The organism is Hungatella sp. (assembly GCF_046966825.1).
The window spans coordinates 1-57671 of sequence record NZ_JBKVCZ010000021.1 but is presented as its reverse complement, the minus strand read 5'-3'; the positions used below and the strand labels follow the sequence as shown (position 1 = coordinate 57671).

At 47.2% G+C, this 57671-nt stretch carries 42 protein-coding genes and 1 pseudogene (1 of these 43 running past the window's edge); 1 reads left to right on the top strand and 42 read right to left on the bottom strand.

What is annotated here, in order from left to right; translation table 11 throughout:
- The 13 genes from ACLTD4_RS09220 to ACLTD4_RS09160 all read right to left on the bottom strand — a co-directional run.
- Window positions 1–731: the 5' portion of a hypothetical protein gene (locus ACLTD4_RS09220; protein WP_412331255.1), read on the bottom strand. It extends 934 nt beyond the left edge of the window; 731 of the gene's 1665 nt are visible here — the first part of the coding sequence; its start codon is at window positions 729–731; the stop codon falls past the left edge of the window.
- Window positions 732–803: 72 nt separating this feature from the next.
- A complete protein-coding gene (locus ACLTD4_RS09215; RefSeq protein ID WP_195521993.1) occupies window positions 804–2162 on the bottom strand; it encodes a transposase in 1359 nt (452 codons plus the stop codon).
- A 197-nt stretch (window positions 2163–2359) separates the two neighbouring features.
- Window positions 2360–4207 carry a glycoside hydrolase family 127 protein gene (locus ACLTD4_RS09210; protein WP_278837540.1) on the bottom strand — a complete coding sequence of 616 codons (1848 nt, stop codon included), beginning with the start codon at window positions 4205–4207 and terminating at the stop codon, window positions 2360–2362.
- A 42-nt stretch (window positions 4208–4249) separates the two neighbouring features.
- Complete coding sequence (locus ACLTD4_RS09205) at window positions 4250–5641, bottom strand: sulfatase (RefSeq protein ID WP_278837542.1); 1392 nt, start codon at window positions 5639–5641, stop codon at window positions 4250–4252.
- Between the two features lie 15 nt (window positions 5642–5656).
- Window positions 5657–6490: an IclR family transcriptional regulator gene (locus ACLTD4_RS09200; protein WP_278837544.1), complete on the bottom strand. Its 834-nt coding sequence runs from the start codon at window positions 6488–6490 to the stop codon at window positions 5657–5659.
- A gap of 262 nt (window positions 6491–6752) precedes the next feature.
- On the bottom strand, window positions 6753–8504 hold the full coding sequence (locus ACLTD4_RS09195) for an ABC transporter ATP-binding protein (protein ID WP_278837545.1): 1752 nt from the start codon (window positions 8502–8504) through the stop codon (window positions 6753–6755).
- A 19-nt stretch (window positions 8505–8523) separates the two neighbouring features.
- Window positions 8524–10251 carry an ABC transporter ATP-binding protein gene (locus ACLTD4_RS09190; protein ID WP_278837547.1) on the bottom strand — a complete coding sequence of 576 codons (1728 nt, stop codon included), beginning with the start codon at window positions 10249–10251 and terminating at the stop codon, window positions 8524–8526.
- A 30-nt stretch (window positions 10252–10281) separates the two neighbouring features.
- Window positions 10282–12645, bottom strand: coding sequence for a beta-galactosidase (locus ACLTD4_RS09185; protein WP_278837548.1), 2364 nt, complete (start codon window positions 12643–12645; stop codon window positions 10282–10284).
- A gap of 81 nt (window positions 12646–12726) precedes the next feature.
- Window positions 12727–13593: a carbohydrate ABC transporter permease gene (locus tag ACLTD4_RS09180; RefSeq protein WP_278837549.1), complete on the bottom strand. Its 867-nt coding sequence runs from the start codon at window positions 13591–13593 to the stop codon at window positions 12727–12729.
- 24 nt (window positions 13594–13617) lie between these two features.
- On the bottom strand, window positions 13618–14550 hold the full coding sequence (locus ACLTD4_RS09175; RefSeq protein ID WP_278837551.1) for an ABC transporter permease: 933 nt from the start codon (window positions 14548–14550) through the stop codon (window positions 13618–13620).
- A 78-nt stretch (window positions 14551–14628) separates the two neighbouring features.
- The gene (locus tag ACLTD4_RS09170; RefSeq protein ID WP_412329983.1) at window positions 14629–16302 is read right to left on the bottom strand and encodes an extracellular solute-binding protein; all 1674 of its coding nucleotides are present in this window, start codon (window positions 16300–16302) and stop codon (window positions 14629–14631) included.
- A 242-nt stretch (window positions 16303–16544) separates the two neighbouring features.
- Window positions 16545–18332, bottom strand: a complete 1788-nt coding sequence (locus ACLTD4_RS09165; protein ID WP_278837658.1) for an FAD-dependent oxidoreductase — start codon at window positions 18330–18332, stop codon at window positions 16545–16547.
- Window positions 18333–18455: 123 nt separating this feature from the next.
- Window positions 18456–20129 carry an extracellular solute-binding protein gene (locus ACLTD4_RS09160; protein ID WP_412331254.1) on the bottom strand — a complete coding sequence of 558 codons (1674 nt, stop codon included), beginning with the start codon at window positions 20127–20129 and terminating at the stop codon, window positions 18456–18458.
- Window positions 20130–20426: 297 nt separating this feature from the next.
- Between ACLTD4_RS09160 and ACLTD4_RS09155 the strand changes: the two genes are divergently transcribed.
- The gene (locus ACLTD4_RS09155; RefSeq protein ID WP_195521993.1) at window positions 20427–21785 is read left to right on the top strand and encodes a transposase; all 1359 of its coding nucleotides are present in this window, start codon (window positions 20427–20429) and stop codon (window positions 21783–21785) included.
- A gap of 15 nt (window positions 21786–21800) precedes the next feature.
- On the opposite strand, the gene ACLTD4_RS09150 is transcribed toward ACLTD4_RS09155, so the two are convergent.
- The 29 genes and pseudogenes from ACLTD4_RS09150 to ACLTD4_RS09010 all read right to left on the bottom strand — a co-directional run.
- On the bottom strand, window positions 21801–21965 hold the full coding sequence (locus ACLTD4_RS09150; protein WP_412329986.1) for a hypothetical protein: 165 nt from the start codon (window positions 21963–21965) through the stop codon (window positions 21801–21803).
- A 23-nt stretch (window positions 21966–21988) separates the two neighbouring features.
- The gene (locus ACLTD4_RS09145) at window positions 21989–24277 is read right to left on the bottom strand and encodes a helix-turn-helix domain-containing protein (protein WP_278837023.1); all 2289 of its coding nucleotides are present in this window, start codon (window positions 24275–24277) and stop codon (window positions 21989–21991) included.
- 140 nt (window positions 24278–24417) lie between these two features.
- Window positions 24418–25869 carry a sulfatase-like hydrolase/transferase gene (locus ACLTD4_RS09140; protein WP_278837025.1) on the bottom strand — a complete coding sequence of 484 codons (1452 nt, stop codon included), beginning with the start codon at window positions 25867–25869 and terminating at the stop codon, window positions 24418–24420.
- A 15-nt stretch (window positions 25870–25884) separates the two neighbouring features.
- On the bottom strand, window positions 25885–27279 hold the full coding sequence (locus tag ACLTD4_RS09135; protein WP_278837027.1) for an ABC transporter substrate-binding protein: 1395 nt from the start codon (window positions 27277–27279) through the stop codon (window positions 25885–25887).
- A 30-nt stretch (window positions 27280–27309) separates the two neighbouring features.
- Window positions 27310–28134, bottom strand: a complete 825-nt coding sequence (locus ACLTD4_RS09130) for a carbohydrate ABC transporter permease (RefSeq protein WP_278837029.1) — start codon at window positions 28132–28134, stop codon at window positions 27310–27312.
- 12 nt (window positions 28135–28146) lie between these two features.
- Window positions 28147–29046: a carbohydrate ABC transporter permease gene (locus tag ACLTD4_RS09125; RefSeq protein WP_412331253.1), complete on the bottom strand. Its 900-nt coding sequence runs from the start codon at window positions 29044–29046 to the stop codon at window positions 28147–28149.
- A 63-nt stretch (window positions 29047–29109) separates the two neighbouring features.
- Window positions 29110–29733 carry a bifunctional 4-hydroxy-2-oxoglutarate aldolase/2-dehydro-3-deoxy-phosphogluconate aldolase gene (locus ACLTD4_RS09120; protein WP_278837032.1) on the bottom strand — a complete coding sequence of 208 codons (624 nt, stop codon included), beginning with the start codon at window positions 29731–29733 and terminating at the stop codon, window positions 29110–29112.
- A gap of 14 nt (window positions 29734–29747) precedes the next feature.
- Window positions 29748–30695, bottom strand: coding sequence for a sugar kinase (locus tag ACLTD4_RS09115; RefSeq protein ID WP_278837034.1), 948 nt, complete (start codon window positions 30693–30695; stop codon window positions 29748–29750).
- An 18-nt stretch (window positions 30696–30713) separates the two neighbouring features.
- Window positions 30714–31850, bottom strand: a complete 1137-nt coding sequence (locus ACLTD4_RS09110) for a mandelate racemase/muconate lactonizing enzyme family protein (RefSeq protein WP_278837036.1) — start codon at window positions 31848–31850, stop codon at window positions 30714–30716.
- Entirely contained in the window at window positions 31847–33277 is a 1431-nt protein-coding gene (locus ACLTD4_RS09105; RefSeq protein WP_278837038.1) for an aldehyde dehydrogenase family protein, read from the bottom strand. The genes ACLTD4_RS09110 and ACLTD4_RS09105 overlap by 4 nt, the downstream gene beginning before the upstream one ends.
- A 70-nt stretch (window positions 33278–33347) precedes the next feature.
- Window positions 33348–34022, bottom strand: a complete 675-nt coding sequence (locus ACLTD4_RS09100) for a FadR/GntR family transcriptional regulator (protein ID WP_278837040.1) — start codon at window positions 34020–34022, stop codon at window positions 33348–33350.
- 140 nt (window positions 34023–34162) lie between these two features.
- On the bottom strand, window positions 34163–35221 hold the full coding sequence (locus tag ACLTD4_RS09095; RefSeq protein WP_412331252.1) for a hypothetical protein: 1059 nt from the start codon (window positions 35219–35221) through the stop codon (window positions 34163–34165).
- Between the two features lie 324 nt (window positions 35222–35545).
- Window positions 35546–35800, bottom strand: a complete 255-nt coding sequence (locus ACLTD4_RS09090; RefSeq protein WP_412331251.1) for a hypothetical protein — start codon at window positions 35798–35800, stop codon at window positions 35546–35548.
- 128 nt (window positions 35801–35928) lie between these two features.
- The gene (locus ACLTD4_RS09085; protein ID WP_412331250.1) at window positions 35929–36999 is read right to left on the bottom strand and encodes a sulfatase-like hydrolase/transferase; all 1071 of its coding nucleotides are present in this window, start codon (window positions 36997–36999) and stop codon (window positions 35929–35931) included.
- A gap of 48 nt (window positions 37000–37047) precedes the next feature.
- Window positions 37048–38562: a sulfatase gene (locus tag ACLTD4_RS09080; RefSeq protein WP_278837047.1), complete on the bottom strand. Its 1515-nt coding sequence runs from the start codon at window positions 38560–38562 to the stop codon at window positions 37048–37050.
- A complete protein-coding gene (locus ACLTD4_RS09075) occupies window positions 38562–40952 on the bottom strand; it encodes a glycoside hydrolase family 2 TIM barrel-domain containing protein (protein ID WP_278837049.1) in 2391 nt (796 codons plus the stop codon). Before ACLTD4_RS09075 ends, ACLTD4_RS09080 begins: the two co-directional genes overlap by 1 nt.
- 20 nt (window positions 40953–40972) lie before the next feature.
- Complete coding sequence (locus ACLTD4_RS09070) at window positions 40973–42454, bottom strand: sulfatase-like hydrolase/transferase (protein ID WP_278837051.1); 1482 nt, start codon at window positions 42452–42454, stop codon at window positions 40973–40975.
- A 57-nt stretch (window positions 42455–42511) separates the two neighbouring features.
- On the bottom strand, window positions 42512–45316 hold the full coding sequence (locus ACLTD4_RS09065) for a glycoside hydrolase family 2 TIM barrel-domain containing protein (protein ID WP_278837053.1): 2805 nt from the start codon (window positions 45314–45316) through the stop codon (window positions 42512–42514).
- Window positions 45317–45329: 13 nt separating this feature from the next.
- Complete coding sequence (locus tag ACLTD4_RS09060; protein WP_412331259.1) at window positions 45330–46178, bottom strand: sulfatase; 849 nt, start codon at window positions 46176–46178, stop codon at window positions 45330–45332.
- A gap of 233 nt (window positions 46179–46411) precedes the next feature.
- A pseudogene (locus ACLTD4_RS09055) lies at window positions 46412–46687 on the bottom strand (sulfatase-like hydrolase/transferase); the annotation flags it as partial.
- Window positions 46688–46700: 13 nt separating this feature from the next.
- A complete protein-coding gene (locus ACLTD4_RS09050) occupies window positions 46701–48164 on the bottom strand; it encodes a sulfatase (RefSeq protein WP_278837057.1) in 1464 nt (487 codons plus the stop codon).
- Window positions 48161–49243 carry a sulfatase gene (locus ACLTD4_RS09045; protein ID WP_412331249.1) on the bottom strand — a complete coding sequence of 361 codons (1083 nt, stop codon included), beginning with the start codon at window positions 49241–49243 and terminating at the stop codon, window positions 48161–48163. Before ACLTD4_RS09045 ends, ACLTD4_RS09050 begins: the two co-directional genes overlap by 4 nt.
- Window positions 49164–49793, bottom strand: coding sequence for a sulfatase-like hydrolase/transferase (locus ACLTD4_RS09040; protein WP_412331248.1), 630 nt, complete (start codon window positions 49791–49793; stop codon window positions 49164–49166). The genes ACLTD4_RS09045 and ACLTD4_RS09040 overlap by 80 nt, the downstream gene beginning before the upstream one ends.
- Window positions 49790–51454, bottom strand: coding sequence for a hypothetical protein (locus ACLTD4_RS09035; RefSeq protein WP_278837061.1), 1665 nt, complete (start codon window positions 51452–51454; stop codon window positions 49790–49792). The genes ACLTD4_RS09040 and ACLTD4_RS09035 overlap by 4 nt, the downstream gene beginning before the upstream one ends.
- Before the next feature lie 9 nt (window positions 51455–51463).
- The gene (locus ACLTD4_RS09030) at window positions 51464–53191 is read right to left on the bottom strand and encodes an extracellular solute-binding protein (RefSeq protein ID WP_278837062.1); all 1728 of its coding nucleotides are present in this window, start codon (window positions 53189–53191) and stop codon (window positions 51464–51466) included.
- Window positions 53192–53435: 244 nt separating this feature from the next.
- Complete coding sequence (locus tag ACLTD4_RS09025) at window positions 53436–54899, bottom strand: sulfatase-like hydrolase/transferase (RefSeq protein WP_278837063.1); 1464 nt, start codon at window positions 54897–54899, stop codon at window positions 53436–53438.
- Window positions 54900–55395: 496 nt separating this feature from the next.
- Window positions 55396–56535 (bottom strand): aminotransferase class V-fold PLP-dependent enzyme, encoded by a 1140-nt coding sequence (locus tag ACLTD4_RS09020; protein WP_278837065.1) that lies wholly within the window; start codon window positions 56533–56535, stop codon window positions 55396–55398.
- Window positions 56536–56546: 11 nt separating this feature from the next.
- Window positions 56547–56786, bottom strand: a complete 240-nt coding sequence (locus tag ACLTD4_RS09015) for a DUF3343 domain-containing protein (RefSeq protein ID WP_278837098.1) — start codon at window positions 56784–56786, stop codon at window positions 56547–56549.
- Window positions 56787–56794: 8 nt separating this feature from the next.
- The coding region (locus tag ACLTD4_RS09010) for an FAD-dependent oxidoreductase (protein WP_412331247.1) at window positions 56795–57671 on the bottom strand (877 nt) is incomplete at its 5' end.

Genomic DNA, 57671 nt, shown 5'->3' with positions numbered 1-57671 from the left:
AAAGACAGCGGAGCCTTTACACCCATCTCTTTAAATGCGGTCAGCATCTCTTCCCATTCCGCAATCGTCGTCGGGACCTCTAATCCGGCTTTCTCCAAATACGTCTGGTTAATAATGGGGCCATACATGGCTTTTTCACGCCTTGCCTCATTCACAATGATCGTACCAAACCCGACCATGACCCCGTCATCGTTGTATACATCCTTTTTCAGTTTTTCATCCGCGTTAATCATCGCCATAAAGTTAGGGGCGTACTGCTCAACCATCTCCGTAATATCAATAATGACCCCGTCCTCAATCGCCATCATCGTTCCACCCGGATAGATGCTGTCAAAATCCCCGATGGCAAATGCATCCGGCAGGGAACCCGGATCGTTCAGCAGCAGGTTCAGATTCTTCTTTTCCTCGCCAACGGGCGGATTGATGTAATTGACCTTAACCCCTGTCTTCTCTTCCCACAGCTTGGCTCCGGGATGTTCCCCCAGGTTCTTATAAGCCTCAGCAGTTATGGGATGAATCTGCATCCACAAATCGAATGACGCAGAGCCGTCTCCGATTTTAATGATATCATCCGACGCGGACGGCAGCGTTTTTGTGGCTTCCGCACTGCTTTCCACTTCCTGCTTTGCTTCCTGCTTTGCTTGCGGCGTCTCTTTTGTGCCTCCGCAGGCAGCAACGCTCATTGCCATTACCCCTGCCAGCCCCATTGCAATTAGTTGTTTCTTTTTCATTTCAAACTCCTCCTTTTAAAAATTTTACCTCTTTGCTCAAAAAACTGTTTTGTTTACAGTTTATTGTTTTACTCAACTTTCCCAGCACAGATTTCCAAATAAAGCCTGAATATATGTGGCTTGGGATTGCATCCAATCGTTTACTTTACTTTTTATAATCGCTGTGATTCCAATAGACAGATTGCTTAATTGCTCCACAAATAGAGCCATGAGGCTCGTCAGGGAGGTGGTTAAATCCATATCCTGTATATCTTCACAGAGCAGGTAGAATAATTCACCATAGGTTTTTTGGTCATTTTGATTCCTGCGTATCCATTCCAGTAGAATATATCTGGTGAATACAATGGTTGTATGACTCACTATCGCGTCGTAACTGCGGCTTTGGAATTCTGTTCCCAGTTTCAACAAGGATTTTGTAGCTTTAAAAAAGCATTCGATCGACCATCGATTTCCATAAATCCGTACAATTTCACTTTCGTTCAAACTACAATCGGTGCTTAACAGATACAGGCATTCACTTTTCTTGTTCCGATTACGAATGAACACGATTTTTACTGGAATTCCATCCCGGGTATGAACCAGAACAGAGCCAAAGATATTGACTGCATTTTCATGCCGCATAAACTTACGCAGCTGTGGCAGAGTATAGGATTTCCCCTGATAAAGATATCGCTGTTTTAGCTGTTTTACCATTCCAATCGCATCAAGACCAATGCCCTGGAGCTCTTTGAGCATGGGTTCAGTAGTAAACCAGGAATCCATCAGAACATAATCCGCATGAATTCCTGCGTTAAGTGCACGTTTCAACAGCAAAACAGCAGCTTGTGGCTTTGCCATCAGACTTTCATTTCGGTTTTTATAGCCATTGGTACGGCGATCGATTGAGTCAGATATCTCCTGATAACGGTTTTTCTTCTTGGCAGAAGAAAGCATGTTGAAACCAACCGGGAGAAAACTATAGCCGTCGGACCAGCCAAGCGTCAGAAGCGTGAATCCTTTTTGAAATTTATGCTCCACATGATCATAAACTCTGGCAAGAAGTTCCACTTGTTTACTGCGATTGCGCTTAATAACGGAATCATCCAAAACAAAGACGCGAATGCGCTCTGGTCTGGTTAACTGAGTAAAGGCAGATATCACTCTGGCCGCCAGTAAAACCAGAAATTTCCTCCAATTATAGGAAGTATCATTCAAAAAGCGATAATAAGTATTTTTAGAAACGGCCTGTTCTCTCCGCTTAGAGTTAAGGAATTGGAACAAGTTCTTCCCCTGAAACACGAGCAGGAGGAGAAACTCAAACACCTTAAGTGCTGGAATGCCACAGGATTTGGTTATATTTGATTGACGGAGAAGCATGCCAAGCTTAAGTTCTTTTATTGCAGTAAAAAATTGATTTTCGGTATGGTCAAAATGGTCATTATAGTTTATCATAAGAGTATGCGCCTTTCTTGTTTGGTATGGTGACGGTTCGCACTCTTATTATACCAAAGATTGGCGCATATTTTATGTCAATAATCATAAATAAATCGTTGTTTGGCTTGAATACGCTGCTTTAGCAGCGGTTTTCAAGCTGGGAAAGTTGAGTATAAAATCACAAGGGTAAAAAAAATATATTTTACCGCAGCCTATTATGCTTTCGGAAACCAGACACTCATATCTGATTCTTCTCGGTTGGCCCATGCATAATACGGAATCAGATTCAATGTGGTGTCAGATTCCTCTGTCTGCAATTCATAATAAAGCTCTGCTTTTTGCGGACGGTATTTTGCGGCTGCCGATAACGTAACTACTCCGTCCAACAAATCGGCATGGTAGGCCTCTGTGATCGCTCCCTGTGGATCTATGTAGATTTCATCCAGGCTATGTTCGTTATCCATGCCCTCCGCGCAGTAAACGACAGGCCCTCTTTTTACAGCCAGCATTCCCCTGTCCTGCTCCACATTGGGATTTGCCTGAATCAATACGGCTTCCATAGGCAGTTTTATGCAGATGGAGTCACCTTCTGTTATTATCATTTCAAAATACTCGCCTGCCGCAACGCTGTTTCCATTTACCACAGGTTTTTTGCACCATGCCGGAATCCGGATTTTTAATTTTTGACTCTCCGCCTTCTTTACGTCGATGGAAATCTCATCCGACCAGGGGTAGTTCGTCTTCATGGAAAGCTCTACGGAATCCGTCTCATAGTCACAGTTCGTAAACATGTTTACATAAACGGTATCATCACTTTGCCCGTATACCCAGCGTCCCATGCCAGCCATTGTACGGAACAGCTGCGGCGGGCAGCACCAGCAGGTAAAGGTATGCCATCTTCTCGAGGATTTATGTTTATACTGCGCAAATTCCTGATAGATGGGGGTATCCTTTCTGTATGCCAATGGATTCGAATAGAAATAGCGGGTCAATTCCAGGTTCGATCCGGATATTCCTGAATTGTACATCACCAGTTCTGCAAAATCCCCGTACTTCGTGTCTTCTGTTACAGAGAGCATGCGCATTGCCCACATTGCATTGCCAATATTGGCGCAGGATTCATTATAGGCAATCTTATTGGGAAGATCATACTGCGTTCCGTGCGCTTCGTGGGTCAGCCCGCCCCTGTCCGAGTACCCGACAAACATCGGGCTGGAAGCCCCCGTAATGTAGCTTCGTTTCGTAGTCATATCCGTCCATATCCGTTTGAGCGCGTCCAAAAGCGCTTCCTCTCCAGTTTCCGCATATACGTCAGCCGCTCCCGCATAAAGGTACGTCGATGTTACCGCATGGCCAATCACCATGGTTTCTTCTCTTAACGGAACACAATCCTGATTCTGCTCAGTCCCGCCTTCCACGCTGCCCCGCATATTCACAAATATTTCAGCCAGCTTATAGTACACTTCATTCCCCGTGACTTTATACAAATCACAAAAGCCCATAATCTGGCTGGGATTGAAGCCAAAATGCGCCAGTTCCTTTGGATAATCTTTGAAAACGGAATAGGTATAGTCCGCCAGCTTCTTTGCGCAGTCCAGCAGAACGGTTTCTCCCGTAATATCATAGTGTGCCGCGGCAAATGTCATAAAATGGCCTATGTTATACAATTCATGATGCATCGGCTTTTCCCATGGTTTTTTATCCGTAAGAGTAATCTGCGTATTTAAATATCCGTTCTCCTGCTGTGATTTCACAATCCATGGAATATATGTATCTATCACTTCCTTTACCCTCTTATCCTCGGTATTCTGATAGACATACAGGCAACCCTCCAGGAACTTATAGCAGTCGCCGTCTGACCAATAGGAGCCGAAGAACTCGCCGTCCACCTCTCCCGCGTGGATCCCAAAATTAAGCAGCCTGGCCGAATTGTCCTCGCATAGCAGCGCATCCAGCATACTGTTAATAATATCCATATAATGTTCTGTCCTGTGTCCCCAAAACCCATCCTTTAACTTACTGACCCGTAAGCTTGCAAAATCAAATTTTCTGTAACTGCCCATCGTTCCTCCCTAACCTTTCCTTTTTCTTGTAGATTGTTTCCTTTATATCTCCGGCGTCCCAATGTTCCACGGCGTATCGCATCCGGGAGTCGCACGATAGATACTGTCTGTGAGGCATCTGTAATTTTCCAGCTTCTGCTCCAAATATGCCTTATCATCCCAGATATTAGTTCTCTCCAGGGGATCTTGATTCAGATCGTACATTTCCCCATAATCGCGGTCCACATAATGGACCGTCTTGATCCCGTTGCGCAGGATTCCGCGTATCGCTCCGGCTTCCATATATATATAGGGTCTTTTCCTGATCTTCTGTGTGCTGTCCCAGTAAGGAACATAGGAATAGTTCGACAGCTTCTTATCCGGGGTAATGTCCGCCAGTTCCAGGCATGTTCCCGCGATATCAATATTGACTACTTCATCATCTATAACCGTTCCTTTAAAGCCCTTCACCGGAGGTTTTACAAAAAGCGGAACCCTCATCAGGCTGTCCTCCAGGCACTGGAGCTTCTCCACCAAGCCATAATCTCCCATAAAGTCGCCGTGATCCGAGGTATAGATAATCACCGTATCATCATAGGCGTCATGCTCCTTTAACAGATCAACCACTTCACCAATTTTTTCATCGATCAATGTAATGTTGGCATAATAGGAACGCTTTGTCCTGCGGAACGTATCCTCATCATAATCCTTAATATAAATTTTAGAATACATCCCCATATTCCGGAACTGGGGACCCTTTTGGGCCAGGTCCTCATAGGAGCTTTCCGATGGCCCCATGTCTTCCAGACTGTACATGCCGGCATATTTTGTCCCCTCTAAATCATACGGATGATGGGGACCCGGAAACGACAGGCAAAAGAACCATGGCTGCCGATCGTCCGTGTCTGTCAGGCGGTTTGCTAACCACTCCTTGCCTTTTTCTCCGATAAAATAGTCCACATGGTGCTTGATATCCGTCTTCCATGTACCGCCGCTGATTAAGTTTTTCTGATACATTTCCTTCGGGTCAAGCTGCTGGTCCTTCAGATAATCCGCGTACACTCCCAGCGTATTTTTAGGGGAACACGGAGAGTGCCCGTCGATGATCATCTCAAAATCATATCCCTTATCAATCGTGGATTCTGCAAAATGCTGCTTTCCTACCACCGCGGTATAATAACCGTGTTCCTTCAATGTTTTCATAAACGTCTTCTCCGTATCCGGGAGACAGCTGATATAGGCCGGAACCTCGCATTCACTGGGATATTTCCCCGTCATGATAGCCGCGCGCGACGGGACACACGACGGATTTGAACAATATGCGTTTTTAAAAGAAACGCTGTCCTCTATCAGCCGGTCCAGATTCGGTGTGATTGTCTTTGGAAAAGCTTTGCCTAAGGTGTCGAACCGCTGCTGGTCGGTCATAATGAAAATAATATTAGGTCTTTTCTTCATGATTCCCCTCCATTTTTATATCAATTCAAATGATTGCTTTTGTTCATATCCCAAGGTCGAAGAAAGCTGCCATGCCTGTTTTCTGATAAAGCGCGCATACTCCTTTATCGTTTCCTCTCCCATACGGAATGTAAGCCCGGAAATACCGATGGAACCTTCAAGCTGCCCTCTCATCGAAAAAACCGGACAGGCAATACAGCTTAATCCGTACATATTTTCTTCTCTGTCATATGCCACGCCTTCTTTTTTGATTGCTGTCAGCTGCCGGAGAAGTTCATCCCAGCTGCTAATTGTATTCTCTGTTTTCTTTACCAACTGATGACTTGCAAAATATTCAACCAGTTCCGCTTCATCCAGTGAAGACAGCATCGCTTTTCCCATGGCCGAACTGTAGGAGTCATAGGTGACGCCAATCGTGGAAAGAAACTTAATTGGTTCCCGGCTCTCAATCTGATCCACGACCAAGGTGTCGTTCTGTCCTCCGAAGGTGGTAAGCAAAACAGTTTCTTTTGTAAACTGACGAATGCTTTTCATATACGGGTACGCGGTTTTTGCAAGTGAAATACGGCTGCGGATCGAATTCCCAAGATAATACAATTTGGGGGTCAATTCGTGTGTGGAATCAACCGGATTCTTGACTACATACCCCTTCAGCTCCAGTTCTTTGAAAATGCGAAATACTGAATTAGAGGTGATATCCAGCTCGTTCACCACGTCACTGACCGAAAAGCTTTTATCCCCCCTTGCCATAAGCTCCAGCATTTCCAATACCTTCCGAACTGCGGGCGCGGAATATTTTGGTTTCTCATCATCGATTGCCTTTTTGTCATTATTTGTTGTCTTATTCATGTTGCTGTCCATTCCTTTCATTATTTTCCGCCGGCACATTTTTTACAATAACAGTCGTCCCTATGATAAACTTCTGCCGCATCTCCCGCACATACACCATCCAATAATTTTTAGGCTATTTTCCATCCAGATATAGTATATCGTTATATAATTTACCAGTAAACCAACTTGTTTTAAGTCAAAAAATATGCTATATGAATATACTATCATTTTATTAGTAATTTGTCAATCTAAATATAAAATATACCCAAAATGCTTTAGCTCACTCAAACTGCAACTGATACAAAGCGGCATATATCCCCTTCCTTTTAAGTAACTCTTCATGGGTTCCCTGTTCCGCAATCTCTCCGTGGTCCAATACCAAAATACAATCCGCATGCCGTACCGTGGACAGCCTGTGGGCAATGACAAAGCTCGTCTTTCCCTTCATCAGCCTTAAAAGAGCCTCCTGAATAAACAATTCTGTCCGGGAATCCACATTTGAGGTCGCCTCGTCCAGAATCAGGATGGCTGTCCTGCGCAGCATCGCGCGGGCAATCGTAATCAGCTGCTTCTGTCCTTTTGAAAGGTTAGAGCCATTGTCGCTGATTACCGTATGGTATCCTTCCGGAAGCGTCTCAATGAAATCATCAATATGCGTGTCCTTTGCCGCCTGGATCACCTCCTCCATAGAGGCATCCGGAGAACCATACTGAATGTTTTCCAGAATTGTCCCCTGAAAGATCCAGGTATCCTGTAATACCATAGAGAATGCCCGTCTCAAGCTCTCCAGACGGACATCGGCTATATCCTGTCCCCCAATCCGGATCCTTCCCTTTTGCGGTTTATAAAACCTCATCAAAAGGTGGATGATCGTACTCTTCCCCGCTCCGGTCGCGCCAACAACCGCAATCACCTTCCCGCGGTCCGCCTGCAGCTGCAGATCCTTTAATATCGGCTTATCCGGCGTGTAACCAAAGCTGACATGGTCAAAGCTGACCGGCTGCGCGGCGCTTTCTAAGGGAACTGCGTCTTCCCTGTCCTTCTCCTCCGGCTCGTCTAAAAGCGCAAAGATCCGGTTCGCCGCCGAAAATGCCGACTGAAGCTCGCTTAGAATGTTGGTCAGTTCATTGACCGGCCCGACAAATTTTCGTGAGTAGAGAATAAAGGCGGACAAATTCCCCACGGTAATGCTTTTTCCCATATAAAGCAGCGCGCCAAATATTCCCAATAAAGCAAGAGAAAGATTATTCATAAAGGTCATGGCCGGGCCCGCGATCGAGCCCTTGCACTCCGCCTGATAATAAGCGTCGCTGGTCTGATTGTTTTTCCGGAAGAACTGGTCGATCATGGACTGTTCCTGATGATATGCTTTTATCGTAAACAGTCCCGACAGCACATCCTCCGTGTATCCATTTAACTCTCCCAGCATTTTTGTTCTCTTTTGGAACAACGGCCTTGTGATTTTCAGCCGATGCTTCACAATAAATACAGAAATCGGCAGTGTGACCCCAAACACAAACACCAGCGGAAAAGAAAGGCTGAGCATCATGCCCAATGAAAAAAACAGGGTCATTACACTGGTGATGATCTGGACAAAATCACTTGTCAGAGACGCGTTCACCGTATCCACATCGTAGGAGATGCTACTGATAATATCCCCTATCTGTCTTGTATCAAAATAAGATACCGGGAGCCTCAATAGCTTTTCCTGGATTTCTCTGCGCATGCGGCAGGCGATATCTTTGCCAGTCCGGATCATGATCCAGGAAACCAAAAAGGACAGTATCGCGGATATTATATAAAACGCCAGCATAATGCAGCAGTAAAACAGTACGCTCCGATAATCTGACGACCCGCGTATCATCCCAATCGCATCGATTGCCTTTCCGCTTAACCGGGGTCCTGACAACATCAACACATTGGCAGTCAAATTGAAAACGATCAATAAAATCATCTGTCCGCGATATGGAGCCAGATAATGAAGTATTCTTTTTAAAATCGATTTATCCCAGTCACTGATCTTCATTCTCATCCTCAGCCTCCGCCCTCTTTCATCTGGCGGCTCCCATCTGCACATCGTACAGTTCCTTATAGATCCGGCAGTCCGTCAATAGCCGGTCATGGGTTCCCTGTCCAACGACGCGGCCTTTATCCAGCACGATAATCTTATCCGCCTGATATACTGAGCTGATTCTTTGCGCGACAATTATTTTTGTAGAATGATTATATTTGTCCAGTTCCTGCCTGAACCGGGAATCTGTTTTATAATCCAATGCGCTGGAAGAATCGTCCAGCAGTAAGATATCGGGGGCTGCCGCCACGGCCCGGGCAATCAGAAGTCTCTGTTTTTGTCCGCCGCTTATATTGCTTCCCTTGATTGATAATTCATAGCCATAAGTATCCGGATACTCCTGAATAAAAGTAAACGCCTGAGAGATTCCGCAGGCCGCTTCCACCTGGCTGTAGGACAGGTTCCGTCCGAAGGAAACATTGTCATAGATTGAGCCGCGGAACAAATAGTCGTTTTGAAAAACGACTCCAAACATGCGGTGAAGCTCTTTTGCGTCCATCTGCCTGACATCTCTGCCCGCAATCAGAATCCGTCCGGAATCCACATCATAAAAACGCATCAGCAATAACAGCAGGGTGCTTTTTCCGCTTCCCGTAGCTCCGATGACGCCAAGAGTCTCTCCCTTTTTCAATGTAAAGGAAACATCCCTGATCTGTTTTTTTCTTCCGCGATAAGAAAAATTCACATGTTCAAAAACAATGAAATTTTCCGGCGTCCCTTCCGTTTCTGTTTCCGCCTCATTTTTTTCTTTCAGATCGACAACGGTTTCGGGAAGCAGCAAGACCTCCTGAATCCGCTTAACCGATGACATGGCCTTTGCGGATTGAATGAAAATCCGCGTAATAGAGATCATGGCATTTGAGATAATGGTAAAGTAGGTAATAAAGGCAAGGATCGTTCCCGGTTCGCATTTCCCTTGGCCCACGCGCACCGCTCCCAGATAAATAACTGCAATAATCCCCATATTCAGCAGACAGTTAATAATTGGAGGCGACACGGAAACCAGCATCTGCGCCCTTTTTTCCTCTTGCTTCAGCTTTTCATTCAGACAGCCGAACCGGTTTCTTTCATAATCAAAGGTTCCCAAGGCTTTGATCACCCTGATGCCCAGTATGTTTTCTCTGATTTTGGAAATCACACGGTCAATCTGTTCCTGAACCGCTGCATACCGTTTGATTCCTTTGCTGGAAATAAGGCAAAACACCACCGTAATAATCGGAAGCATGGCTGCGATAACCATGGTTAACTGCACGTCCATCGAAAATGCCACCAGAATCCCTCCGATCAGGGTGATGGGGGCGCGAACTCCCATCCGCAGCAGCAGGCCAATCATGTGATGGATGTTATACGTATCGGAGGTCATCCTGCTCTCCAGCGATGGAACGGAAAACACGTCAATCTGGCTCGCTGACAGATGCATGGTCTTTGCAAACAGATCCAGGCGGAGCTGCCTGGTAATCCTTTTGGCTATCTCCGCCGACTGTATGTTCCCTTTTACATTGGAAAGCAGCGACAGCACCGCCATAACAATCATGGCAATGCCCGCATTTAAGATTCTGCCAGCAGATGCGCTGGGCGCGATCTCGTCGATCATGGTCGCCAGAATCCTTGGAATCATCAGGTCAAGCGCCGCGCTGACCAGTTTTAAGAATAACGTAAACAAGATCAGCGCCGCGCATGGTTTCATATAACGTTTAACAAATTTCATTTTTCCACCTGTTCATGACAGAAAACATTGTTACGGCTCTGTATGAATCTCAAGGAACATCGTTTCTTCTGGTTTTATCGTGATGCTTGTGCCAGCATCCGTCCCCGTAAACTTATCCTTCAAGGATTGAATCGTCTTATCAGCGGAAATCTTTAAGTTAGCCGTGCTCTTTCCCAGGTTTACGATACTGACAGCGCAGGCATTCTCTCCGGTTGAAATCACGCGCCACATACAGCCGTCTGTGCCGATCTCATTGGTTTCCGCAATCCGAACCGCCGGAAGCTGCCCTTTTGCCCCAAGCAGCTCAAAGGCCTTATCCGCCATGACCTTGTAGTCCTGGCTGGAAACTCTGATGACAGAGCCTTTTCCCTGAGTTTGCAATGTCTGGCTTCTTTCTTTTCCATATTCATTCAACCTGAGGCTGGCGTCATCCATAATTACGGTCCCGCCCTGGTCTACGTAGGCCTGCAGCGCGCGAAACTCCGCGTCTGTCACATATTTTGTATCATGTACCAGGATCACGTTCCAGTTTGTATTCGGCTGGCTGTTGATGATATCCTCAGTTGCAAATCCTACCGGCACCCCTCTGAAGAAAAGCTTTTCATACATATACTGTTCATCTGTGATATGGTTTTTATCAATAATGCAACTCGTTTCCGAGTGGAACAGCCTTACAGGTTTTCTGGCTCTCTGAAACTTTACAATATCATCTGAAAACGCATTCAGCTCCATCATGGTCTGCGATACGGCATTCGCCACCCTCGGCTGCTGGTTCACGGAGAAGGCGTATCCGGGCTGTACCTTTGTCTTATAATGTCTCTCCGAAACTGATCCGTCGGATTCCCTGCACCAGAACCAGATTACGTTGGCATCCAGGCCCTGAATCGCCGACATCCAAAAAGCTGACCTTACATAATCCGGAGTCATTTCCATATCTCTATACTTCGTCGTTGTCAAAAAATGATTTTCCGAATTGAGATGCGGCTTCTCTGGCGAAACGGAATGCTCAAAGTCTGATGGCATGGATGACTGAACCCAGTTATAGACATACCGGTCTTCCCATTCCTCCGGCTCCTTTACCATAAGGCCTCTTTTTTCAATAGCCGCGTCGTCTCCGATAATTTCCGACATCTTAGTGATTTTTTCAAAATCCAGCCCATGTGTCCGGATGGTATCCATAAATTGTTTTGGGATGATTTTTACACTGGTTTTTGCGTTCTTATCCCGCGACAACACTCCATCATGCAGGAACTGAAGCCAGCCTGTGCAATTTTCCATGTGGAAGGTACAGTAATCATACCAGAAATTCGGATTTTCATCCTGCAGCGATGGCTTAAATGGCATCTCAAAACTTATTGCGTCAAAGCTTTCAAAGCTGCTGTTCCAGTTTTCATTCAGTTTTGCGATATCCTGATATCGTGTTTTAAGCCAATCGCGGAACTTTCTCATGGAATTGTCCGATAGTTTCCCTTCCGACGCCCCCTTTTTGCCTCCTGTCGTATACCAATTGACAGAAGAATACCAATGCGGTTCGTTTGCCAGGATATAACCCAATTCCAGGTTTCTGTTCTTATTCATAGGTACAATCCGGTCAAATATTTTGTTCCAGCAGTCCCGGACAATCGGGCTGTCGATATCATAGATCGTAAATGTAGAACCGCCCTGTAAAATTTCAGGATGTTTTTGTTTTATGTCTTCTGCGATTATTTTATGCCCGAACATATGGGAACCCAGTATATCCGACGGGCGGCTGAGTTCTTTTACCAGATCCTCATTAAAATTCCCTTTCACGTCGTTCAAGATATTAAAATCATTAAAGCTCTGGTTTATATGTCCCATAAAATCATTATTAAAATAATTATCGGTCTTCGGTTTCCATACATACGTAAATGGGAATACCGCCTGCCCATTCACGGTGAAATTATCCCCGTCCTTTTTTATATTGCTCCAGTCAATATCCGGAACGGGTTTTCGTGTTATCTTCCCCTCTATTGCATCCGTAAGCTCCGCAATCGAAGTGTCCAGCATCTTGTCAATTTCAGAAAGCTCAAACTCAGGCAGCTTCTCCGCCAAAGCGGCCGCTTTTGATTTTGTGGGATTAAAACCTTCATATAGCTTGATATTTATATCCACATTCGCTTTATCCCACTCGGCGCACTTCAGGTAATACTCCGCAAAATACACCGTGCTTTCTTCTCTGTGGACATCAATTTCCTTCGCCCTGGCCTGCTCCATCAGACCTTTTAATTGTTCGGTCTTTTTCAGAACATCCGCTTTATAGGTATGATACTGGCCTGTACCCTGGGCATAAGCCACTGGAGAGGGATTGATCGCCAGCGACAGCGTACACGCCAGGCAAATCATTGATATAACTGTGTTTTTCAATTTTCTCATGATTTTCTCCTTTTCCTCTATCGACTGCTTCCGTGTGCAATAGCCGCGTTTCCCAGCCATTCCGCCTTCCTATGATTGTGCTTATCCTTTTACCGCTCCAAGCATCGCGCCCTTCACGAAGTATTTCTGCAAAAACGGATATACGCATAAAACCGGAATGATCGCAACCATAATCGTTGCATATTTGACCACATCGCTCATATCCGCTACCTGGATGGATTCAATGCCCATCATCGTTTCTTCTGTCTGATTCTGAAGCAGGATTTCTCTCAAAAACAGCTGCAGGGGATACAAGTTGCGGTCCCTTAAATAAATAGAAGCCGGAAGCCACTGGTTCCAATGCGCCACGCCATAATACAATGCGATAACCGCCATAGTGGGTTTCGAAAGCGGTAAAATAATTCTGGTCAGGATATCCCAGTCATTCGCGCCGTCGATTTTTGCCGACTCCTCCAAGCTGTCGGGAATTGCCGCAAAGCCCGTTCTCATAATGATCAGGTTTGTAGTCGCAATCGCCCCCGGCAAAAGCTGCGTCCATATAGAATTGCCCAGAAGTTTATTAACCACGATATACGTCGGAATCAGCCCGCCGCCAAACTGCATGGTGAAGATAATGATTAGCAGCACCGTCTTCTTAATGTACAGATCCTTCCTCGTCAAAGCAAACGCGCCAAAAATCGTCATAATCATATTGATAAAGGTTCCTGTGATTACATAGAACAACGTATTGCGGTATCCGATGGTTACGGACGGGTTCCCCAGAACCAGCCTATACGCTTCCATGGAAAATCCCAGCGGCTTCAGCATAATCCCTCTCTGCTGCTGCAATAATACCGGATCGCTGAGCGATGAGAATAAAACATACAAAACCGGATACAGCGTCACAAGGCACAGCAGCACTAAAAATATGATCAATACAACATCAAATACGCCTAATTTTTTCTTCATTGCCTTTCATTCCTTTCTGTCCTTTTACCAAAGGCTTGTCTCATTCAGTTTTTTGCTCACGTTATTCGCAATCACAAGCAAAAGAACATTGATGACCGAATTGAACAGCCCCACCGCCGCTGAATAACTGTAATTAGCATTTAGCAAACCGTTTCGATAAACAAAGGAAGAAATTACATCCGCCCTGTCAAAAATAGCCGGATTGTACAGCAGGACAATCTTCTCCCATCCAACCGACATGATGCGTCCTATCCTCATAATCAGCAGCGTCACGATTGTAGGCGTAATTCCTGGAATTGTAACATTTAATATCTTCTTCAGCCGGCCGGCGCCGTCAATATCGGCAGCCTCATACAGATCAACTGAAATATTGCTTAAGGCGGCAAGATAAATAATCGTTCCCCAGCCAATATTCTGCCAAATACCGCTTACGACATAGATTGGCGCAAAAAACGAACCCACATTTAACAAGTTTTTTGCTTCTCCGCCAAAAAATGTGATGATATTATTGATAACTCCATCCGTAGCCACCATATCGACGACGATACCCGCCATGACTACCGTCGAGATAAAATGAGGCATATAAGTAACTGTCTGCACCACTTTTTTGAATTTCTTCTGGCGCAGTTCATTCAATAAAATCGCAAGCAGCAGCGGCGCGGGAAAGCCAAAAAGCAAGCTGGAAAAGCTGATTGTCACAGTATTCCTCAGCAAGTCCCAAAAATAATAACTGGATACAAAGGTCCTGAAGTGCTCAAGGCCAACCCAGGCGCTCCCAAGTATCCCCCGCGCCGGCCGATAATCCTTAAATGCAATCAGCAAACCGCCCATCGGCAGATAGTGAAAAATAAAATAATACAAAAGCACCGGAACCAGCAGCCAATATATGATTTTATGCCTTTTATAATCTTTTACCAACTTGCTGGCAAGTGATCCTTTTTTCTTTCCTGTCTCCATACCGAAATCTCCTTACTATGTACAGAAAAGGCGCTAACAGCACTATCTACCCTCAGCACCTTTTCCATCTTTTTTTCTTTATCTTGCTAAATAACGATCTAAGGCGGCTTGCTGAATCTCCGTTGCCCGTCCGACCTTCATAGACTCCAGCGTCTTTATGAACTTATCATAATCATCCAGAGGCGCAATCCCCATAATAAACTTGGCCGACATTTCATTCACATACGTTTCGACGTCACCCATGATTTTGCTGAATTCATCATTTTCGTCAGCGGTCATGGTCATCTCGTCCGGCATGACATAGTCAAAATCCGTGTGATCCGTCCACACAGACCAGCCCTTCTGCTGTCTCTCATCCTGATACATAAGCGACTGCATCTCCCAATCCCATACCATGGCAGTATCCCTTAACAGATACTGCCTCATCACTTCTTCGGGAGAAAGGCCATTTGGATTGTTGGTCACAAATTCCGTCTGCTTCTTCTTTCCCTCTTCGTCAACGTAATACGTGTCCTCATACCGCTCATCTCCCATGGTTCCCCAAGATATTTCCTGAATTCCTTCCGGGCTGTACAGGTAGTCTAACCACTTAATAACGGTAAGCGGATCCTCAGCGTCCGCGGAAATATAGCACGGCGTTTGGTTGAAGTTGGTTACATAATGGCGGAAATGCGTCTGGTCGCCTTCTTTTAATACCGGATAAGGCGCCGGAACCGCTTCCATCTCCTCTTTTCCATGCTGCACTGATACCAATGGCAGCCGGATGACACTGCTGATATGCAGGAGACCAGCTCCCATTTCTCCTGCGTCAAAGTCGTTGCGAACCTCTTTATTCTGGACTTTTGACAAAAAATCCGGATCCAGCCAGCCATTTTGATACCATTTATGGAACAGGGTCAAAAATTCTTTGTAGCCTTCCTGCATAGGACCGAATTTTGCGGTACCGTTTTCATCCATAAATCTCGAACCCGCAGGCACGCCGTAGGCTCCTGAAAACGCATTGTACAGCCCGGCGAATTTATTGTCACATCCAAAACTGAAGGGAATTCTTACTCCCATCTCCTTAAACGCCGCAAGCATCTCTTCCCAGTCCGCAATCGTCTCCGGGATATCCAGCCCGGCTTTATCCAGCAGGGTCTTATTTACCATCGGTCCCTGAAATGGCAGCCCCCGCATCTCCTCAGCCGGAATAATCGAGCCAAAATACGCCAATATTCCGTCATCGGTATAGGCTCCCCGTCTCAAATCCTCATCACTGTTAATAAACGCCATAAAATTCGGAGCGTTCTCTTCAATTAGCTTAGTCGCATCCAAAAGAACCCCGTCCGCAACAGCTGCGGACACCCCGCCCCGATATTTTTGCTTAAAGTTAAAGCGCATTAAATCCGGCAGATTATCGCCAGAGGCGAGAAGCAGATTCATCTGTTCCAGTTCCTGTCCCACGGGCGGGTTGATATATTCTACGAAAACGCCCGTCTGTTCCTCCAGGCGCTTAGCTGCCGGATGGTCGTTATGGTCCGTCATCGCTTTGGCGGTGAAGGCATGAATCGGCAGCCAGTAACTGAATGTTTTTTTATCCCCCGAGGCAGTAGTCTGCTCTGTTTCACCTGCCGCGCCGCCCTGTGAAGATGATTCCGCACCGCCGCTTTCCTGCTTTGGCGTGTCTTTTGCCGTTGAGCAGGCTGATAATCCGCAAACCAGGCTGGCGGTCAGTAACAGGCTCGTGGCTGTCTTTTTGAATTTCTTCTTCATTTTCTTTCTCCTCTTCTTTTTTTTATTTACAGCGTTGCCAATACGCTTCCATAACCGCACTATACCATGGCTGAATTTTTCTTTCAACACCGTGACCCGTTTGCCTTTTTTCATAAAGAGCCGATTGTCTTTATATTAATTTAATCTTTATTTAGGATTTATTCATATTTTATATCCTGCCATCTCCCTTCTATCGGGCAAATCGTCTCTTTTTTCCACGTCGTCTCTTTTTACGCCTCCATTTATGAATACATCCCAACCTCAAATACACGCGCGTGCCTGTCTCCATATGTTTCCAACACTGTGAGTCTCATCCTGGTTACAGGCGTCTTACAATCAACCTTATGTTTCCGAAAACGGTGTATGTTATCATTTTCCTCGATATGAAACGCCGGCGTCTCCCCGCGGTACAGGTCAATGCGGTATTTTTTCACCAGCTCCGCCGGCATGTCCCTGGGCTGCCTCTCCCGCGTCCTGTTGACCAGGGTTGTGTTCAGCGTATCGGTCAGATTTGAATCGAATTTGATATGGATTTCCTTGACCGCCGCTTCTTTGTTCAGTGTAAATTCAATCCAGTTGCCAGCTTCGCCCAGTTCTTGAGAAATCCACGCATTGCATACTCCGTCGATGTTCCTCGCATAGCCGTTGATTGTCTTTTCCGGTTCCGCCCCCGGCGTAAAGCTTGAGGCTGCTATGTGCCCCAACGCGTTCCTGCACAAATCTTCCTCGTCTTCCTTTTGAATTCCCGGAAGAAAACAGTCGTCCCTGATCAATGCCTGCTGCAGATCCTTGAGATGCAGCTTTCCCAGCTCCCGGGGCGTCATATGTTTTTCCGCCGCCATGGCCGCCGCTGTGCCGATGGCCTCCCCGATCACCCCGCAGGTTGCGATCACACGGGTGGACGACATCGCCATATGGCTCACGCTCAAAGCCCGTCCGCCCACATACAGATTGTCTATATTCCGGCTGTAGACGCAGCGGTAGGGAATGGTGTAGATGTCCTTAATCGGAAGCCACTTGGTTCCCTCCTCTGATTCTCCTTTTGCGGTAATGCCTCCTACCGTATGGTTATCCATCGTCCAGCCGCCATATGCAATCGCGTCCTGAAAACGTCTTCCTTCATATACGTCATTTTCATTTAATACATAATCACCCACAATTCTCCTTGACTCTCTTCTCCCCGGCACGGAACAAATCCAGTCCAGCGCGAGATGATCCGCATCGTATTCGCCGCAATTTTTTATGTAGTCAAATACTCCGAGCGCCCATTTATACAATTCATCGCGGATAGATTCGCTGTCCTCTATCACCGCGAGTTCCGCCCCTCCAAGTTCCACCCACCAGTATCCATGGTTAAGCATCGCTATTTTTCTTGCTCCTAATTGTTCCTTCGTAAAGGTATAGGCCCATTCCGGTTTATGAAACTCAACCTTCCTTCCCATATCGACCGTCGTAAACATAACCGTACTTCCCATGGTACATAAATCCGCGGTTTCTGGCGCATGAGGCTCTCCATACTGCCGCCGCGCTTCGCGCCCGATCGTCCAATCCGCTCCGCTTTCATATGCTAAAGCAGCGTCCCCTGTTGTGTCTGCAAAAATTTTTGCCTGGAACGTATACATGGTTTCTGTGGTATACTGCATGGCCTGTATCGAGTCTATTCTTCCTTCCCGTACCTCAGACGCCCAGAAATGTGTGTTCAAATACAGATCCAGGCCGGCCTGTCTGTTTACCATGCTCCAAAGCACCATGTCCTGTACGTGAAATGAGTTTTGCGGATTTTCCTTCTTGACCTCATGTAAAATCTCTCTGATAATCCCTGTTTCCTGCAGGTCCTTCTTCCAGTTTCCATGCCGGCCCGCCCCATTGATATTGACCTTTATCTCGGAACTGGCATTTCCGCCAAGCACCGGCCGGTTTTGAATCAACGCCGTTTTCGCTCCGTGCCTTGCGGCTGCCAGCGCGGCGCAGACGCCGGAAATACCGCCGCCCACCACAACTACGTCATAGATTTTCTTACACTTTCTCATGATTTTTTCCTTTCCCTGAGCTATGTTCCCGGTTTCTCATCTTTTTAATCCGAACCCCGTCGTACTAGAAAAGGCACTAAGGGCACTATATACCCTCAGCGCCTCTTCCATCTTCCGTTTCCTTTATCTTGCGAAATAACGATCTAAAGCGGCTTGCTGAATCTCCGTTGCCCGTCCAATCTTCATAGACTCCAGCGTCTTTATGAACTTATCATAATCATCCAGAGGCGCAATCCCCATAATAAACTTGGCCGACATTTCATTCACATACGTTTCGACGTCACCCATGATTTTGCTGAATTCATCATTTTCGTCAGCGGTCATGGTCATCTCGTCCGGCATGACATAGTCAAAATCCGTGTGATCCGTCCACACAGACCAGCCCTTCTGCTGTCTCTCATCCTGATACATAAGCGACTGCATCTCCCAATCCCATACCATGGCAGTATCCCTTAACAGATACTGCCTCATCACTTCTTCGGGAGAAAGGCCATTTGGATTGTTGGTCACAAATTCCGTCTGCTTCTTCTTTCCCTCTTCGTCAACGTAATACGTGTCCTCATACCGCTCATCTCCCATGGTTCCCCAAGATATTTCCTGAATTCCTTCCGGGCTGTACAGGTAGTCTAACCACTTAATAACGGTAAGCGGATCCTCAGCGTCCGCGGAAATATAGCACGGCGTTTGGTTGAAGTTGGTTACATAATGGCGGAAATGCGTCTGGTCGCCTTCTTTTAATACCGGATAAGGCGCCGGAACCGCTTCCATCTCCTCTTTTCCATGCTGCACTGATACCAATGGCAGCCGGATGACACTGCTGATATGCAGGAGACCAGCTCCCATTTCTCCTGCGTCAAAGTCGTTGCGAACCTCTTTATTCTGGACTTTTGACAAAAAATCCGGATCCAGCCAGCCATTTTGATACCATTTATGGAACAGGGTCAAAAATTCTTTGTAGCCTTCCTGCATAGGACCGAATTTTGCGGTACCGTTTTCATCCATAAATCTCGAACCCGCAGGCACGCCGTAGGCTCCTGAAAACGCATTGTACAGCCCGGCGAATTTATTGTCACATCCAAAACTGAAGGGAATTCTTACTCCCATCTCCTTAAACGCCGCAAGCATCTCTTCCCAGTCCGCAATCGTCTCCGGGATATCCAGCCCGGCTTTATCCAGCAGGGTCTTATTTACCATCGGTCCCTGAAATGGCAGCCCCCGCATCTCCTCAGCCGGAATAATCGAGCCAAAATACGCCAATATTCCGTCATCGGTATAGGCTCCCCGTCTCAAATCCTCATCACTGTTAATAAACGCCATAAAATTCGGAGCGTTCTCTTCAATTAGCTTAGTCGCATCCAAAAGAACCCCGTCCGCAACAGCTGCGGACACCCCGCCCCGATATTTTTGCTTAAAGTTAAAGCGCATTAAATCCGGCAGATTATCGCCAGAGGCGAGAAGCAGATTCATCTGTTCCAGTTCCTGTCCCACGGGCGGGTTGATATATTCTACGAAAACGCCCGTCTGTTCCTCCAGGCGCTTAGCTGCCGGATGGTCGTTATGGTCCGTCATCGCTTTGGCGGTGAAGGCATGAATCGGCAGCCAGTAACTGAATGTTTTTTTATCCCCCGAGGCAGTAGTCTGCTCTGTTTCACCTGCCGCGCCGCCCTGTGAAGATGATTCCGCACCGCCGCTTTCCTGCTTTGGCGTGTCTTTTGCCGTTGAGCAGGCTGATAATCCGCAAACCAGGCTGGCAGTCAGTAATAGACTCATGGCTGTCTTTTTGAATTTCTTCTTCATTTTGTTTCTCCCTTCTTTATGTTTTTACCAATATGCTTCCATAACCGCACTATACCATGACTGATTTTTCCTTTCAATATCATGACCCGTTTGCCATTTTTCATAAAGAATCGATTATTTTAATATTAATTTATTCTTTATTAACTCAACTTTCCCAGCTTGAAAACCGCTGCTAAAGCAGCGTATTCAAGCCAAACAACGATTTATTTATGATTATTGACATAAAATATGCGCCAATCTTTGGTATAATAAGAGTGCGAACCGTCACCATACCAAACAAGAAAGGCGCATACTCTTATGATAAACTATAATGACCATTTTGACCATACCGAAAATCAATTTTTTACTGCAATAAAAGAACTTAAGCTTGGCATGCTTCTCCGTCAATCAAATATAACCAAATCCTGTGGCATTCCAGCACTTAAGGTGTTTGAGTTTCTCCTCCTGCTCGTGTTTCAGGGGAAGAACTTGTTCCAATTCCTTAACTCTAAGCGGAGAGAACAGGCCGTTTCTAAAAATACTTATTATCGCTTTTTGAATGATACTTCCTATAATTGGAGGAAATTTCTGGTTTTACTGGCGGCCAGAGTGATATCTGCCTTTACTCAGTTAACCAGACCAGAGCGCATTCGCGTCTTTGTTTTGGATGATTCCGTTATTAAGCGCAATCGCAGTAAACAAGTGGAACTTCTTGCCAGAGTTTATGATCATGTGGAGCATAAATTTCAAAAAGGATTCACGCTTCTGACGCTTGGCTGGTCCGACGGCTATAGTTTTCTCCCGGTTGGTTTCAACATGCTTTCTTCTGCCAAGAAGAAAAACCGTTATCAGGAGATATCTGACTCAATCGATCGCCGTACCAATGGCTATAAAAACCGAAATGAAAGTCTGATGGCAAAGCCACAAGCTGCTGTTTTGCTGTTGAAACGTGCACTTAACGCAGGAATTCATGCGGATTATGTTCTGATGGATTCCTGGTTTACTACTGAACCCATGCTCAAAGAGCTCCAGGGCATTGGTCTTGATGCGATTGGAATGGTAAAACAGCTAAAACAGCGATATCTTTATCAGGGGAAATCCTATACTCTGCCACAGCTGCGTAAGTTTATGCGGCATGAAAATGCAGTCAATATCTTTGGCTCTGTTCTGGTTCATACCCGGGATGGAATTCCAGTAAAAATCGTGTTCATTCGTAATCGGAACAAGAAAAGTGAATGCCTGTATCTGTTAAGCACCGATTGTAGTTTGAACGAAAGTGAAATTGTACGGATTTATGGAAATCGATGGTCGATCGAATGCTTTTTTAAAGCTACAAAATCCTTGTTGAAACTGGGAACAGAATTCCAAAGCCGCAGTTACGACGCGATAGTGAGTCATACAACCATTGTATTCACCAGATATATTCTACTGGAATGGATACGCAGGAATCAAAATGACCAAAAAACCTATGGTGAATTATTCTACCTGCTCTGTGAAGATATACAGGATATGGATTTAACCACCTCCCTGACGAGCCTCATGGCTCTATTTGTGGAGCAATTAAGCAATCTGTCTATTGGAATCACAGCGATTATAAAAAGTAAAGTAAACGATTGGATGCAATCCCAAGCCACATATATTCAGGCTTTATTTGGAAATCTGTGCTGGGAAAGTTGAGTTATTAAGATTTATTCATATTTTATATCCTATCGTCTCCCCTGTATTGGGAAAATCGTTTCTTTTTTCCACGTCGTCTCTTTTTGCACTTACAGGCATTTTACACTCGATCTTATGCTGGTCAATGCGGTATTTTTTCACCAGCTCCGCCGGCATGTCCTTGTACTGCCTTTCCCGCATCCCAGAAAATTCCTTTCTCTGAGCTATTTTTCCGGTTTCTCATCCTTTTTGTCCACCCCACCCCCTCGGTCGCTTATGGTCGGACAAAAGCTACTTCTGTATTTCCCGGGAGTAATCCCCTCATACCGTTTAAAGACACGGATAAAAACATCGGAATTGATATATCCGCATTCTTCCGCAATCACTTTGATCGTATAGTTTTTATCCTCGAGCATTTCTTTTGCTTTTTTGAGACGCAGAAGATGAATATAATTTGATATATTTACTCCCCGCTCTTTTTTAAAACGCTTGGATAACGTGGTCACCTCCATTCCAAATTCATCCGCTATCATTCCTACCGACAGGCTGTCTGAACAGAAATGAGCCTCAATATATTTTTCCACCTCCGAGCTGAAGTCATTGGCGCAAATTTCACAATCGGATTCCGCCAAAATCCGCATCACATTCACAATAACTCTCTTCAGTTCTTTTATACTCTGCTCATTCTTCAGGCTGGAATAAATATCATTTATATACTCATTGTGCTCCGCGTCCTCCGCCAGTTCACGCATGATACTGTCAAGAATACAATATAGTTTGCATTTGATTTCCAGTGTGTTATTGGAAAATGATTCTTTCAGGATGAGAAACAGGTTGTTTAAAATCACTTCCGCATTTTTATAATTATTCTCGCTGAGCGCATTCCTGAAATTTTCTTCATACTGATAATATTTACTGTATTTTTTATTCTGACTCCCGTGATATTCATGATATTCTTTAAAATTGACGTTTTCCAGCAGACACTGCTCCATCGCCTCCAAAGTTTCGTTATATGCCATCCGCAGTTGAAAATAACTTTCCTTCTGTTTGCTCAGGGTACAAATCATACTTTCTTTTTGCAGCATCTTATTAAATGCATACAGATGATCAATCATCTGATCATCCTCTATAGAAAATGTGTCGTGATTCAGCACAAGTATCAGCATCCCTTTATAAACAAAAGGATATATCACCATGTGATCCTTATAAACCGTCTCCATATATTGTTTTATACGGGCGCGCATCGTCTCATACTGTTCCGCCCTGTGAGCCGCTTCGCTGGGTATCATCTGATTAAACAGCATAATTCTGCTGTTTGGGAAAGGGAAGGTGACATGATAATCTTCTAAAAGATTCGTATATGCGTCCTTATCTTCAATATTCTGGGTTAACAAACGCACCAGAAAATACTGCTGCAGATAGGCCTCACTGCTTTCCAGCGAATTTTGCAGGCTCTCCCTGTCCCTCAGCAGCTTGGTGACAATTTCCTGCACCGCGCCAAAGATATTCGGCTGATTCACCTGCAGCTGTTCCTCACCGAGTAAGGCCATCGTGGTTGCAATAGAATTATACTCTCTCATGCGCAGCATCCTAAATACCAGAATGGTCGAGATAATCAGCAGAGCCACGAACACAAGGATCAAAAGATTTATCCAATTGGTAGGTTTTGAAATGTGTGCGGAATCCATAACTAAAATATATTGCAGCCCTGTTATCTCCGAAAAATCCGTATAACAATAATAATCATTATGACTATCGACTGAAAAATATTTATTATGACAAGGAACTTCCTGCTCCTTCAGAGTCTCATAAAAAGCCTTGTCGCTGACATACAAAGGAGTCCCCGTCTCCCGGTCAACAATAGAAATATAAGAAAAATCGCTGTTGTCAATTACCTGCCCCACCATGCGGTCCCATTCCATAGTATCCAGCTTCAGGATAAACTGGTATCCTTTATTCTTAAAAAAACTGCCTTTCATCGTATCAAAATAATAGATATTCTTTATCCCGCTCTCGTCATATGTGGTGAAAATACGAGAATTATAATTCTGCTTCAGAATTCTCCGGTAATCAGGAATTTCCGCCAGAAGCTGCTCATCCCAGAAGCTATAGAACCTGTCCAAATAGTAATAGCCCCCGGAGTGTATCATAAGCTGGTCCGGAAGATAAATCATATAATCCTGTATCAGGCTGTCTGCCAAAATCACCTTAGATAACTGCTCATTTACCTGAACGATGTCAAAGATCTGTTTGGCGTCCATCCTTCCTTCCGAAAAATCTATGTCAACCAGCTTTTCCTCCTGCTGAACATAGACATTACAACGTTGGAATTCTTTTAATTTACTGTCAACCTCCGATTGGAACTGCCTGACAATAATCTGATTGGCGGTTATGATTTCGGATTTAACCAGATAAGTCCCCAAAAAACACAAAATCATGATAACTGAAAAAGGAACAATCAATATCATAATATAGTATCCCATTAATGTCATATACCAGCTGTTTTTTTTCATATCCATCCCTCTCCCCAATCCAAAATGACGTCAAAGCCGGGAATTTCCTTCATGGCCCTGACGCTGTTTTGGAACTGCCAGACTGGCAGCACACGATTCATGATGATATTAACATGCCCAATACTTAAAATCCGCTTGTACTAATATTGCAGCCTCAGCTCCGGATATGCAGGCGCTCCAATCTTTCCTGCCGGCGGCAAGTCCTCCAGCTGATCCGTCAAATAGTCCCCCGTCTCTTTCATGTGTGCCAATACCTTCTGTTTCAGCCTGTTTTTTATCTCCTGATGATAACAATCATCAGAAAGATTGTTCATTTCGTATGGATCATTTTCCAAATCATACAGCTCATCAATATCCTGGGGCACAAAGCTGTATTTGTACCGCTCCGTACGGATTGTACGGATCTCAAAGCTATGCCCATTATACTTATAGTAATTGCTGTAAACCTCCTGGGATCTGCCTGCCTCCGCAAGGGTCCGCAAATCCTGTCCATTCTCGCAGCCGCTTCCCGCAATACGGAAAAACGTCTGCGCGATATCCAATGTATTGCAAAACAGCCCGGACTCAGCCGCCGGCTGCGAACCGTTTAAATCCTCACACATCAGAAGCGGAGTTTTTATCACTTCTTCATAGAAATACGCGCCCTTATCAAACCGGCCGTGCGCGCCCGCCATCTCACCATGGTCAGCCGTGAAGATCACTCTTGTTTTCCGCCCTCCGGAGCACTCCTTTGCCTTATCTAATATCTGCCCAATAAAGTGGTCCATCATGGTAATAGAACCATAATACGCCCGGATCGTCTTCTGCCATTCTTTTTTATCAAAGTGGTTTGCCGCAACGGTCGGCCACCATGTCCGGTTCTGAAACCATGGCTTATTCTCAAACCTGTCTCCCATATTCTCGGGAAGCGGGATGTCCACATCATCATACATACTGTAAAAAGGTTCCGGATTACAGTTTGGAAAATGCGGGCCCACAAGGGACGCTGTCAGGCACCAGGGTTTCCCCTGGTTTCTTTCCAGGAAATCAAGGGTTTTTTGTGTCACCCGATATTCGAACCGCTTTTCTATGGAATCCAGTTTCCCATAAAACGGCGGATACATATCCTCTGACTTTTTTGCTTTTTTTATATCTTCAAGACCTTTCAGCTGCCCTCTTTCCGTAACCGGGGGTTCGGGGATTCTGGTTTTATGCCGCTCACGGTCGCCCTCAACCCGGCAGAGGTCAAACTCGACTTCCTTATCAGTGGACTGCCAGTCCAATCCCAGATGCCATTTACCGAAATATCCTGTTTTTCTTCCGCTGTCTCTCATCGCGTCCAGCCAGGTGACTGCCGAATTGGGCAGATACTCCTGCCTGGAACCGCCCACATCACAGTTATCAATGATGCCGCTCTGATGCGGATACAAGCCTGTCATGATACTTCCGCGGGCCGGCGTACAAAGCGGGCAGACGGAATAGCTGTTCTTATAAAAAGTTGATATCTGAGAAAGACGGTCCAGATTCGGCGTTTTTACAATTTCATGCCCACGAAATCCAAGACAGTCAGCTTTCCATTGATCCGTAAAAATAAATAAGACATTCTCCTTCATATAAGTTCCCCTTTTTTAATCCCCTGAAATAGCTTTGTCACCACGCTTTTTTATATTTTCGATTGTAGTTTTCAAATCCTGTTCATCTACCAGATATTTTTCAACCTCTTCCATATAAACCTTCTCATATGCCACATTGTTCGGTCCCATTATCTTTTCGCCTACGAAAACTGTCTTTTCATTCGTAAACACATCCAATAAGCTTTCCAAAGTGATGCCATCATCCTCTAAAGCTTTGGCGGCTTCCACAAACAAAAGATCCTGTGGCACCGTACGTGAAGCTGATTCTGTCGTATCAGCATATTTTGCGGAAAGTTTAACTAAATCCATAGCAATTTCAAAAGACAGCTCCGGTTCGGGCGCGGAAATTGGAATGCCGAATCCATTTACGATCCCCCATGTCTTTGTCGTTGTTCCCGCGTCAACCGGCATAGGCGCAACGCCAACTTTCCAATCACGCGGATTGGCCTCTCTGTCCATAACCCAGCTTAAATTCCAGCCGCCTCCAATTGCCATGCCATATCTTCCATTTAGGAAATCTGTTGGTGAGGTTTTAGAAGTTTTTGCATTTGCATGTGTTGGAGTAGAGCCATCCTCATGCATCATCTTATGTAATCTCTCCATAGACCTCGCAAATGCGGGATTGTCAATATTGGATAATCCCTCTTCATTATAAAAATGCTCGCCTCCGCCCAGTTCCATAATTGCATCGCCATAAGAGAATGTTCCCCAAGGAAGATAAAACGCGCCATATATTTTATCCGCGCCTTCCCCTTGTGTAATTCGCTTTGCAACCTCGGCATATTCATCCCAGGTCATCGGAATCTCCGGATCCGGATATGGCTCGCCCGCTGCATCAAAAACAGCCTTGTTGTAAGTAATGACCCACCGGGTAATATTGTGAGGAACCGTGAAAATCTGGCCGTTGTTCATCGCATTCTCCACATAGGGACCAAATTCTTTTTCGTAATCCACACCCGCTGCCTGAATGATATCGTCCAGGGGCTGAATCATCCCGGAGTCCACATATTGCTGCTGCAGGATCGGGTTTGCCACAATAATCAAATCAACGGGATTGCCGCCTGCAATTTCCACGGGAACCTTCGTGTTAAAGTCCGCATCTCTGCCACGGAAATCAAACTCAATATCCTGATACTTATCCAGAGCCTTGATTTCATCCATAGCGCTCTTCATTTTCTGCTCTTCATCCATGCCGTTTAAATAGATGACTACTTTTCTTTTCTCCGCCGAAGCACCTTTTGCTGCTCCGCTCTGATCTGCCTCCGATGCAGCCTGCGTCTTTCCTCCATTTTCCGAAGCAGGCGACGGCTGCGCCCCTCCTCCTCCGCAGCCTGCCAATGCAGCCGCAGCCATGACCGATGCCAGCAGTACACTTAATGTCTTTTTCATGAAATTACTCCCCTTTCATTTTTATTTTTTTTAACCCTTCACGCCGGAAAGGGCGATGCCCTGGATAAAATGTTTCTGTGCAATCAGATATGCGAAAACAATCGGAATTAGCGCTAATGTCGCGCCTGCCATCTGCACGGAAAAATTGGCGGAATACTGACCCTTAAAGCTTGCGATTCCAACGCTCAGCATCTGCTTCATCGGGTCTTGTATATAAATCAATGGCCCCATGTATTCGTTCCAGCCCCATGTAAATGCCAAAATAAAGAGCGCAACCAATTGTGATTTTGCCAACGGCATGATGATGCGGAAGAAAATCCCGTATTCACCGGCTCCGTCTATGCGGGCAGCCTCGATCAGTTCGTCCGGCATACTGGTGAAAAACTGTTTCATCAAGAAAATCGCAAATGCATTAAACGACCACGGAAGGGCTACTGACAGCAAATTGTTAATCAATCCCAATTTTTTAAAAATCAGAAATTGAGGAATAATTCTGATTTGATTGGGAATCATCAGTGTGGCAATAAATACCGCAAAAATAATATTCTTTCCGGCAAACGGTAATTTTGCAAATGCGTAACCCGCAAAAGAGCTGAAAAACAAGACAAAAAACACAATGAGCGCCGTCACATAAAGTGTGTTTAAATACCATTGTAAAAATGGATATTCCGTAAACACCAATGCGTAATTCCCTTTATTGATGTTGGCTGGAATCCACTCAATAGGCATTTTAAAGACTTCCGCCTCATATTTAAACGAGGCCGATAACATCCAGGCAATCGGAAACATCATCACAATTCCAAAAATTGCCAATATGGCTGTCAGCATAATCTTACTTGCTTTCTTTTTTCTCATATCGCCACCCTCCTAATATTTAACCCATTTCTTCTCTCCCCAAAATTGGAAGGCCGTAACCACAAGCACAACACCGAAATATACCCATGCCTCCGCTGCCGCAAACCCCATCTTAAACTCCTGGAATGCCGACTGGTATATATGAAACACCATCGTATAAGACGACGTTCCCGGCCCGCCCGCCGTTAATATCTGTACTTCCTCAAACATTTTGAATGAATGGATGATATTGGTAATTAATAGGAAAAAAGTCGTTGGCGACACAAGCGGTATCGTAATTCTGAAAAATTGCTGAAACTTGCTGGCGCCATCAATGGAAGCTGCTTCGTAATAGCTTTGAGAAACCCCTTGCAGGGCCGCCAGATAAATAATAATGCAATACCCCACATTTTTCCAAATCGTAAAGATGGCTATCGTAGGCAATGCCCATTGGGTGCTGGTCGCCCACCCCGGCGTATTTTCTATTCCAATTGCTTTCAGAATCCCGTTGATCGGTCCAAATTCCGGATGAAACAGCGCTGAAAAAACCAGTGCCGCGGCTGTGGTGATTGCAATATAAGGCAAAAAATATACAACGCGAAGCGCTCCCTGCGCATAAATCTTTTGATTCAGCAAGGTTGCTACCAGCAGTGATAAGAACAATAATCCCGGCACCGCCATTACCGCAAGGATAACATTATTCCAAAAGCCACGAACAAAATACTCATTCTGGAATACATTCAGATAATTTTTCCAGCCAATAAACTGTGATTTTTCAGGCACAAACATATTCCAGTCCATAAAACTGATATATAAAGAATACAGCATTGGAAATGCCATAAATGCCATAAAGCCAATGATAGAAAAAGAAACAAACGAATACCCGATCAGATTTTCTTTCCTTCTTTTTTTTTCTTGCCAGCTTGCCGCCAACTGCCATATTCTGCATCCTGCCCGCTTTATTAATCATACAGGTTCTCCTTCCCTGCTGTACGCTCATTTTATTTTTTTCAATAAATCAGCAACAAAAGCCGCCGCCGTCTCCCAGTCCTCCTCCTCAACCGCTTTCGAGGGGAGAAGGTTGCTCCCAAGCCCCACGCTGTTAAAGCCCGCGTCAAAAAAGCTTCTGATATTTTCCGTATTAACTCCGCCGATTGCCATATATTCCGTCTGATCAAACGGGCCTTTCAGGCTTTTGATATAATCACGAGGCATCGACGCGGCAGGGAACAGCTTCAGCATGCTATAGCCATATTGCAGGCTTACGGCTATGTCCGTAGGGGTTAAAACCCCGGGAATCAGATCGATCCGATTTTTCTGGCAGTACTCCAGCACCTCAACCGGAGTTCCCGGCGTGAGCAGGAACCTGGCGCCGGCGTCTATCGCTGCCTTTGCCTTTTCCACGGTAATCGCCGTTCCGGCCCCCAGCATAATCTCGTCGCCAAAACGCTTGCGCAGCATACGGATTTGCTCCAGTCCATGCTTGGAATTAAGCGCCACCTCAAACAAGCTAACGCCGCCTTCCATTACCGCCTGCGCATAATCCGCCGTCTTTTCCAACGGCACGTTCCTCATGATTGCCAGTATTGGCTGTTTCTTTACAATCATTTTCATGTCCATACCTGTCTCCCCCTTTATCGGTATATATCTGCGTTTCCGGCAAGGATCCTGTTCATCTGCGCCAGGCTGGGGTATCCTTCTATATCCCCCGGGCTTTCCGTGGCCAGCGCGCCAGCGATATTTCCCATACGGCCGCAGGTGATCACATCGTTTCCCTTCAATATCCCCGTCAGGAAACCGGCATTAAACGCGTCTCCCGCGCCGATTGGTTCTATGCATCTGCAGGGATAAGGCGGGATAAAGTCCCGATGGGCGCCGTCCGCCACATAAGAACCATTTCCCCCATCCTTTACTGCCACATACTCCGCCTTTCCTTCTTTTAACAAATAATCAGCAATGCTTTTCTGTTCCCGCGTCCCAAACAGCGTCTCCGCCTCATCCAGGCCAAGCATCACGATCTGAGCGGACATGGCAATCTCTCTGAGCAATGGCGTATAGTCTGTTTCCCCCCATAATTTCCTTCGGATATTGGGATCAAAGCTGACGCTCAGATGGCGCTCCCGCGCCAACGCCAATGTATGCAAAACCATCTCGCGGCAGGAGTCGGAAAGCACGGGAGTAATGCCTGTCAGATGCAGAATCTTCGTATCTGACAGCATCTCTGCGCTGATATCCTGGGGGCATAAAAAGCTTGCCGCCGAATGACGGCGATAATAGTAAACCTTCGTCTCCCCCGCCCCTGATTCTTTGAACATGATGCCAGTGCTGTGATCCTGGTCAAAGAGCACGCCACTGGTGTCAACCCCCTCGCCGCGAATACTGTTGCGGATGAAATGACCGAATTCATCGTCTCCCAACCGTGAAATCCAGCCCACCTGCACTCCCAGCTTCGCCATGCCAATCGCCAAATTGCTTTCGGCTCCGGCAATGCGCATATTATAATCCGCTACATAACGCAGCGCCCCGGAGCGTTCCGGAACAAATGCCGCCATTGTCTCTCCAACTGTCACTAAATCATACATACTGCTCCTCACTATCCTCTACGCAATCTGGTATCTTGCAATCAGTTCCCGGTTAATATCGATTCCCAGCCCTTCAAACTGAGGACATTCGATATAGCCGTTGACTATTTTTAATTGGTTGTTATTAATCTCTTCCCTGAATATATTTTCCGTTCTATCTAATTCAAAATACACTGGAGCCGGGTTCAATGACTCAGGGAAATCCGGCATGGCGAACGCGGCGTTTAAGCCAACCGCAACCGCGACCCCGCTCCCCCAAACATGGGGATAGCACTGGATATTTTGCAGTTTCGCCAATGTCATGATTCTCCGGAAAGCCGTAAGGCCCCCGGTGATGCTGCAGTCCGGCTGCAGGATATCCGCCGCCCTGGCATCAATGAAGTTCTTAAAGCCGTAAGGAGTAAACTCCGCCTCACCGCCGGCTATCGGTATGGAAGTGGCCGCCTTTACCTGTCTGTACCCCTCCAGATCTTCCGGGGGAACCGGTTCCTCCAGCCATGTGATATCATACGGTTCAATTCCGCGGGCAAGCCGGACAGCTGTCATGGCATTGTACGCATGATTTGTATCAACCATCAGCATAATCTCATCTCCGATGGCCCTGCGCACCTCACGAACCATATGGATATCATTCTCCACCCCAAAGCCCACCTTCATTTTAATGCCGCGAAATCCCGCCTCGGCATAGGAAACCGCTTCAGAGACTAAATCCTTTTCCAATGTTTCGCTGTTGCTGTGGTATAAACCGGTCGCATAAGGGATTATCTTTTCTCTCCTGGCTCCCCCCATCAGCTGATATACCGGGAGGTGGGCGTACTTTCCTTTTAAATCCCACAACGCATTGTCCACGGCGCTCAGCGCCTCAATACACGAGCCTTTTTGCCCATTATCCCGTATGGCATTATATAAATCATCCCAGATGCACTCGCTGTCAAAAATATGCCTCCCTTTTATTCTGGGCGCATAAACCGCGTCAATCACGGATTTATTGATAAACGCATTGCCGAAAGCCTCTCCGAATCCGCTGATTCCGTCTTCTGTGATTACTTCCAGCAGAAGAATCGTCCTGGTATTGTACCATGCCTGGGAATAGCAGAAACTCTTATCTCCTAATTTTTGAGAAACAATATAAGTTTTACATTCTTTTATTTTCATAATTGCATCGTTATCCTTTGCACGTAAAAATATTCTTCTAAGCTGAAGGTGGAGCAGTCCTTCCCAATGCCGCTCTCCTTACAGCCGCCATGAGGAAGGTTGTAGTTATAAAACGGTTCATTGACACAGACATTGCCAGAATCAATTTTTCTTGACAGATTAAGCGCGGTCTTTAAATCATTGGTAAAGAGATAAGCCGACAGCCCATAACAGGTATCATTCGCTAAAGCGACCACGTCCGTCTCATCATCAAAGGTGAGTATGGGCATGATCGGACCAAAGATTTCCTCCTGATAAACGCGCATCTGCGGGGTAACTCCATCCAATATGGTCGGCATGAAGAAGTATCCGGCTCCCTCTCCCTTTTTTCCGCCGTAAAGTACGGACGCCCCCTTTTCCACCGCGTCATCGACTAAATCCTGCATATGCTGCTGCGCCCGCCCGGATACCACCGGCCCCATCAGCACGTCCGCCGGTGTTTTTCCGCTTCCCAGGGTAATCCTTCCGGCATAATCCAGCACGCCCTTGATAAACCGCTCCTTTACGTCTTTATGTACAAACACGCGGTTCGCGCATACGCAGACCTGCCCCGCATTACCGAATTTCAAATCGGCAACCTGCCATGCCGCATCCTCCACATCCGCATCCTTCATAACGATCGCAGGCGCATTGCCGCCCAATTCCAGAGAGTAATGCTTAATCGAAGTAGCGCTTTGGCCTATAACCGCGCGGCCTGTCTCGCTGGAACCGATCAGCGTAATAAGGTCCGGGATATCGCTTTCATTTAAAGCTTTGCAGACATCGGAACCGGCTCCCGCGATGATATTCACCACGCCGGCCGGAAAGCCTGCCTTTAAAGAAAGCTCGCCTATATACATCGATGCCAGGGGCGTGGAGGAGGCCGGCTTTAACACACAGGCGCAGCCGGAAGCCAGCGAAGGGCCCATCTTATATCCGAGATTTAAAATAGGGAAATTCCACGCCAGATATCCAACCACAACCCCTACCGGCTTTCTGATAATCATACTGAGATGGTTTCCGTCGTAATCGGGGATGATGCTTCCCTCAAGGCGCTTTACCTCCTGGGCAAAATACCGAAGGCAGTCCGGCAGCATCTGGAAATCATAGACAGCCCCACCGTATGGCTTGCCAGTCTCAGCTATCAGAATATCGATAATCTCTTCCCGGTATTCCTCTAAAACCTCTGCGAACTTCAAGATCAGGGCCTCTCGTTGGCTGATGGTCATTGCCGACCATATTTTAAAAGCCTGCTTCGCCGCGGCTGCTGCCTGAAGCGCCTGTTCACCGGTTACCGCGTTGAAACGGGCAATCACTTCTCCTGTGGCAGGATTATAAACCTCTGTCAGCTCCCCCTTTCCTTCCACTAAGTCTCCATCGATCAGATGTTTCCATGCATGTTGAATCATAAATAGTTCCTCCTTGTTTTTTTGATACACACAACTTATATGATATCATATAAGTTAGAAGAAAGGCAATCTAAGACTGCCTAAAAATACCGCTGTTGTGTTCTGTTGCCAAAAGGTGTTCTCTCATCTTTTCCGCCGCTTTTTCTGGCTCACGTGAAACCAGCGCATCATAAATATTCCGGTGATAATGATGTTTTTTTTCTATATTCGTTTCCAAATCAACAGAAGCATAAATCAATTTCTGCAATAACGGCGTATAGGCACTTGTAATACACCACAACGTTTTATTTCCACTGGCTGCCACAAGGTTCAAATGAAATTCCAGATCCGCAACGATATAGGATTCCTCATGGGGCTGGGTACGCTCCATCCTGATAATGCAGTTTTCAATCTTATCCAGCATCTCCGGGCACGCCCGTTCGGCCGCAAACGACGCGGCCGGAATTTCAATCACGCGGCGCACTTCTAAAATTTCATATAAATCAATATCCGTTTTATCAAACATATCCGTTATGCTCTGTGTCACCACCTTAATGCCGGAATCCACTACAAGTATCCCTTTTCCGTGTATCCGTTTTACAAATCCCCGCACCTCCATGGAGCGTACCGCCTCCCGCACGGTGGCGCGGGAAACCGACAGCATGGAACACAGCTCACCCTCGCTGGGCAGATATCCAGCTTCATTATATTCCTTATTTAAAATCATGTCTTTAATTTCATTTTGTGTTTTATCAACTAAGGTCATATTCATCCCCACTCCCCATAGACGCAGATATGGTTTTTCTTTAGTTATATGATAACTGATATGTTGATACAATTCCAGATGCACAGTGCACAAATTTTGATAAAAATTCTGTATAAACTGTATAATCCCGGAAGATGAAATTAGTTTTCAGGTCTTGCGTCTTCGAGCGTAACTAATTTTCCTCCATTCACCTGATAGTCGAACCCTTCCGCCTGCTTCACTTCTGATATGTCAAAATTTATATCATAATTTGCAATCAGCCCTACTGCCGATATGGATGGCCCGATATAGGTATTCTCGACCTCCGGGTTCCCGGAATCAACTTCAGTCACTTTGTCAGCCAGTTCCGCAGGCAGGTATTTAAAGTGCTTTGCTTTAAGCTGCGCCCTTTCTCCATAGACAGCATAGACATCCTTCAGGACAGAATCACTGCTGAAAGTTCCTTCATGTTTTCCAAATCCTTTCTCTATTCTTGCCGCAAAACCACTGCCAATGGATTTTATATATCTGGCGTCAAATGTACCTTGATCCGCAGTGTGCGGCGACACCATCAAAGCAGCATTTCCCTCTTCCGAAATGATATTTCTGGCAACAATTTTATCAGTTTTTGCAGGTTTGGTATCCTCTGCCCTGGTTCCGGGTATCCCGCTTTCAAGCCTGAGCGTAACGCCGCCCAACGCATAGATATCTTTAAACAAAATATTGATGCCTGCCTGAACCTGAATAGCGCCGTATCCATAGGCACAGTTATAGCAGTTTATGTCTTTTATTATGCCGCCGCATGCGGCGGCATTGCCGCTGTCAGTCAGCTCCACTCCAAAGGTTATGCATGAAAACTTGCACAAATTATCGTAAATATCCAACCCGCAGACTATGAAGTTCTGCGCATTGCCAATCTGAAGAAATCGCTTCGAATCAGCGGGATTCGTAGTCAGATCCACTTTTATGTTCTCGCCCAAAGCCTCTATGCTCGCATTTTTCACACACTCGGATTCTTCTCTTTTACCGCAGCCGCCCATGGTAAACATAATCGTCGAATTTCTTGTTGCACCGGCAGGAGATTCTTTACACAGATTCAATACCGTACCATCTTGAATTAAAATATGCACATTTGATTTCATCTGCACATTTAATAAATAGTATACTCCGCTTTGGATTGTAACCTTCCCGCCGCCGGATTCAGCCACCTCATCAATCATGTCCTGCAGCCTCTTTGAATCATTTTCGGTATCTTCATCACACAGTATTTTACTGCATTCCCCATACTCCGGGTTATAAAAATTACTTTCCCGCGCCGCCGGATCGTCTTTCGTATATGTAAGCATTGGCGAGGATTCCGCGTTCCTCCCGGTGACAGGATTCCCGGTTTGTGATGCGGCTGATGCAAAGGCGCAGCCAGATGGTATTGTTATCAGTACCAGCCCGCTTAATATTGCTGCTAAATATTTTTTTAAAACTCTCTTATTTTTCATTTAATATCCCCCAATATCCGTGAGTTGTCTGCAAACAATTCCCTGAATCCCTTATATCAGCCTGGTCTGATTGCTCTGCAGCACCGCGGACAGCCTCTCTGCCAGCTCTTCTGCAATCTCCGGATACCTGTCCGCGACATTTTCTTTTTGTCCCGGGTCATATTCCAGATTATATAATTGCCTGTCAAGGCTGTTCCCCAATTCTATCCCTGTCCGCGGTGAAACCATCGTGCCTTCACTGGGTTCTAGGTATTCCCACTTCCCGGACCGGAGAACTCTTGATTTTGACGCGCTTTCATATATCAATTCTGTCCTTCCCTTATCAGAGAGTCCCAATAAAGCCCGGGAAATGTCCTGGCTGTCTTTTAATTCCCCGGATGGAATGTCAACATGCAGCAGGGAGGCAAAAGACGCCGGCAAATCACACTGGCTGATCAACGCTTTTGATACGGCGGGAGCGATTTTCCCCTTCCAGTACACAAGAACGGGATTCTGGCCCCTCCATCAAACTTGCTGTATTTTCCGCCTCGAAGCGGTCCCGCCGGATGATGCGCTCGTTGCTCACCGCCCGTCCTCGTATCCATCATCAGTACCGGGCCATTATCACTGGAAATCATGATTATGGTTTGGTCGATCAGCTGCTTTTCCTCCAGAAATTGAACTACTTCTCCGACACACCAGTCAAGCTCTGCTATGACGTCTCCCCTTGGCCCCAGCTTTGTGCTCCCTGCAAACCGGCTGCTTGGGACTCTTGGGACATGCGGCTGGTGCAGCGCATAATACAAGAAGAATGGCTGGTCCCCGGATTCCGATATAAATTTTTTCGATTGCCCTAATAATTCCTCTGCCAGGTCCTCATCCTTCCAGACAGCCGCAGTCCCTCCCTTCATATATCCCAGACGGCCAATCCCGTTGATTACGCTCTGATTGTGTCCATGGGAGGAGCGCATGGATAATTGCTTAAAACTGGTTTCATACGTTTCAATATCGGGAAAAGGACATTCCTTTTGATATGCAACCTGAATCGGGTCTGCCTGTTCCAGGTTTTTCACCCTTCTGTTATGTACGCATACACAGGGAACCCGATCATTGGTCCCGGGAAAAATAAAGGACTCGTCAAAGCCAATATCATTGGGGGTGACTGTAATCTCTCCATTCCAGTCGATTTCGCCATCGCCTAAGCCCAGATGCCATTTGCCAACAATTCCTGTCCGGTAGCCGGACTCTTTGAAAATCTTTGGAAGGGTCAACTGTTCTTTATCGATGATGCATCTTGCATTTCCCGGCAAAATCCGAGTGCAGGGATTTCGAAACGGATACTCTCCCGTCAATAAACCGTATCTGGCCGGCGTACAGACCGCCGATGCGGAGTATGCGTTTAAAAAGCGAATGCCCTGACTGCACAGCATATCGATATTAGGGGTTTTTACGTCCTCTGCGCCGTAGCAGGACAAATCTCCATAACCCAGGTCATCCGCGTAAATTAATACAACGTTCGGTTTCATATTTTCTCTGGTCCTTCCTTCCTTCCTTCTTTTTGCCACCGACGCCGTTTATGCCCCGGCAATTCTTGGCATAAACAGGCTTTCCTTCTCCAGTTCAGCCCATACATACTTTAACAGCAGTTCATATTTCAGCTGCTGGCAGTCCGGTTCGCCCCAAAGATTATGTACTTCTTTGGGATCCTCCTCTAAATCATATAGTTCTCCATAGGAATCTCCCTGACGAACCACCAGTTTGTACCGCTCGTCAACATAGGCGCGCAAGTTCAGCGTGTTCCTGTCATGGTTCATCTCACAGATAATGTGATCTCTTGCCTTCTCTTCTTCTCCTTCCCATACCTTTCTCTGGTTCACGCCGGTCCAGTCATGAGGCATTTTTATATTGAGATAATCCAGGAAGGTAACCGGGAGGTCCACCACGCTCTGCATTGCGTGACTGACCCGATTCTGCAAAACCGTATTCGGACAGCTGACAATATAAGGCACCTTAATCGCATCTTCATACAGAAACGGTCCCTTCGCGCACAGTCCATGCTGTCCAAAGAAATGCCCGTGGTCCGTCGTAAATACAATTATGGTATTTTCCGTCATGCCAAGCTCGTCCAGTTTGTCAAGAATTTTTCCGATATACTTATCCATCAGGGAAACCATGGCATAATAAACGGCCATATTTTTCCGTTTCACTTCTTCCGTTGCCTTCCTATGGGAAGTGCAGCCGTGAATAAAATATTCCGAGGAATGGTACTTCCCAAAATCCGGATTGATTTCCTGTGTCAGCTTATGAAGCTCCGTTGCGTACTGCATCTCATTTTCATCCAGGGAAGGCAGCGGGAGCGTCTCGGGATCATACATATCCACCCATTCTCTGGGCACATAATAATCCGGATGCGGATCAAAGAAGCTGGACCAGAGAAGGAACTGGTCCCCGCTTTCCTTATAAGCTTCAAGCTGCTTTATGGTTTCCTCCGCAATCCAGGCGTCATAATGGTATTCCTCCGGAATATCCCATACGTACCTTTGTTCACGCGGCATGGTTCCAGTTGGCTCCCGGAAATAATCCCTCCAGTTTTTGCAGCCCTTTTCTTCCATCCAAATCGCATAATGCTGGCCTACATGCGCTTCCGTCGTATGGTTTCTGGTCAGCTTCACGGTATCAAAGCCATAGAAATCCTCATGGAAATTCTTCCAGAATTCCATATCCTGAAGAATCGGATATGCTTCCAGCGAGGGGTACTCATCCGTAGAAGCTAACGGCTGAAAATGGGCTTTCCCTATCAAAGCGGTTTTCATGCCATGAGCATGCATCAGATCCCCTATGGTTGTGCATGATTCATCCAGCTTGGTTCCCAGCGTCCATGCCCCATGCTGCGACGGATACTTTCCGGTAATCATGCTCGCCCTGGCAGGCGTGCAGGTAGGGTTCACCGTATAGGCCCGGTCAAAGTATGTTCCGCAATCACACAGCCTGTCCAGATTCGGCGTCCGGATATAGGGATTGAACTTTCCTATGGTATCATAATGCTGCTGATCTGAGGTAATAAATAAGATATTGTATTTATTTTCCATTATTCCATTTCCTTCCTTTTTGGCTCTTTTCCTGTTGATTCGGCTTTCTGCGGCATTACATCTATGACTGCGGTTCCTGTCCCCAATCCTTCTGCCGTTACAGTAAGCCTTGCGGCGCCTGCGCTGTCCGGCTTTGACTGGATAATCACCATGCACTGACCGGAAAAGCTGGTGCAGTATGGTTCGCTGAAGGTTCTGTCCGAAGCGGGGTTCCCATTGTCCGCCGCTAAATAGACGCCGGCTCCATCCACCGCAAACCGCAGGCTGGTTTCAGCCAAAGGGCACAATGTCCCCGCCGCGTCTACAATCCGGCATCTTACATAAACCAGGTCCTCTCCGTCTCCGCGCATCTGCAGCCGTTCCGGTATCAGCTCAATGGCCGATGGTTCCCGCGCAGTCTTCACAATGTCCACGGCATCAGGGACGCCTGACGCAACAGCTTTCAATTCTCCTGGTTCATAAGGCACTTTTTCCCATATCAGCCTGTGGCTCCTGATCTCATCCTTCGGATCCTTCCGCCTGACCCCCAGGCTTTTTCCGTTCAAAAACAATTCTGCTTCGTCAAAGGAAGTATATGCGTGCACATCGATGAGCTGCCCCGCCTCCCAGTTCCAATGAGGCATCAGATGGATGAATGCTCTGTCCGTCCATTTGCTCATGAATAGATAGGCTCGGCTTTTTTCCATGCCTGACAAGTCGAAAATCCCAAAATAAGAACTTCTTGCCGGCCAGTTATTCCGATAGGGGGTCGGTTCTCCCAGATAATCAAAGCCCGTCCAAACGAATTGTCCGAACACATACTCATATTGATCCTGCGCAAGAAATTCCCGTTCAATGGGATATGCCCAATTGGGAGAGGCCAAGTCGTACGACGACTCCCGGAAGTCTTCTTTTGCCGCTACCGGATGCTCGATTTTTGCCGGCTGCCGGAAAAACCCCCGGGAACTGACGGTCGAGCCGTTTTCACTTCCATACAAAACAGCGTTGGGATAATCCCGGTGCAATTGCGCATACAGATGCGGTTTATAGTTAATCCCGGCAAGATCCACCTCATCCGCCAACCCAGTCCGAAACGCATCCAGCGTCATGCTCAAACCGGCGGTTGTCGGGCGGGTCGGGTCCTCTCTTTTACAGATCTGATGGAGATACCGCGCTATCTTCCAGCCGTTCTCTTCCCGCTGCTCTAAGATTTCATTTCCGACAGACCACATAATCACAGACGGATGATTTCTGTCCCTGTGTATCATATCCGACAGATCCGCTAAAGCGCATTCATTAAAATATTTGCTGTAGCCATTTTTCACCTTGCTGATCGTCCATTCGTCAAAAGCCTCGTCCATCACCAGGATCCCGTACTGATCGCACAAATCCAGAATCTGCGGATCCGGGGGATTATGTGCGCACCGATAGGCATTGATTCCAATATCCATCAGCTTTTTCAACTGCCGCTCAGCCGCCGCGCGGTGAAAGGCAGCCCCCAGCGCGCCTAAGTCGTGATGCATGCAGACCCCCTGCAGCTTGACTCGTTCCCCATTGAGCACAAAGCCCTGATTGCTGTCAAAGGTTATACTTCTGATTCCAAATGTCGTTTCACAAGTATCCTGCAGGATTCCTTCCGAATAGACGGCGGCTTTCAGACGATACAGATATCCCCGGCGGATATGCCACCGGTGGAATTCCTTTAACTGAAAAACCGCATACATATCCGGATTTTTACTCTTTTTTATCTCAGAAGCAACTTCCCTGCCCTCCATATCATATAGGCCGATATGGATTTCATAAGGCAGTGACGAATTCTTTACTTTAATATCCGCGTCAATATAGGCGCAGCCGTGCTTTATCTCTGTCCGGACAAAGATTGGGCAATACGGGAAATAGATCTCCTGCTTCTCCTCCAGCCTCACATTCCGGTAAATCCCCGCTCCCGTATACCAGCGGGAGGACGAAGGCTCCGGACGCAGGGATACTGCCACAACATTCTCTTCCCCGCGCCTGACCGCGGAGGAGATGTCAACCGAGAAGGAAGAATAACCATAAATTCTCCCTCCGCATTTCACTCCATTGACATAAACAGTACTGTTCGACATGACGCCGTCAAACTCCAGGAATGCATGTCTGGTGTTCCCTGAAATATAAAATCTTCTTCGGTACCAAGCCGGATCCGCAATCGGCAGTCCGCCTGTCCGTCCCACATGCACAATAGGCTTCATAATCCCATCCGCCACAACTTCCCGGACCTGACGGTCATTATCCGGACGAAACGGGCCCTCTATCGCATAATCATGAGGTACGCGAACCGTCCTCCACTGCGAGTCATCATATGTCCCGCTGTATGCTTCCTTCACATCTTCCTTGATAAATTTCCAGTTATCTCTCAATAAGGTCTGCACTCATTTTATCCTCCCGCCGTCTATTTTTCAAATATAATACCAGGCCCATACGAGGATAAGCCCACCATAATGTATGGATTGACGCAGACATCGCCTGTCTTTTGCGCAAATTCCCACATCTTTTTGCTCATTTCCCTCAATTCCCCGGAATCCTTATATTGTTCATACAGATTATGCTGCTCCAGAGGATCGTTCTCTAAATCATAGAACTCATCATAATCAAACCCATTGTAGGTATATTTCCATTTTTTTGTCCATACAGACCTTTGGATTCCATATAATTCATTGCCATTGGACTGAGTATAGCAGGCATCCCTCACAGTTTCCGGCTCCCTGCCTTCCAGATAATCCCTCAGGCTCATGCCGGAAACCGTATGCTCGTACGGAATGCCGCACAAATCCAACAAGGTTGGAGCCACGTCTACGATAGAAGTGAAGTCTGTAACCGTACCGCAGACCTGTTTCATTCCCTTCGGAAGCCTTATCAAAAGCGGGATATGGTAGGCCCCCTCAAAACACGGCAGGCCCTTGCACCACAAGCCATGGTCCCCCATATAATCGCCATGGTCGGACAGATAGATGACTATGGTATGATCCGCTTCCCCGGATTCCTCCAGCGCTTCCATGACCTGGCCAAACAAATCGTCCTGATGGCTGCATGCCGCCAGATAATGCCGTATGGCTTCCTTATGCTCTCTTTCGCTCAACTGCCTGAATCTGTCCGCGGTCTTGCGGTATAGGGACGGCTTATCCTCCATGGCGTCATGGAAATTCCCGGGAAGCTCGATCCCATCGATATCATACATGCTCAGGTATTTATCGTTGACCATATACGGGTCATGAGGATCGTTGGTGCTGATAATCTGCAGCCAGGGCGCGCCGTTCTTTTGGATATGGTTCTCTTCATCCGCCCCGGCCCTGTTTTTCAGTATCTGAATGCCCGCTTTCGCAATTTCGTCATCCGGTTTTGGTGTGTTGCGGGCGCCATAGTGGGTATAGGTATGGTACCCCCTCCTCACAATCTGGCCTTCCCCCCTCACCGTCTGCTCCTCATAGGTTTTATACTGCTCCCATTCCCCAACAAAAGGCTGTTGATTATTGTCTTCACCCGAATATTTTATATTCTGGCTTGTGTTGACGTCAAAGCCTCTGTGGCAGGGGCCTTCGTAATTGCTCACATGCCATTTTCCGGAATAGTAGGTCCGGTAACCCGCGTTCTGAAAGTCCTCTGAAAAGAGTGTTACTCCGTCATACAAACCTCTGCACAAGGCGTTTCCGACGTTCACGTTGTTCCATACGCCATGCTGCGACGGATACAGGCTCGATAGAAATGATGCTCTTGACGGGCAGCAGTGCGGCGCGACCGTATAGGTTTTTGCAAACGATGTCGCCTGCTTTGCAAATCGCTCCAGATTAGGCATATATGCCTTGCAGTATGGGGGCACGGTATTTCCCCGCTGCTGGTCTGTCATATAAATTAATACATTCGGTCTCTCATTCATAGCTTCCTCCCTCTCATTTCACAAAATGTCGGATCATCTTTTAACATGACCCGCCTCCTAGTCTCTGCCTGTTTTTTTGAAGTAACGTACGGAATTTAACTTATCCTCTTTTTTTCTGACCCGGAGCCTACCATCCTCCATCAGCTTCAGCATAAAGTTTTCAAAAGGAAACAGCACTTCTCCATTATCCATATCGCCGGTATCATTTTCAAACTGATCCGCCGGCTCTTCATACCACCAGGAGGCTTCTCTGATTTTGACGCCGGCTTTCAGGATATCCGCCATGCCATTCTGAAAAAAAACCATCTTTTCCGCATCGTGTTCCCAGGCGCCGAGCAGCTGTTCATCATGCGGCGGCTTCATCTCTTCCGCCAGCTGTACCTTTGTTCCTTTTACAAATTCGCCCTCAAAGTATACCGGGGCCCCATTGATGAAAGCCGCTGCACGTATCACGCAGCTGTCTGTAATCACAAATGGGGTTTTATATGGAATCCCGTCCAGAGACTCGCCGCCGTCTGTGGTGTAGTAAATCGGAACCTGCAGCGCTAAGAATTCTCCTCCTGTAACTCCCTGTACCACGGAGATGGCGCAGACCGCGGACTCTTTAAAGTAACTGTCTCCCATAACCGCGCACGCGGTCAGAACCGGCGGAACCTGACCGCCGTCGGACGCCAGATACAGCTTTTCCATCCCATAAAATAATTTCCGGTTTTTTTCCTGATGGCTCTGAAGGTCGAATGGATCCCCATTTTCCAGACCTCTGATCTTGGCGCTTCCTTCTGCATGAACGAACACCCTGCAGTCCGCATTTGCACAGAAATGCCCTTCCTGGTCTCTGGCCTTGACAACAAGGTCAACCACATCCCTTCCGTCCAGCTTTAGACAGTCCTCGCTCAGGACTTCCAGACGCGCCGGACTGCCGTGCGTTATTCTGCTGTCCCTGACCGTAACCCCGCTGTCACAATACGCGACTGCTTCCAGCTTCCCCGGATGGTAGGGAACATGCCAGCACAGTTCCATCGCCCCATACCGCCTGCGCCGGCCGAGCGCGCGCCCATTCAGCAGCAGCTCCACCTCATCGCAATTGGAATATACGACGACCGGGACCAGCGTCCCCTCCGCCAGATCCAGATTCCAGCCGGGAAGCAGATGTACCATGGGTTTTGTCGTCCATTGGCTCTGATAGAAGTAGTAGATATCCTTTTCAAAGCCCGCCAGGTCTATGATGCCGCTGTTGTTGGAGCGATAGGGCCAGCCGAAGGATTCTCCCAGATAATCGTAACCCGTCCACATAAACATACCGATTACCTGCTCAAACTCCCGCGCCCTGGCCCATGCCTGTTTGGCGGATATGCGGCAGGTTGCATTGTCATAAGAAGAATTATAGCAGATAATATTGCTGAACCTCGGCTCAAAGTCGCTGAACAGTTCCGTCTCCGTATAATCCGGAATGTCAAAACGGGCCCTGCCATAGTCCCTCCACCAGGTCTTTGTCCGGTAAAAGCCTCTGGTGCTGTAGCAATGAGGGTATTCTGACAGCAATACCGGACGGTCCTGTGTTTGCATCAGCAGGGTTTCCAGATATTCGGGAGTTTCTGACGGGCCATTCAGCCCTATCACATCCACGCCAAATAAGAGCTGCCCGCCGGACACCGGCCTTGTCGGATCAAGCTCATGGCATAGGTCCGTCAGGCCATAGAGATCCGTATCGCCCGTTTCGTTGCCAATTCCCCACATGATGACGCAGGCATGATTCCGATCCCGTAAAAGAAAAGAAGCAAGATCTTTTTTCCCTCTGTCATGAAAGCAGAGCGCCCCATAATCATACGGAGCTTTTTTATGCCAGCCGTCAAACATCTCATCCATGACCATCAGGCCCAGCTCATCACAAAAATCATAAAACTCCGGCGCAAACGGAGTATGCCCGGTACGAATCGTGTTCACCCCACCTGCCTTTAATTGCAGCAGGCGTTTTTTGAGAATCCGTTCCGGCACCGCGGCGCCAAGGCCTCCCGCGTCATGATGCATGCAGATTCCCTGAAGCTTTATATGGCTGCCATTCAGAAACAGTCCGCTGTCCGACCGGAAGTCAAGGGTACGTATCCCGACCGGCCATTCCTGCTTATCCAGCGTCCCCCCCTGTTCATCACGCAGGATAATCCGCATTTTATATAAATATGGGGTATCCGTACTCCACAGATGGGGAGCGCGCACACGGAGGCTTTCCTGGTTTTTGCAGGCAGGTCCCGATACCTCCGAAACGACGACGCCAGCCTGGTCTTGCAGGCTGGCTGTCACTGACGATCCTCCAGTCACATCATAAGCCACTGACAAGACAGCCTCTTCCAAGTCAGCGGATATCACATGTATGAAGCTGTCAGGCAAAAGATAGGCCTCGCCCTTTTCTATGATCCATGTGTGGCGGTAAATACCGCATCCATTGTACCATCTGCTGGACGGGGCGTTACTGTCATCAACTCTGACAGCAATGCTGTTTATGCCGGCGGACAAATAGTCTGTCGCTTCAAAACGAAACGACTGAAAGCCATAAGGACAGTGAAACACCTCTATGCCATTGATCCAGACCCTGCTGTTGCGATAGATTCCATCAAATACAAAAAAAGTTCTGTTTACATGCGAAATCTCCCATGTTTTCCGATACCATCCGATCCCTGTCGGAAGAAATCCCCCCCGTTTTCCCGAAGGGTTCTCCCGGCAATAACTGCCCTCGATACTCCAGTCATGTGGAACATCCAAAGCCCTCCAGGACGAATCATCAAAATCTGGCCTGCTGTAATCCAAGTCATCCGACAGCGTAAACCTCCAGCCAAGATCAAAACTTCTCTTTCCCTGTTCTGTCATACCCATGCCTTTCTTATATCTTGGGAGCGTTTACATTCCAACGCATCCATGACTTCGGTGAAAATCGGAACATCTCATCAATGATTCTCCCCAATGCCTTCGTCTTATAAGCCGCAAAAGCCTCCGCAGCCCAAAGATTGGTGCGTTCCATAGGGTCCTGGTTCAAATCATACAGTTCTCCATAAGGCCGGTTCACATAATATACCACCTTAATGCCATCCTCGATTACCCCCTTCATATCATGCGCTTCCATATAAATATAGGGTCTTGCCTCAACCTGCTCTTTTGTCCAATAGTCGCTGTACGGATGGTTTTCCATGTCAGCCGTGATTTTATCCGGCGCACCGGCCACAGTCAGACAGGTAGACGCAATATCAATATTGGTCACATAGTCATCCACGACGCGTCCCTTAAACCCGGGAACCGGCGGCTTCACAAACAGCGGGATATGCATCAGGCCTTCGCTCAGGTATTGGGCCTTTGATACCATGCCAAAGTCCCCCATGAAATCCCCATGGTCTGTGCTGTAAATAATCATGGTCTGATCATACAGGCCCTCCTGCCTGAGCAGCTGGATGGCCTGCCCTACTTGATCGTCGATCAGGGACATGTTCGCATAGTAAGAACGTTTTGTTTTCCTGAACACTTCTTCCGGATACCGGCCAATATAGGCAGCCGGGTTCAGCTTTTTATAATGCGGCGGCTTCTGCTCAAGGTCCCCCTCCTCCGATTCCGGCAGCTTCATATCTTCCAGTTGATACCCGTCCGCATAGGAAGTCCCCTCTCCGTCATATGGCTGATGCGGTCCCGGAAATGAGAGCGTAAAAAACCAGGGCTTCCCTGAAGCGGTCTGATCTGCAATATGCCAGCTACTTTCTTTCCTTCCTGCCCCACATAGGAATCAATATGGTACTGCTCATCCTCCAGCCATTTCCCTCCGATAATCAGGGAATGATCATTGCATGTCTTTGGCTCCACCTGGTGCTCCTTCAAATATTCCAGATATGGAGCGATCTCTTCCGGGTTTCCTTTGGGAGAATGTCCGTCTATTATTTTTTCATAATCATAGCCATGTCTGATTTTGGAATGCGCAAAATGCTGTTTTCCGACCACGGACGTATGGTACCCTGCTTCCTGCAGAAGTGTCATAAATGTTTTTTCCCCTTCGGGAAGCCTGGTGATATAGGTCGGGCACTGACATACCGTCGGATATTTGCCTGTCATAATCGCCGCTCTGGAAGGGATACAGGATGGATTCGAGCAATATGCGTTCTGAAAGAAAATACTGTCTTTCATCAGCTCATCTAAATGAGGCGTATGCACTGCCGGATTATTGAAGCCAAAAGTATCCCATTTCTGCTCATCTGTCATAACAAATAATATATTAGGTCTTCCCATATCTTCGCTCTCTTTCTTCCTTAAGCCATTCTTTATACTTGCTTTCCAGCCGATACCATGCATGGGGGGCGTTTCCAACGTATCGGTACGTGTCAAAAATATCTCCCTTTCCCTCTGCCCTGGGATCCAATGTACGGCGCAATTCTGCCTCCAGCTCCTCAGATAATTCTTTTCGTATCTCCCCAAAGCCCTCCTCATAAGCCAGATTTTCCATGCAGGCCGGATCTTTCAGGATATCAAATAACTGCTCCTCCGGGCGAAGGCCAAAGGATAAGTTGTAATAGATGTTATCTCCCTGCGCATGCCGGTACAGGATCTCTCTTTTGGTGGGGGACGGATCGCAATTCGGATAGCCTGTCTCCGGATTGCCCGCGGGGCAGGCCATCGGATGATAATTGTGTATGTATAAATACTGTGGCGTCCGGATGCATCTGACCGGATAGCCGGTATCCTGATAACGTCCCATATCATGGCGCTCTCTTCCCATAAAGGCGCGGCTGCGCGCCATATTTACGACGCCCTCCTGATTCGAATATAAAATGTCCGTCAGGCTTTTGCCGGAAAAAACCTCAGGGATGGGAATACCCGCTATCTCTAAAAAAGTGGGGGCAAAATCCAGAAAACTGACAATATCTTTCACCCTGCGATTTCCAGGCGCCGCGTTCTTCCATGTGATGCACAGAGGCAGACGAAAATCCTCCTCATACATCTGACCCTTAACGCGCGGAAAGGGACACCCGTTGTCTGAAGTAACCACAATCATGGTATTTTCATATTCCCCCATCTCCTTAAGCATAAGAATCATCTTTTCCAGCTGCCTGTCAAACCAGTCTATCTCAAACGCGTAATCACAGTAATCATTCCTCACTGTCTCACAGTCCGGCAGATAAATAGGAACCTCCACCTGCCCCGGGGCCTTTCCGTGCCGGATCCCTTCCCCCTCTGTATATTTCCTGTGCGGCTCCCTGCATCCGTACCAGAAATAAAAGGGCTGGCCGGGATTTCTGTCCCTTAAAAAAACCTGGAAATTGGCTGCGTAATCCGTCGTGGAAATGCAGCTTCCCTCCGGCGGAACCAGTGTTTTTTCATTGTATTCATTGCCCGCGGGATTTCTGGGATAACCGGATGTCTGGTAGTCCCCCGGTCCCCAGCCTTTTCCGGTGAATCCCACGTGGTATCCATGCTGCTCCAGCAGATCCGGATACAGGATCTGATTTGCCGGAAATTCACAAAAATGGGTACAGCCTGATTCCAGCTGCCAGGTATGACGTCCGGTCAAAATTGACGCCCTGGACGGCGCACACTTAGGATTTGTCGTAAACGCGTTATCAAACAGTACCCCTTCCCCTGCCAGACGGTCTATACACGGGGTCTCCACAAAGGCATGTCCATATATGCCAAAATGGGATGCGTCATCTGCAATTGCAAATAAAATATTTGGTTTTTTCATTCCTTTTTCCCTTCCTGCGCTGACTCAAATAAGGCTTCTTCCCAGTTTTCGTATTCCGCCAGCTCCTCAAACCGCTTTTTAAACGCCGCGCGCCACTCCTGATTGACCCCCGGACATTTTTTATGACACATTGCCGTTTGTATTTCGTGTACAAACCGTTGTCCGTAGGTCGGCTTATCTGAATTTTGAAAGGTTTGAAACTGTTGATTGGACCACAGGTGATATTTTCCATGTTCGGTGCCCGTATGACTTTCTCCTGGAAATGACACAAAATCTTCCGACTCCACGCATCCGTCCGGGCCTTCGGTTTTCTCATATTCCAGCGCTCTCTGACGCAGCCTCCGGTAAATCCCGCTGTCCTTCCTTTGTCCGATGCAGTTCACTGTTTCGCCCGGATCAGCCGCTAAATCATAGAACTCCTCATATCCCGCATTGTAATGGTAGATATATTTATATTCCTTCGTCCTGGCCATAACCCATCTTTTCAATCCCAAAAAGCCATTGGAGGCTGTAATCATCTCTCTTTCTCCGCATGCTCCTTCATCCGCTAAAGACCCGCCTGACAGGACGGTTTCCCCCTGCGGATAACGCAGGCCGGCCAGCTCCATGCAAGTTGGGAAAATATCCAGCAGGCTGGCAAAATCCTCTCTCCTTTTTCCGCTTCCGAACACCTGCGGGTAACGGATAATCAATGGGACGCGCACAGAGCCTTCATACGGGAGGTCTTTACTGTAGAATCCTTTGTCACCCAGCATCTCTCCATGATCGCTGGTAAATATCACCATGGTGTCGTCTATTTTCCCTGATTTTTCCAGATAGCCCAAAATCCTGCCGACGCTCTCATCCACCATGGTGCATGAGGTATAATAAGCCTCCTGTATCCGGCGGACTTGCTCCGGAGTGTCTAAGTCTCCGTACCAGACGCAGGTGTCATTGGAGTCCGGATAGGTTCTGGATCTTGGAATTGGCGCCGGAATCTCCCTTTTCTCATAAATTCCTTCATATTCCTTCCTCCGGGATATCCCATGGCGGGTGGGGCTTAATATAGCCCACGAACAGCAGAAACGGATTTTCTCCATTACGATCCAGCCAGTCAATGGTTGTTTCATCTACCCAGCGGGTTTCATAATGTTCGCTCTTTACCAGGGCCCTTTGCGGCTCATGGTATGCCAGCGGCCTTACCCCATGGATATTCTGCACCTCTCCCTCTCCGCATTCCTTTAAGTACATGGCATAATCATCGTCTTCCCTGCACTTTGGGATTTCTTCCATCGTGTACATCTCGCTGTATCCATGGTGCGCCCGCGCGGGGAAAAAATGCATTTTTCCGATGGACGCAGTCCGATAACCATGTTCTGAAAAGATACGCGGCAAAGTAGGCAGTCCATAATCCCGAATCGGTTTTTTGCAGTTGCTGAAATAGCCATGCCGTCTTCCCGTCAGGCCTGTCAGCAGGTCGTGCCTGGCTGGCATACATACCGGATTATTGGAATACGCGCTGGAAAACAGGCAGCCCTCGTGAGCCAGCCTGTCCAGATTCGGCGTAATCATATAGGGGGAGACTGCGCCAATCGCGTCATACCGATACTGATCCGCTAAAATGATAAGTATATTTGGCCGTTTTTTCATGGCTGCGCTCTCCTTATCTGGTTTCCGTTCACAACAAACTCCTTCGTCTGCCTCATCTGTGATTTGATATCCTCTTCCGACGAAAGCTGGTCACTGATGATGAGGTTATCCTTCAATTCCAGATGCTCCACGCTTTGCCCATAAAATACAGGCCTGTCCCCGGTTTCTATCGTATTGTTCTCTATCACGATATGTTTATGATAATAATAGTTTTCTTCCAACTCCGCCATCTCCGGGTCAATATCTATGATGGCCTTTCCCCAGACCTTCTGATTATGCCTCTTCATGGTATTATTGCGGATTATGATACAGGAGGTGCCGCCGGATTCAAACCAGTTATTCATATCTCCGCTGATTTTTATGACCGCGCCCTCACAATCCAGCCTGTTATTCTCGATGACTGTTTTGCCTGCTGACGTCAGTAAGAGCCCGCGCGCGCGATTGCGTCCTCCTTCGTTGTTTCTGAAAAGCACTTCGGGATATGCGCCGGCGTTTTCCAGACACCAGGTTTCCTGTCCATCCAGCATGACAGGCTGCTCAAAGACGATCTCACAGAATTTTTTATTTATAATCCGGATTTCTTTTAAAACGGCCATTATCTGCCGCCTCATCGTGACCGCTTTGCAAATCCATACCTGATCGCCCTTTTTCAGCCCAAAAACACCTGCCTGCTGCCTGTGCGGAATCTCCGCTATGACCGCGGAATCATGGACCACCTTATGAATTCTGAAATAATTCCCATGTACATTGAAGATATCATCCAGCTGATTCTCAAACAGGCTGTTTTCGATCAGAATCCGGCCAGTGCAGCTAACAAAATGCAGAGCATCCGCGTTAGCGGAAATCATTCTTCCTGACTCCGGGTCCGGGCTGACCGTCATATGGTCAATCGTAATCTGATCGCTGTTCTGCGCAATCACTCCCATGGTGCCCGCATGCCGGATCGTTATGTTTTCCAGCCGGATATCCCTGCACTGGTTGATAAATATCGCGGGGACATATCGTTTCTCGTGCTTAATTGTCAGAATGGAGCCGACCTTTGGCAGCTGCCTCATGGAGTTTTTGATACACAATACCCCTTCTTCCAGTTCCTCCGCCACCATATGCTGTCCGGCGCCGACATCCACCGCACATGACGACGGACGCCTTTCCTCCCCGGAAAACTCCAGCAAACCATGCAGATAGCTGCTTTCATAGTCTTCACCGTAAAACGTTACGACGGTATCCCTGATACGGTAAGGGTATTTCTCCTTGTCAATTTTTATCACCACTTCACCCTTCGCAGACCGGACCACCTCGCCCTGGGAAAAGAAAGGGCGAGGATAGTCAATGGTGAAATTTTTTATCACAACCTGTTCGCAGCCGGAAATCATAAATGGAAGGATTCTTCCTATACACTGGAGTTTTGCGCCCTGCCCATCAATCACAAGGTCCTTTTTTCCAATGATGGGAAACGCAATCTGCTTAAGGCCGTAATCATTGTTGGACATAAAGCAGAACTCTTCATGGGCATAGGCAGTTCTAAGTTCGCATTCCCGGATACCGATACGCAATTCAACATGATCTTCACACGTCTCCAGAATGCGGTTCATGCCATAGGAAAAATCCTGGAGCGGATAGCCGTCAAAGCTTTTTGAGTCAATCATTATTTTTTTCATCATAATCCTCCATTATCTTACCAGATAGCGGTCCAGGGCCGCTTGCCGAATCTCCGTCACACGCTCGATGTTCATTTTTAACAATGTCTGCCTGAAATTGTCAAACTGGTCCAGCGGTTCAATTCCCATAATAAATTTGGCGGACTTTTCATTGACATAGGTTTCAATATCACCCATCAGCTTACTATACTCGTCATTTTCCTCCAAGGATAATGTCAGGGTTTCCGGCATTTCATATTCACAATCCGCGCTGGCCTCCCATATCCGGCAGCCGTCTACCACAGCTTCGCTGGAGCCTTCGGACCAGGCAACCACGACATCCTTAAATATATACCGTCTTAATGCCTGCGAAGGGGCCAGTCCATCCGGATTCTTGGTGATAAAATCAGTAAACTGCAGTTCCCCATTTTCATCGATATAATAGGTATCCTCATACCTGTCATCACCTTTGCAGCCCCAGAAAGTCTCCGTCTGTCCCTTGTCACTGTACAGATAGTCCATCCATTTGATGATTGCAACCGGATCCTCCGCCTGGGCGCTGATATAGCTGGGCGTCTGATTAAATTGTTTTAACCGGTGTCGGAAATGCAGCTGATCCCCTTCGTTCAATACCGGATACGGCACGGGCATAGCATCTACCTTTTCATGGTTCATCTTAGCGGAAGTAACCGGAGCTGATTCGATACTATCAATATGAATGGTTCCCGAGGCAAGCTCCCCGGCTTCAAATTCCGGCTTGATATCCTTATTCTGCTGCTTGGATAAAAAGTCAGGATCCAGCCAGCCATTTTGATACCACTTATGAAACAGCTGCAAAAAGTCCTTATAGCCATCCTGCATCGGTCCAAATTTAACAACTCCATTTTCATTCAAAAATCTCGAACCGGCCGGAACCCCATAGGCGCCTGAAAATGCGCCGAATAGTCCAGCAAAGTTATTATCGCAGCCAAAGCTGAAGGGGATCACATCCATCTCCTTAAAGGCCGCCAGCATCTCCTCCCAGTCCGCTATCGTGACCGGGATATCCAGCCCTGCCTGATCCAGCAGCGTTTTATTGATCATGGGACCCTGCTTGACGTAAACCGGAGTTTCGTCCGGCAAAAGCGTTGCGCCGAACTTCACAATGACGCCCGCGTCAGAATAAGCCCCCTTCTTTAACTCCTCCTTGGCGTTGATTCTTGCCATGAAGTTAGGGGCATGTTCTTCAATGAGCTTCGTGGCATCCATCAAGACTCCGTCGGCTATCGCCGCCTCCACTCCGCCCCGGTAGTCTTTGGCGAAATCGAACTTGATAAGATCCGGCAGATTCTTTCCCGACGCCAGCAAAAGATTCATCTGCTCTTTTTCCTGCCCCACGGGCGGACTCATATAATCCACAAGAATTCCGGTCTGCTCCTCCAGACGCTTCGCTCCGGGATGGTCGTTTAAATCCGTCACTACCTGAGCGGTCTGCGCATGGATCGGAAGCCAGTAGGTAAAAGAGGTTGATCCTGCCGCTTCGGTTGTCTGGACTGTCTCGCCGCCAGTCCCGGCGCTTTCTTTACTATCCCCCTGCTTTTCACTGGCCTGTCCCGCCGTTTGGCCCGCATCAGATGCGCAGCCAGTCAGTCCGCACGCCATACTTCCAGCCAGCAGCAGACTACACACGGATTTCAAAAGTTTTGTTTTTTCATTTGCATTTCCCTCCCCTGATAGGTTGAATTGTAAATTAACGGTAACATGAATAACCCATTCGTTCAAGGGCGCAATCGCCAGCGGGTTTTTCACGAAAAGTCGATATCCAATATTTTTCAGCCTATTTTGATGGGTTTTCCCTCTATATTAAGGTTCCGTCCCCTCCTCGTATCGGGAAATCGTCATTATTTTCCACGTCGTATATTTCTGCGGATACCCGCAGCCATTCAGCAGCCCGATTATCCTGTCTCTTTGAGCTTTTCATAATCCCTGCCATCCGCTCGGGACAGTTTACAAAGCTATATGATTTTTATGCTTGCTTACTCTGACAATACGGTTCTTTCCCTTCGCTGTAGATACCCGCTCTGCACATCTGGCCATAGCCCCGCACGCTTTCACGGGTTCCATCCACCGCTGGATCCGCGTAGGTATAAAACCATGTGCTTAGCTGATGATTTAACTGTTCTCTGATTTCAGCGTACTGCTTATCCATAATCAGGTTATATTGTTCCCCCGGATCCTCCGTCAGATGATATAACTCATCCTCCCCATACGGATATCTTCGGATATACTTCCATTCTTTTGTCCGAATCATCCGATTGGCCCCATATTCATCATAGACTACCACCGATCCCTGCTCTTTGGCTGCCTGAACGCCAAGCAGCTCTTTTGCAAAGCTTTTGCCCGGCATCTTCCGCTCCGGCTGAAAATCTATTTCCAAAAGCTCCGTGATGGTATGAATCCAGTCATAGTGGCTGTGCATCGCTTCTGACACATGGCTCTGCGGCTGTGTATCCGGAACCCGAATAATAAAAGGAACCTTCACGGCCGTATCATACATATTGAACGGAAAGGTTCCGTTCCCCTTTCCCCATATCCCATGATGTCCCATATTCATGCCGTTATCTGAGGTGAACACAACGATCGTCCTCTCCCACTCCCCCGCGCTTTTTAAATCATCGATGATTCTCCCAATATTATTGTCCATTGCCGTAATCGCCGCGTAATAACCGCGCAGGAGTTCTTTTCTTCGCTCTCCTGTTCCGCTCGGCGCCGTAGGCTTCTGATTGGGGTGCAGCGGAAGATCCGGAGTGGCATGGAATCCGCAATCCCTGTATAAGTCAAGATATTTCCCAGGATGCGGCGCCTCCTCCCACGGGGAATGCGGCGCCGTATAGTGAATACTGATATAATAGGGTTCGTCTTCTTTCCTTAGCTCGCTCATGTATTCCAACGCCTTATCCGTGATAATATCGGTAATATATCCGGATTCAAAATACAGTCTTTGATTTTCGATTACGTCCGGAGTATAATAGCCGCATCCTCCCCTTCCAATCGTAAACCACTTAGAAAAGCCATGCTGCGGATTCATGCTGTCGCCTAAATGCCATTTGCCGGACAGCGCGCAGCGGTAGCCTTTCTTTTGGAGAATATCCGTATAAGTAAGCATGCCATCCAAATATGGGATCGCTGTTGTTTCTTTTTGAAAACGTTTATCCGCTTCGTGCTCCCCCAACATACTTCTGTCCAGATTACCCGAACAGATCCAGTCGTGTACGCCGTGCTGTGATGGTATCAGCCCTGTCATTATGGAAGCTCTGGCCGGTGAGCATACCGGACAGACACAAAAAAAGTTATCGTATCGAACCCCCTGAGATGCCAGATAATCCAAATTAGGGGTTTCAATGTCTGAATTCCCCGCGCATCTCATCGCCCAAGCTCCTTGATCATCCGACAATATAAACACCACGTTACGCCTTTTTGAATCTCTCATATTGATATCCTTCTCGTTTGATTTTAACACCCAGATTGAAAGCCTGCCCGGCAGAGGCACCGGAAATAAATCGTCAAACGCGCTCCGGCCAGCCATTAATCACTTCGCTTTCCCGACATTTTCCATATCATTGTCCTATAATACCATATTACCATTTTATATATAGTCAGTCAATCTAAATACAAAACGCTCGATTTTCCAGCAGCATGACCGTTTCTGCATATGAGGTATTTCAATTTTTTACTTCTGTTTTCAGAGATATAAGCACAGCCCCCATACCGGCCGGCATGGAGGCTGTGCTTTAAACAAGGTTCTAATTCTCACCGCCGTTAGGATGACTTCCGGGGTAATCACTTTTTATTCATCTGTGCTGCTATCGCAAGCGCATCCGTCATAAGGTTGTCTACGATCCGTGGCTACGCCTGTACGCCCTTAAACCGCCCTGATTGACCGGCTGCTTTAGCGGTCAATTAGAAAACGTCTTCATAATACATCATCAAAGTGTCTTTGCAATTTCTCCTACGGACGAAACAGCCTGTTTCACTTCTTTCATCGTATTCATATGTGAAAAACTGAATCTCACAGCTCCCTGCCCCTGTGTTCCCAGTGCCTTATGTATTAGTGGAGCACAGTGCACACCGGCCCTGACATGGATTCCATAATTCATAAACAATTCATCTGCCACTTCCCCTGAGTCAAAGTCGTGGATATTAATTGTTACAATCGGCGCCCTCTGCTCAACTTTAAAATCACCGTATACGGTGACTCCCGGAAGTTGATTGACCCCCCTATAAAATTCCCACATCATCCACATTTCTTTTTTTCTTAGATTGTCCATTCCATGCTTATCAATATAACTCAGCGCCGCATGCAGTCCCGCTATCCCATGGGTATTCAAGGTTCCCGCTTCCAAAGCCGTCGGCATAGCTTCCGGGTGGGTCATGGAATAACTGTCCACACCGCTTCCTCCCACAAGAAGCGGGCGGATAAGCACATTTTTCTTTAAACATATCCCGCCAGTACCCTGAGGTCCCATCAGCCCCTTATGACCCGTAAAGCACAGCACATCGATATTCATATGCTTCATATCAATCGGGAAAATGCCTGCAGTCTGAGAAGCGTCAACCATAAAAAGCAGGTTGTGGGCAGCACATATGTTTCCGACCCGAACCAAATCAATCATGTTGCCTGTCAGATTCGAGGCGTGCGTGCAGATGACAGCCCGGGTATTTTCCTTGACTGACTGTTCCATGTCCTCATATCGAATATTCCCTTTTAAATCAGCTGGAATAATGGTCAGTTCCACGCCCTTATCCTGCATGAGATATAATGGCCTCAGGACTGAATTATGCTCCATGGCTGTTGTGATCACATGGTCCCCCGGCTTGAGCAGCCCTTGGATGGCGATATTCAGGCTCATAGTGGAATTAGCCGTAAAAGCAACGCATTCAGCTCCATCTGCGTGAAATAGCTTTGATAACCGCTCACGTGTTTCGTAGACCATGCGTGCCGCGCTCAAAGACACATCATGGGCGCCACGTCCAGGGTTTCCCATATGTCTCATGGCATTCGCCACCGCTTCAATTACTTCCTCCGGTTTGTGCAACGTAGTCGCCGCATTATCAAGATAAATCATTGTTCCACCTCTTATGCCACTCCGAGAAGCACCAACTGCTTCTCAGATATACCTGCCTGTTTCATGACTATTCTCAGACGTTTCTCCTCGTCTGGTTCTGAGCACCAGGCAAGCCCGCAGCCTGACGATATTTCCCTGGGAACCGGTATCAGCCGTCCCGGAACAGAGTCTGCTTTGCACAGACGCTCCATCAGGATTGCGTCTGCCGTCGTATGGAAGGAAACTATGATCCTTGGTTTCTTATCCCTCAATCTCATCATCATTCTTTCTTCAGATAATTGTCAATGCCTCTTGCCCCGGCACGTCCGGCTTCCATGGCAAGAATTACCGTTGCTGCTCCGGTCACTGCGTCACCGCCTGCGAAGACTCCCGGCCTGGATGTCTGCCCATCTTTCTCATCTGCCACGATACATTTCCACTTATTGGTTTCCAATCCTTTTGTGGTGGTGGAAATAAGCGGATTCGGGGATGTTCCAAGGGACATGATGACCGTGTCAACCTCAATGGTATCATCAGAACCATCGACCTCGACCGGCCTCCTCCTGCCGGAAGCGTCCGCTTCGCCCAGTTCCATCCTGCGGACGACCATTCCCTTCACCCAGCCATCCTCATTGGTCAGGATTTCAACCGGATTTGTCAGCAGGTTGAAGATAATTCCTTCTTCCTTGGCATGATGGACTTCTTCTATACGGGCAGGAAGTTCTGCCTCGCTTCTGCGGTATACGATATGTACCTCTGCCCCCAGGCGGAGCGCTGTCCGGGCTGCATCCATTGCAACATTTCCACCGCCTACCACTGCAACTTTCCTGCCAGCCGCAATCGGGGTGTCATAGTCATTCCGGAACGCCTTCATCAGGTTACTTCTGGTCAGATATTCATTTGCCGAAAATACACCGTTGGCATTTTCACCTGGAATTCCCATGAATTTTGGAAGTCCTGCTCCTGAACCAATGAAAACCGCGTCAAAACCCTCTTCATCTATCAGCTCATCAATGGTTACGGACTTTCCGATTACAACATCTGTCTCCAGCTTCACTCCCAGTTTTTTTACATTCTCGATTTCCGTCCTCACAACCGTGTCTTTTGGCAGTCGGAACTCCGGAATACCATAAATCAGTACCCCTCCAGGCTCATGC

Coding starts and splice junctions, on each gene's coding strand:
- ACLTD4_RS09215 (WP_195521993.1), bottom strand. CDS start 2,162: ATGATAAACTATAATGACCATTTTGACCATACCGAAAATCAATTTTTT.
- ACLTD4_RS09210 (WP_278837540.1), bottom strand. CDS start 4,207: ATGGGCAGTTACAGAAAATTTGATTTTGCAAGCTTACGGGTCAGTAAG.
- ACLTD4_RS09205 (WP_278837542.1), bottom strand. CDS start 5,641: ATGAAGAAAAGACCTAATATTATTTTCATTATGACCGACCAGCAGCGG.
- ACLTD4_RS09200 (WP_278837544.1), bottom strand. CDS start 6,490: ATGAATAAGACAACAAATAATGACAAAAAGGCAATCGATGATGAGAAA.
- ACLTD4_RS09195 (WP_278837545.1), bottom strand. CDS start 8,504: ATGAGAATGAAGATCAGTGACTGGGATAAATCGATTTTAAAAAGAATA.
- ACLTD4_RS09190 (WP_278837547.1), bottom strand. CDS start 10,251: ATGAAATTTGTTAAACGTTATATGAAACCATGCGCGGCGCTGATCTTG.
- ACLTD4_RS09185 (WP_278837548.1), bottom strand. CDS start 12,645: ATGAGAAAATTGAAAAACACAGTTATATCAATGATTTGCCTGGCGTGT.
- ACLTD4_RS09180 (WP_278837549.1), bottom strand. CDS start 13,593: ATGAAGAAAAAATTAGGCGTATTTGATGTTGTATTGATCATATTTTTA.
- ACLTD4_RS09175 (WP_278837551.1), bottom strand. CDS start 14,550: ATGGAGACAGGAAAGAAAAAAGGATCACTTGCCAGCAAGTTGGTAAAA.
- ACLTD4_RS09170 (WP_412329983.1), bottom strand. CDS start 16,302: ATGAAGAAGAAATTCAAAAAGACAGCCACGAGCCTGTTACTGACCGCC.
- ACLTD4_RS09165 (WP_278837658.1), bottom strand. CDS start 18,332: ATGAGAAAGTGTAAGAAAATCTATGACGTAGTTGTGGTGGGCGGCGGT.
- ACLTD4_RS09160 (WP_412331254.1), bottom strand. CDS start 20,129: ATGAAGAAGAAATTCAAAAAGACAGCCATGAGTCTATTACTGACTGCC.
- ACLTD4_RS09155 (WP_195521993.1), top strand. CDS start 20,427: ATGATAAACTATAATGACCATTTTGACCATACCGAAAATCAATTTTTT.
- ACLTD4_RS09150 (WP_412329986.1), bottom strand. CDS start 21,965: ATGCGGGAAAGGCAGTACAAGGACATGCCGGCGGAGCTGGTGAAAAAA.
- ACLTD4_RS09145 (WP_278837023.1), bottom strand. CDS start 24,277: ATGAAAAAAAACAGCTGGTATATGACATTAATGGGATACTATATTATG.
- ACLTD4_RS09140 (WP_278837025.1), bottom strand. CDS start 25,869: ATGAAGGAGAATGTCTTATTTATTTTTACGGATCAATGGAAAGCTGAC.
- ACLTD4_RS09135 (WP_278837027.1), bottom strand. CDS start 27,279: ATGAAAAAGACATTAAGTGTACTGCTGGCATCGGTCATGGCTGCGGCT.
- ACLTD4_RS09130 (WP_278837029.1), bottom strand. CDS start 28,134: ATGAGAAAAAAGAAAGCAAGTAAGATTATGCTGACAGCCATATTGGCA.
- ACLTD4_RS09120 (WP_278837032.1), bottom strand. CDS start 29,733: ATGGACATGAAAATGATTGTAAAGAAACAGCCAATACTGGCAATCATG.
- ACLTD4_RS09115 (WP_278837034.1), bottom strand. CDS start 30,695: ATGTATGATTTAGTGACAGTTGGAGAGACAATGGCGGCATTTGTTCCG.
- ACLTD4_RS09110 (WP_278837036.1), bottom strand. CDS start 31,850: ATGAAAATAAAAGAATGTAAAACTTATATTGTTTCTCAAAAATTAGGA.
- ACLTD4_RS09105 (WP_278837038.1), bottom strand. CDS start 33,277: ATGATTCAACATGCATGGAAACATCTGATCGATGGAGACTTAGTGGAA.
- ACLTD4_RS09100 (WP_278837040.1), bottom strand. CDS start 34,022: ATGACCTTAGTTGATAAAACACAAAATGAAATTAAAGACATGATTTTA.
- ACLTD4_RS09095 (WP_412331252.1), bottom strand. CDS start 35,221: ATGATTGATGAGGTGGCTGAATCCGGCGGCGGGAAGGTTACAATCCAA.
- ACLTD4_RS09085 (WP_412331250.1), bottom strand. CDS start 36,999: ATGAAACCGAACGTTGTATTAATTTACGCGGATGACCTGGGTTATGGA.
- ACLTD4_RS09080 (WP_278837047.1), bottom strand. CDS start 38,562: ATGGAAAATAAATACAATATCTTATTTATTACCTCAGATCAGCAGCAT.
- ACLTD4_RS09070 (WP_278837051.1), bottom strand. CDS start 42,454: ATGAATGAGAGACCGAATGTATTAATTTATATGACAGACCAGCAGCGG.
- ACLTD4_RS09065 (WP_278837053.1), bottom strand. CDS start 45,316: ATGACAGAACAGGGAAAGAGAAGTTTTGATCTTGGCTGGAGGTTTACG.
- ACLTD4_RS09050 (WP_278837057.1), bottom strand. CDS start 48,164: ATGAAAAAACCAAATATTTTATTTGCAATTGCAGATGACGCATCCCAT.
- ACLTD4_RS09045 (WP_412331249.1), bottom strand. CDS start 49,243: ATGGAGAAAATCCGTTTCTGCTGTTCGTGGGCTATATTAAGCCCCACC.
- ACLTD4_RS09040 (WP_412331248.1), bottom strand. CDS start 49,793: ATGAAAAAACGGCCAAATATACTTATCATTTTAGCGGATCAGTATCGG.
- ACLTD4_RS09035 (WP_278837061.1), bottom strand. CDS start 51,454: ATGATGAAAAAAATAATGATTGACTCAAAAAGCTTTGACGGCTATCCG.
- ACLTD4_RS09025 (WP_278837063.1), bottom strand. CDS start 54,899: ATGAGAGATTCAAAAAGGCGTAACGTGGTGTTTATATTGTCGGATGAT.
- ACLTD4_RS09020 (WP_278837065.1), bottom strand. CDS start 56,535: ATGATTTATCTTGATAATGCGGCGACTACGTTGCACAAACCGGAGGAA.